We start from the raw sequence: 42,361 nt of genomic DNA, 5'->3' as shown, positions 1-42,361 counted from the left end.
CAGAACGTCGAGGTCGAATGTCACGCGTCGCATGAAGATAATCCTGATTTTCAGGACAATTAGTCAAAAACTTCCCGATATTCAGCATGAACCTATGGCGATAGAGACAGGCCGTCAAGGTCCGGATGCAGTCGGACCGTCAAGGGAAATTTAAGCCATGTCGCTCGTCGTTACGGATTTGCAATGCAGCCAGGGCAGGCCTCGGCAGCAGGCGGGTGGAGCCGCCGCTGGTGCCGCGACAGTCCGCTCCAATCATCGCTGGAAGGTGCTGGGCATCGGTGTTGCCGCCAATGCCAGTTTTTCGGCAACCTTCTCCGGCATCCCGGCGACAGCGGTTTTCTTGCGCTCGGGCTACCATCTCGGCAACGGCCAGCTCGGGGTGGTTCTCGGCCTTCTCGGCCTGGTGTGGCGCTGAGCGAACTGCCATGGGGATTTGCTCACCGACCGCTGGGCGATCGCCGCGTGCTGCTCACCGGCCTCGGCGCGACCGCGGCATGGCTGCTCCTCATGGCATTCCTGGTCGTGCCGTCACCGGCACACATCCCCGGGGTTGCGCTTCTGGCCGCCGTGGCTGCTCGTCACCGGCCTGCTCGGCGGCAGCGTCAACGGCTCGAGCGGCGCGCCATCATGGCCTGGTTTCGTGAAGGCGAGCGTGGCTTCGCCATGGAGCATCAGGCAGACCGCGGTGCCGCTCGGCGGCGGGCTCGGCTCCCTTGCCCTGCCGTCGCTCGCCTCGGACGCATGGCTTTGCAATGGTCTACGGCCTGCTGGCCGTATTCCTCCGCCGTCACGGCGCTTTTTCGCGTGGCGCTGGTTGCGCCAGCCGCCAATTGGCGAAGACGCGACGTCCGCCAGCGACGCCATGGTGCCGGCCCGCCCGACACCGCTGCGCAATCCGGACGTCTGGCGCATCGCAATGGCCATCGGCCTGCTCTGCGTCCCGCAAGTGGCGGTACTCACCTTCGCCTCTGTCTTCCTGCATGATTTCGGCGGCATGGGGACGGCAGTGATCAGCGCCAGCCTGGCAGCCGTGCAGGTCGGCGCCATGGTCATGCGCGTCTGGAGCGGCCGCTTCACCGACCGTCACGGCAATCGTCGCTCGTTCCTGCGCCTTTTCAGCATGCTGAGCGCGGGCGCTTTCGCCACCCTCAACGCTGCTTGTGTTTGTCGTGGCCACCATTCCCGGCTGGCAGCCGGTGCTCGCGACAACGATCGTTGCCACCCTGATCGTCGCCGGCATCTGTGTTTCGGCATGGCACGGCGTTGCCTACACCGAACTCGCCACGCTTGCCGGCGCCAGCAACGCCGGGACGGCGCTCGGTCTCGCCAACAGCTTCGTCTTTGTCGCCTTCTTCCTGGTGCCGGTCGCCATCCCTGGGCTTCTGGTTGTCGGATCATGGTCCGGCGTCTGGCTGTCGGCCGCCATCTGCGCGTTGATCGCCTGGCCGATCTTCCTGCGGCCAACGCCAACCGGATCGGCGTGATGCAAGGTCAGGCCGGGGCAACCAGGGGCAACTTCCCCAAGGACGGCGCTTGCCGGGACATCGGGAACCGTCGTTTGGCCCAGTCGATGGAGGGTTTCTCCACCGTCCGATGGAGTATGATCGAAAAGCCGAGGCTCAATATCGCTGCTGAAATTGCAGCCACCATCAGACTGTGGTGTCGGTGAATCTCAAAGACGAATGCCAGGTTATAAATGATGATTTGATGCACCATGTAGAACGCGAAGCTGATCTCGCCACAGAAAGTCAGAAAACGCCACGACAGAATGCGTGTCACGATGCCGGACTGATGTGCAAAGACATAGACCATGGCCGTGAACAGGGGATACATCCCATATTCGCGAAATGCGCTGGACGCCATGATCGACGCATGGCTGCTGAAAAATTGCGTGATCTCGGCATGCGCGCTCGCATAAAGCGCCAGGCAGGCTATTGCGGCGATCTGACATGACGCGACCCAGCCATCAGGGATGCGCCGACGTCGGAACAGTTGACAGACGGCTACTCCGGCCAGGAATTCCATCATGCGCAGAGGCGGAAAGAGCTGAACGAAGGATGCGTCCGTGACGTAGAAATCCTGCCATGGCCAGTTGGAAGGAGGCGGAAATACCGGTCCCGGCAAAACGCTCATGAAAGCCAGCAGACCGAGAACGGCGAGTGTCCAGCCGCAAATCACGAGCATGATCTGGTTTGGCCGCAGGATCAGAATGAACGGCAGCAGAAGATAGAAGAACAACTCCACCGATATCGACCATGAGACGCCATTGTATGCGTAAGCCGTGCCGTAAGTCGGAATCCAGGAACTCAGCAGCGTTGTCGTCAGATATGCGGTGAGCAGACGTGTCGGCACGGGAAGCGTCATCACGGCAAAGAAGCAGCACAGCATGTGAACAGGCCAGAGCCGGAAAAATCTCTGGACGATGAAGTTTCTTACCGAGCGCCAATCATGGAAGCGTCCGGTGAAACTGTACGACAGCACGAAGCCCGACAGGACGAAGAAAAACGAGACGGCGCAGCCGAGATCCACACCGCCGATGGATCGAGACGCGTCGATTCCAAATTCCCGCAAATGATGGACGAATATCGACAGGGCCGCGAAGGCCCGCAGCGCCGTCAGATTGTGGAGCTGGGGGCGTCCGGGTGCCGCCGTCGAATTCACGTCATTGGCGGTTGGGATCTCCACGACCGTTGCCTCGTCGTCCGGCTCTGCTCAGCCGCTGTTTCGAAACCGTCCCATGTGACGGCCGGAAGATGGATATCCGGTTAAGCTCGGCCCAACGCAGGGATGGCCCCGCGGCTTGGCGCGCATGACCGTCATCCTTCTCGCCGCAAAACCGCCCGACTTCGGAACCACGACCTTGAGCCGACTGAGAAAACCCGATCGAACCCGTTAACGTCCCATCAAGGTTAATGCATCATTTTGCTCTCCAGTGGGGTCAGTCGCGTTCCTGGAGAGAGTTCAGTGCATCGACGTGTGTTGAAACGGCTTGTTGCCGCCGCCGGTGAGAAGAAACGTGGCTTTCTGTCTCCGTTCGTCATCGGGCTTGGCATCTGGATCGGCTTTCCGACCGTCGCCGCCTACCAGGACATGACGAGCCTTGTCTCCGGCCTCGAAGCATCGAACACCCGCTGGAATTCCTATGTCGAGAAGTCCGTCGCCGGCTCGACCCATGCGGCCGAGATGCCGTTCGTCGATTCCGATGTCACCGGCTCTATCTCCGGATCGGGTGTCCATCTGGCAGGCGTCGGCAACGTGTCGTTTCGTGGCAAGGGCGGCAAGGTCAGCGGCACGCCCGACGAGGATCGCGTCGTGCGCGCCGACAAGAAGGGGCGCATCGTCCAGATGTCTCCCGTCGCGCCGCCGAAGAATTTCAATGCCGGCTCGATCTTCGAGCGCACCTCCTCCTTGCTGCGGCCCAGCATGGACAGCGGCCTGAAGATGGCCTTCGCCAAACCGCAGATCAAAGGCAAGGAGATCCAGATCGCCGCGGCATTCCATGCGCGCGAGGACAAGAAGCCGGATCCAGGAGTGCCGGCGATGCTTGCCGCGCTGGTCAACAACGACCATCCCGACGTGCTGGCGACCGCTTATGCGCAGGCCGAGCCCGACTATGCCAAGGCTTCACCCTTCGAAGCTCTGCTTCAGGACGAGCAGCCCAATGACGGCCGCTTCATTCCGCCGATGGCCAAGGGCGACCACTCGTGGATCCAGAACCCGCTTCCCGCAAGTGTCTTCTCCAAGAAGGAGCAGGCATGCCTTGCCAACGGCATCTATTTCGAGGCGATGAGCGAATCCGTGCGCGGTCAGGCCGCCGTCGCCCAGGTCATCCTCAATCGCGTCCGCAACCCGGCCTATCCGAATTCGATCTGCGGCGTCGTCTACCAGAACGACAGCTGGTTCAACCGTTGCCAGTTCTCCTTCGCTTGCGACGGCAGGAGGAAGCGCATCGACAGTCCAGCCGCCTACAAGACCGCGCAGGATATCGCCATGGCCGTCACCGCCGGCAAGATCTTCATCCCGGAAGTCGGATCGTCGACCCATTACTACGCCCAATATGTCCATCCCGGCTGGGCGCGCACGATGCACAAGATGACCAAGATCGGCCTGCATATCTTCTACCGCACCTATGGCGGCGGCTGGAGCTGAGCGCTGGACGATCGCTGATCTTTTCGCGCCGCACGCAGCCGATCAAAGAGCCATTGTTTGGGGGATTCGCGCCATGCATCCCCGTCATCGTGGCGGGCACGATGTCGCACCTTCATAACCAATTGATTTTATTGCCTAAAATACATGACAATGAACTTCCGCCCGTGGCTTGACTGGCGCAAACCCTCTAACTATGTTGCCGGCGACTTTAGAAGCGGACGGACGGTGACGGTCTGACCGGGCAGGGGGGTTACGATGGCCGACAAGAACGGGCCAGACGGAACCGGAGAAACCGGCCGCGGCAAGCAGCGTGAAACCGACATCCGCGACGACGATCTTGAGCGCCGCCGGCGTGACCTTGAAGCATCGCTTGCGGCAAGGCGGCCGGACCGGCTCGAGGGGAAAGACGACGCGAAAGCGGGCAGTGCGGCCGGATATGGCCAGGCGATCAAACTCTCCAGCGAATTCATCGCCGGGGTGGTGGTGGGCGCCGGCATCGGCTGGATCATCGACCGTCTGGCGGGGACATCGCCATGGGGTCTGATCGTGTTCCTGCTGCTGGGTTTTGGCGCCGGCGTGCTCAATGTCATGCGTTCCGCGGGCGTTGTGGCAGAATTCGGACAGGGCGATAAATCGCGCCGTGACCAAGACGACAAGAAATGATCGCCCTTCAGGCGACCTTTGGAAATGATCGCGCTTCATGTGCGGTAATCGTAACGAGGCCGTACGCGGCATTGACGGGGTTTCAACGTGGCAGCTGACAAGGTCGATCCGATCCACCAGTTCCATATCAACAAGCTGATACCGATCGAGATCGGCGGCTACGACCTGTCTTTCACCAATTCGGCGCTGTTCATGGTCGCGACCGTGGTCGTCGCCGCCGCGTTTCTGTTTCTCACGACCTCGAGCCGCAGCCTGGTTCCGGGCCGGCTTCAGTCGATCTCCGAGATGGCCTATGAATTCGTCGGCAACATGTTGCGCGATGCCGCCGGCACGCAGGGCATGAAGTTCTTCCCGTTCGTGTTCTCGCTGTTCATGTTCGTGCTGGTCGCCAATCTGCTTGGCCTGTTCCCGTATTTCTTCACCGTCACCAGCCATATCATCGTCACCTTCGGCCTCGCCGCTTTGGTGATCGGAACCGTGGTCGTCTACGGCTTCATGAAGCATGGTCTCGGCTTCCTGAAGCTGTTCGTACCGCATGGCGTGCCGGTGTTCCTGCTGCCGCTGGTGGTGCTGATCGAGGTGATCTCCTTCGTGTCGCGTCCGGTCAGCCTCTCGGTTCGTCTGTTCGCCAACATGCTCGCCGGCCACATCACGCTGAAGGTGTTCTCGGGATTTGTCGTCAGCCTGAGCGCGCTCGGCGCGGTCGGCGTGGCGGGCTCGGTCCTGCCGCTGGCAATGGCGGTGGCGCTGACGGCGCTGGAACTGCTGGTCGCTTTCCTGCAGGCCTACGTCTTTGCGGTGTTGACCTGCATGTACCTCAACGACGCCCTGCACCCCGGGCACTGAGCAAGAAGTTTCCGGCCCAAGAGTTTCCAACATTGGCGCCGGATGGAATTGCAACGGAATTTTAGATCCAAAGGAGTTGAACAAATGGACGCAGAAGCAGCAAAGTACATCGGCGCCGGCATCGCTTGCCTGGGCATGGGTGGCGCGGGCATTGGCCTCGGCAACATCTTCGGCAGCTACCTGGCGGGCGCTCTGCGCAACCCGTCGGCTGCTGATGGCCAGTTCGGCCGTCTGATCTTCGGCTTCGCCGTGACCGAAGCTCTGGGCATCTTCTCGCTTCTCATCGCGCTTCTGGCCCTGTTCGGCTGAGCGCTGTTCGGTCAAGCGTTGGGAAGATTGGACAGGCCGGCCGCGCGAGCGGCAGGCCTGAATTTCGGGGATAGTCCATGTTCGTGACATCTGCCTTCGCGCAAGAGTCCGCACCTGCAGCCGACACCAGCCACGCTGCGACGGAAGGCGACACGCATTCCGGCACCGGCGTGCCTGCCGAAGCGCACGGCACGTTTCCGCCATTCGATCCGGCGACGTTCCCGTCGCAGCTTCTGTGGCTGGCGATCACTTTCGGGCTGTTCTACCTCTTCCTGAAGCGGGTCGTGATGCCGCGCGTCGGGGGCATCATCGATGTCCGCAACGATCGCATCACGCAGGACCTCGACCAGGCAGCCAGGTTGAAGGGCGAGGCCGACGCCGCCGTTGCTGCCTACGAGCAGGAACTGGCGGAAGCCAAGACCAAGGCCAACGCAATCGGCCAGCAGGCCGGCGATGCGGCCAAGGCGGAAGCCGAGACCGCACGCAAGAAGGTCGAGGCAGCGCTCGACGAGAAGCTTGGCGAGGCCGAAGCACGCATTTCTTCCATCAAGGCCAATGCCATGAAGGAAGTCGGCAGCATCGCCGAAGGCACCGCTTCGGCCATCGTCGAGGCACTGGTCGGCGGCAAGGCCAGCAAGGCCGAGATCGCGGCCGCCGTCAAATCCGTGGCCCGGTGAGGAGCGCATCATGGATTACACATCTCTCGCGACGCTCTGGGCAACGGTTGCCCTCATCATCTTCCTCGGCGTTGCCGTCTATATCAAGGTGCCGGGCCTGATCGCCAAGGCGCTCGACGCCCGCGCCGCCAGGATCAGCAACGAGCTTGACGAAGCGCGCCGGCTGCGCGAGGAGGCCCAGCAGCTGCTCGGTCAGTATCAGCGCAAGCGCAAGGAAGCCGAACAGGAGGCCGCCGACATCGTCGCCGCCGCCAAGCGCGAAGCCGACATGCTTGCCGCGGAAGCGCACAAGAAGACCGAGGATTATGTCGCCAGGCGCACCGCGCTTGCCGAACAGAAGATCGGTCAGGCCGAGCGTGACGCCATCAGCGAAGTCCGCGCCAGCGCCGTCGACATCGCCGTCGAGGCAGCGCGTGCGCTGCTCGCCGGCAAGATCGACGCCAAGGCCGGTGCCGACCTGTTCAAGGCATCGCTGGTGGACGTGAAGTCCAAGCTCAACTGAGCGTATGGCGTTCAGAAATTCAAAAAGCCGCCCGGGAAACCTGGCGGCTTTTTTTGTTGTGGAAAACCGTCCCGGAGGTAGCGAAACCGGCAGAGCGCGCAATCTCCCCACGAGGGCGGAGATCATCACCCGCTGTCACCAATCTCCTTGGCTCACTCCAGGCCGGCGAGACTCTCTTCCTCGATCACCTCAGTCCCGCCAAGCCTGAACGGCGCGAAGGACACGCGGTGCAGCCGCGCCACCGGCCCATGCGCTTCGATCGCCGTACGATGGCGGGCCGTGGCGTAGCCCATGTGGACCTCGAACCCATAGCGATCGTGATGGTTGCCGCAGCCGCACATCATGCGGTCGCGCATCACCTTGGCGACGATCGAGGCGGCAGCGATCGATTGCGAGCGCTGGTCGCCCTTGATCAGCGCGCGGCCGGCGCAGGGCAGGCCGGGCGGCACGTCGCGCCCGTCGGCGAGCGCGAGCTTCGGTTGAACCGAAAGGCCGACCACCGCGCGGCGCATCGCTTCCAGGCTGGCTTTGAGGATGTTGCTGCCGTCGATACCCTCGGCGCTGACGGACGCCATCGAAACCCCCAGCGCGGAACCAAGAATCCGCACGAACAGTGCTTCGCGTTGCAAATGACTGAGGCGTTTGGAATCGTCGAGCCCGTCCGGAATGTTGGCGGGGTCGAGCACCACCGCCGCCGCGACCACCGGCCCGGCCAGGGGGCCACGGCCGGCCTCGTCCATGCCCGCCACTGGCCACAGACCATCGGCCATCGCCTTCGTCTCGAAGGAGAAGTCGGGTTTCTCGATGATCTCAAAGAGAAGCGGAGAATCGGAACGCGCGCGAGCCATGTTGCGGCGAGGTTCGCATCGGCTCCGATTCTCCGCAAGTCCCTCCGGGTCGGGTGGGGCGCCGGACCGGGAGGGCACCGTCTGCAGGCCGGGGCAGGCCGGACGGGATTGTTGTGCCGCGACAGATCAAACCGCCGCAGGAAACTGCATTTTCAGAGCAGCGTCAGCTGCACCTGGTCCTTCCCGGCGGCAACGAACTGGTCGGTCCGCAGCGTGCGCCGTTCGACATTGAGGCCGAGCCGTTTGGCGGTGATCTCGAAACGCCGGCCGATCTGCCAGGCGTAGGGACCGGCGCCCTTCATGCGCTTGCCCCATTCCGAATCGTAGTCCTTGCCGTCGCGCATCGAGCGGATCAGCGACATCACGTGACGGTAGCGGTCGGGATAGTGGCGCAGCAGCCAGTCCTTGAAGATCGGGCTGACCTCCAGCGGCAGGCGCAGTATGACATAACCCGCCTCGCGCGCGCCGGCGGCGCGCGCCGAATCGAGAATACGTTCCATCTCCTGGTCGGTCAGGCCAGGGATGATCGGCGCCACCATCACCGAAGCCGGAATGCCGGCATCCGAAAGCTGCCTGATTGCCTCCAGCCGCTTGGTCGGCGTCGACGCGCGTGGCTCCATGGTGCGCGCCAGCATCCGGTCGAGCGTCGTCACCGACAGCGCTACCTTGGCCAGCCCGCGTTCGGCCATGCGCGACAGGATATCGATGTCGCGCGTCACCAAGGCGGATTTGGTGACGATGCCGACCGGATGGCCGCGCGCTTCCAGCACTTCGAGGATCTCGCGCATGATCCGGTATTGCTTCTCGATCGGCTGGTAGGGATCGGTGTTGGTGCCGATGGCGATGGTGCGCGGCTGGTAACCGTCCTTCGACAGTTCCTTGTCGAGCAGCCGCGCCGCATCCGGTTTGGCGAACAGCTTGGATTCGAAATCGAGACCCGGCGACAGGCCCATGAAACTGTGCGTCGGCCGCGCGAAGCAATAGACGCAACCGTGCTCGCAGCCGCGATAAGGGTTGATCGAACGATCGAAGGAGATGTCGGGCGATTCGTTGCGGGTGATGATGGTACGCGGCTTCTCGACCTGCACTTCCGTCTTGAAGGGCGGCAGTTCCTCCAGCGAATTCCAGCCGTCGTCGAAGACGTGCCGGCTGACCGGCTCGAACCGGCCGGACGGATTGATGCCCGCCGACCTGCCGCGGTTGCGGTCCGGACGGACACGCATGCCGCTCTGCTCGATCATCGCATTGGCCATCTCGGCTCTTCCTGCTCCGAAAGCCGCAATGTCGGCGCGCACGATCTGTTCCATCTTGGCCCGCTCCCAGGGACTGTCCGCGTTGTGTCGAATCGCTCTGTTCATGAAATTATTCCTATTTTGTCGATGAGAACAAAGCAAGAACTTTCTATGGTGCGCCGCAAAAACTGGCGCTGCGTCCGGCTTTCCGCTATTCGGCTAATAATGCTCAGTGTTCTCATCGAAACCCGCAATGACGAGGAGGGCCTTGCCCGCACGCTCGCCTCGCTGATTGGCGGCGCGGTCGAGGGCGTGGTGCGTGAAGTGATCGTCTGCGACACGGGTTCCACCGACCAGACGCATCGTGTCGCCGAGCATGCCGGCTGCCAGTACGTGACTGGCGGTGTCGCTGCCGGCATCCGCCAGGCCAAGGGTGACTGGCTGCTGCTTCTGGAGCCGGGCGCGCGGCTGGTGGAAGGCTGGATCGACGCGGTCGTCGCCCACACGGCCAGGCAAACCATGGCGGCGCGGTTCTCGCGGGCGCGCGGCAGCCGCACGCCGTTCCTGGCCCGGATCTTTTCGGGAAACCGCGCCTTGGCCGACGGCTTGCTGATCGGCAAACTTCAGGCCGTAGCCTCGGCGAAGAGCGCCGGCAGCGCCGAAGCCATCGCACGCGGCCTCGCGACAAAGCGACTCGACGCCGAAATCTGGGTGGCGCCACCGAGGCAAGAGCACCGCTCCCCGAAATGACTTTTTGCAGCTGCTCTCTTCATTGTGCATTGCACAAAATCCGACGTTAGGTTAGCTTCTCCTTAAGTGGTGAATTGGGTTTGGGTCATACTGAGCGAGCACGGATGCCGCCCGCTCCCGTAGCCGAGGACCCAATGAACCTTTCACCCCCCGACAAATCCGGCACGGCCAGTCTCGAGGCCATTGCGCGCGACGGCAGCCTGCTGCAGCGGATCGCCGTGCGCATTCCGACCTATCTGACGGACCTGCGCGAAAACCCGGCCTGGCTGCCGATGTTCGTGCTGGCGCGCACAATGCCTGGGCGCCGGATGCATTGGCTGGGCGCAAAACGGCCCCGTCCGGCCGACAATGCGGGGGATACGATGTTTGGCGGCGTCGACCGCGAAGCAGTGGTCGAAGCGCTGCGCTCCGACGGGTTGTTTTCGGGCCTGGTCCTGCCGCCGGCGATCCATGAAGAGATCGCGAGTTTCGCCCAACGCACGCCATGCTTCGGCAATTTCGACCGTCGTCTCGAATTCATGCCGGGTGAACATGCCGAGGCCGAGAAGCACTTTGGCCGCTCGCTGCTCAGCGGGCATTTTTTCGAGCGCGTCCTCGACTGCCAGGCGGCACTCGCCATCCAGCGCGATCCGCTGCTTCTCGACATCGCCGCGCACTATCTCGGCGGCCAGGCGAAACTGATCACGACGCGCGTCTGGTGGAGCTTTCCGACGGGTGCGGCCTCGGACGCCGACAAGAACCTTGCCTCGCTCGGCAAGTATCATTTCGATCTCGACGACTGGCGCATGCTGAAATTCTTCTTCTATCTCAAGCCGGTCGACGCCGACACCGGCCCGCATGTCTATGTCAGGGGCAGTCACAAGCGCCGCAGCCTCAAGCATCAGCTCACCCTGCTGGTCGGCCATCCCGCGCAAGAGGTTCTGGACGTCTATGGCGAGCAGAGCCCGGTGACGCTGACCGGCGACGCCGGCCTCGGCTTCGTCGAGGACCCCTTCGGCTTCCACATGGGCACTGTGCCGGCGCGCACGCCGCGGCTGATGATGGAAGTCGGCTTCGGCGTATCGCCGCCGTCACGCCGCCGGTTTCATGGCGAGCCGGTCATCCGTTGAAGGGAACAATCCGAAACTCACCAGGACAGGCATCCAGCGAGCGACGCCTGGCTTGGCGCTGCGCTCTGCTTTCGGCATCGAAGGAGACGGGGACCTGCTCCTGATTGAACCGCGTTGCCGCAATGGCACCCGCCAGTATGCACCTTCATCGCATCTGCCTTGTCGCGAACGGCGATGACCGCCTTCACGTGAAGGTACTTTCTCCGACGTCGGGTCTGGAATGGCGTTTCGAAGGCGCCGGTACCGTTCTGCCTGGCAAACGCGATACGAAACCGATGCTTTGCCTCGGCTTTTACGGAGCCGATTTCCCGCGCCGCAGATGCTCGTCCAGCCGTGGCATGATCTCGACGAAGTTGCACGGCATGTGCCGGTAGTCGAGCTGCGCCTTGAGGATGCCGTCCCAGGCGTCCTTGCAGGCCCCGGGCGAGCCCGGCAGCACGAAGACGAAGGTGGCGTTGACGACGCCACCGGTCGCCCGGCTCTGGATCGTCGAGGTGCCGATCTTGTCGTAGGAGATGCGGTGGAACACTTCCGAAAAGCCGTCCATGCGCTTTTCGAAGATCGGCTCCAGCGCTTCCGGCGTCACGTCGCGCCCGGTGAAGCCGGTGCCGCCGGTGGTGATCACGACATCGATCGCTGCGTCCTTCGACCAGCCGAGCACCTTGTCGCGGATTTTTTCGCGGTCATCGGTGACGATATCGCGGGCGGCGAGGATGTGACCGGCTTCAGTGATGCGGTCGGCCAGCGTCTGGCCGGATTTGTCGTCGGCAAGGCTGCGTGTGTCGGAAACGGTCAGCACCGCGATGCGGATCGCAATGAAAGGCCGGCTCTCGTCAATCCTGGCCATCTCAGTCGGCCTCCGATGTCATGCTGCGCGTCGCGGCGACGAACCAGTCTGGCTGGCGGCTGCGGATGTCGGCGGCGGCGCGCTTGGCGACGTTGCCGGTCTCGAACAGGCCGAAGCACGTCGCGCCGGATCCGGACATCCGCGAGAATCCCGATCCAGCCTTGTTGAGCCAGGAAAGCGCTCTGCCGATGGCGGGCTGCATCGCCAGCGCCGCAGGCTCAAGATCATTGCGGGTGATCTCCAGCCAATTGCGCAGGCTATGGAAGTCGATGCTGCGCGGCAGCGGCGGCAGTGGCTCATTGTCGCGACGGGAAAGTGCCGCGAAGACTTCCGCCGTCGAGACTGCGGTTCCGGGATTGACCAGCACCAGCCCCAGCGCCGAAAAATCCGGCACCATCGACAATTCGTCGCCGATGCCGCGCGCCACCAGCGGCTTGGCCGCCAGGCACATCGGCACATCGGCGCCAAGCGAAAGGCCGATCCGCGCCAACTCGGCGCTGTCCAAGTTCAGAGCCCATGTCTGTGCCAGCCCGCGCAGCACGGCTGCCGCGTCGCTCGACCCGCCGCCGACGCCGGAGGCAACCGGCAGGTTCTTTTCGAGCTTGATGGCGACCGGCGGGGTTCTCTCCAGCCCGACTTCCCGTCGCAAGGCATCGCGCGCCTTGAGCACAAGATTGCTGGCGTCGAGGGGAACGGCCGACGCGTAGCGGCCGGACACGGTAAAATCATCGCTGTCGGCGAGCGCGATCTCGACCCGGTCGCCAAAGCGCGTGAACACCGCCAGGCTTTCGATCAGGTGATAGCCGTCGGCGCGCCTGCCGGTGACATGCAGCGCCAGATTGATCTTGGCATGCGCGTGCCAGGTAGGCGACCCGATTGCGGTGTCCACGGCGTCAGTCGTATGCGGGATGATGCTCAGTCCTTGGCCAGCCGGTATTCGCCGGTCTTCGGATCCTTGACCAGCGTACCCATGGCGCCGTTGGCCGCCTGCTTTTCGGTGCGCCGCACCTTGGCGGTCACGCGCTCGGCTTCCCGGATGAAGGTGCGGTAACCGAAATAGGCAGCGACGCCAACGACGGTGAAGAAAATGATCTGCGGCATGCCAAAACTCCTCCCACGCTGGGCCGGCGAAGGCGGCCGGTCGGGTCGGTTGATGCATGTCGCCCAAAAGTGGTTACGGTTTTGGGACAACGACATGCATAAGACTTCAGCCTCTCATGCTAGACGGTTTTGCCGGATTTTCAAAGCCCGAAGCGAGACCACAACGCGCGCTCTTCCGCCGCATCGATCGCGCCGCTGACCGCTGCCGCGGCGATATCGGGCGCCGAAAAGCCCTTGTTCGAGCCGAACAGGCCAAAGCGGCTGAGGAAGCCGCGCGGCGCCGTGATCAGCCTGAGCTGGGTCTTCGGTCCGAAACGGGTTTTCAGCACCGTGCGCATGTCGCCGAGCGCGTCGACCAGGCCGAGTTCGAGGCCCTTCATGCCGGTCCAGAACAGGCCGGTGAACAGGTCCGGATCGTCTTTCAGCTTCGTGCCGCGCCTCTCCCTGACGAGGTCGATGAAGGTTTCGTGGATTTCGAGCTGCAGCGCCTTCAGCCGCTCGACGTCTTCCTTTTTCTCCGGCTTGAACGGATCGAGCACAGCCTTGTTCTGGCCGGCGGTGTGGACACGGCGCTCGACACCGATCTTCTTCATCAGCTCCGGAAAACCGAACGACGCCGACACCACGCCTATCGAACCGACGATGGAGGACGGATCGGCAAAGATCTCGTCGCCGGCGACCGCGATCATATAGCCGCCCGATGCCGCGACATCCTCGACGAAGACCAGCACCTTTTTGTTCTTTTCCGTCGCCAGGTCGCGGATACGCTTGAAGATCAGGCGCGACTGCACTGGCGAGCCGCCCGGCGAATTGATCGAGATGGCGACCACTGGCGCGTCGTAGGAAAACGCCTTCTCGATGAGGCCGGCGGTGGTGGCCAGCGACAGGTTCTGCCGGAACTGGCCGCCCGGCATGATCGTGCCGTGCAGTCGGATGACCGGAATGATGACGACGGTGGAGCGCCAGGATTTCGGCAACAGGCGGTTGAAAAGTCGTTTCACGAGGGCGCGGTCTCCGGTCGATGGGTTGCAGGCATGTAGGGATTCGCCGGCCAACGGCAATGTGGGGGCCAAGAATAGCTCAATCTCCAAACAACGAGGCGAGCCCGTTGGTGATCATTTCGCTGCGCTCATCGGGGCCACCGCCCGATTGCGCGTGCAGCATCAGGGGGGGCCGGATGGCGAGTTTCCCCCGCGCCCCGAGCGCTGCCCGCACGATAATGCGGATCGCCGCCGCGTCGGGGCGAGGGTGGACGGCGAGCATCTCGGCATCACCGAAGCGCCCGGCGAGCGCATCGAGAATGGCGCCGAGCTGCTCGGGTCGGGCGATCACGGCAAGCCCGCCGCGCGGCCTGACCACCGCGGCCGCGCTGCGGATCCAGCTCTCGAGCAGCCCGTCCTCCATGACATGGGCTTCCTTTCTCAGGCGATCGGGCGTGGCGCGGTCCCGTGCGGCGTTGAAAGGCGGGTTCATGATAACGAAGTCGAAGTCGTTGTCGGCGAGGCCGGCCGCCGCCCGCGCCCGGCCGGACACCGCGACATCGGCGACGAGCACGCAGGCCCGATCGCTGAGATGCGCATTGCCGGGATGGGCAAGGGTGGCCGCGGCGAAGGCCGCCATTTCCGGCGCGCGTTCGACAAGCACGGCCGTGGCCGCGGGGCAGCGCGACAGCATCGCCAGCCCAGCGGCCCCGGCGCCGGCACCGAAATCGGCGAGACGCCCCGCAAAAGAGGATGGCACAGACGCCGCCAGCATCATCGCATCCATGCCGGCGCGATGCGCCCCCTGCTTGGGCTGCACGAGCCAGAACCGGCCGCGATGGAAGGCGTCGACCGTGTGGGCCGGCGTGTCCGGGGCAAGGGCGGCTGGCGCGGCGGACATTATTTTCCGCGAATCTCGTTGGCGATGCCGGCATCCGTCAGGATGCGCCGTGCCGCGTCGGCCTTGTCGGCATCGACCATGACGCGTCGCGGCAGGATGCCGAGCGAGCCGTCGAGCACGCTCATGTTCTGGTCGGCGACGAAGCAGCCGATGCCGGCATCGCGCATCAGCGATTCGACAAAGGAGATGATGACGGCGTCGTTGGTGCGAATGAGCTCTATCATCGGGCGAAACTCTCAGTTTGCAGTGCATATGTAAACGGGCGGGCGGATTTCCGTCATAATGCAGAGGTCATTTTCGGCTTCGGTTGACAGGCTGTCATCGCCGCCGCGCCAATTCGCCACTTGCCGTGGCCGTGTCCGCCGCCCTAGAGTCCTACAGGGATCAAGGGTGCCGTCGCACGCGTTATACCAAGACGGGAGTGATTGTCGTGGGTGTCGTTCTCAACATCGAAAACGGGAAGCGGGAACCCGCGTCCATCAAGGATTTGATCGATCTGACGGCGGCCGACATGGGACGCGTCAACGAATTGATCCTGTCCAAGGCCGGCTCCGACGTCGAGATGATCCCGGAGGTTGCCAATCATCTGATCTCGTCGGGCGGCAAGCGGCTGCGGCCGATGCTGACGCTCGCCGCCGCGCAGATGTTCGGCTACGCCGGCGAAGGCCATGTCAAGCTCGCCACATCTGTCGAATTCATGCACACGGCGACGCTGCTCCACGACGACGTCGTCGACGAGAGCGGCATGCGGCGCGGCAAGAAGACCGCCCGTATGATCTGGGGCAACCAGGCGAGCGTCCTGGTCGGCGATTTCCTGCTCGGCCAGGCCTTCCGCATGATGGTCGACGTCGGTTCGCTGGAGGCGCTCGACATCCTGTCGAGTGCGGCCTCGATCATCGCCGAGGGCGAGGTGATGCAGCTCGCCGCCGCCAAGAACCTGGAGACCACCGAGGACGAGCATTTCGCCGTTATCAAGGCCAAGACCGCAGCGCTGTTTTCCGCTGCTGCCGAGGTTGGCCCGGTCATTGCCCAGGCGACCCGCAATGACCGTGCGGCACTGCGCTCCTACGGCATGAACCTCGGCCTTGCCTTCCAGCTGATCGACGATGCGCTGGACTATGGCGGCACCAGCAAGGACCTGGGCAAGAATGTCGGCGACGATTTCCGCGAGGGCAAGGTGACGCTTCCGGTCATTCTCGCCTACCGGCGCGGCACCAAGGCGGAGCGCACCTTCTGGAAGCGCGCCATCGAGGACAATGTCGTCGATGACGCCGGTTTGGAAAAGGCGATCGGCATGATGACCCGCCACGGCGCCATTGCCGACACGATCGGGCGTGCCCGCCATTTCGGCGAGATCGCCCGCGACGCGCTGGCGCCGCTGGAAGCGACGCCGCAGAAATCGGCGCTGATCGACGTCATCGATTTCTGCATCAGCCGGGTGAACTGAGCGGCTGGCGTTTCGCGGGCCGGCTGTGCAAAGACCTGATCAGGAGATGGCGCCCCCACGGGCCGCTGTCTGGTAAGCCGACCTCCTGAAATTCGCCTGGGGGTGGAAAGGGGACGTCGAAGCCCTCGCCGCTTCCGGACCTCGGATTATGACTTAGCCCGCGTGGACTCTCATGGATGGGCCGGGGCAAGCAGCACTCCTGACAGTGGACAGCAAATCCGTTACTGCTCCTTCTTGAACAGGTCCTGGAAGATCAGCTGGCCCCAAGTGCGGCCGCGTGCGTGCACCAGTGCGCCACCCTCGTTGAGTTTTCCCAGCTTGACGGGTGCGAACCCGAGTTGTCTGGCCAAATCCGCCACGGGAGCGATCGCGTCCTCGTCGTCGCTCGACAGAAAAACGACCCGATGGCCCCCCTCGACGATCGGATCGGCAGCCAGGGTGGCCGCAACCAGGTGATTGAAACCTTTCACGAACTTAGCGCCGGTGAACGACTTCGCAACGAAGGCGGAGGACGGGAGGCCGTCCAACTCCTCAAGGGGAACCAACGCGTTCATCGCGTCGATGACCGTCTTGCCTTTCCAACTCGGCAGGGCCTTCGCAACCTCGCGATGTTCCCCGAACGGGACCGCCAAGACGATTGTGTCGGCATCGAGTGCATCCCGCAGCGACTTGGCGGCGACCGTGGGTCCAATCGCCCGAGCCTGCGGCGCCAACGCCTCGGGCGGCCGGCGGCTCGCGACGGTCACGTCGATGTTTTTACGGGCGAAGGCGTGGGCGAGGGCCTGGCCTATTTTACCGAATCCTACAATCGCATAGCTCATAATGCTTCTCCTATCCGTGTTGACATTGGTTCCCCAGCCTTCGACGGCGCGGGTTATCTGTTCCGTTGTGTGGCGACCTTCGCGTGGATGTCCCGCCGTGAACGACTTTCGTGCGGCCGGACCGACCGCCCAGCGCGGAAGTCGTTCCACCATGGACACGCTAGTTCTCGCCGATCAGCCACGTCCGGCAATCCGGCGCGAATTCAGATGGCCGAGAAGCCGCCGTCGACAGACAACTCCACCCCATTCACGAAGCTCGAATCGTCTGAAGCAAGAAACACCGCGACCGCTGCAATTTCCTCAGGACGCCCCATCTTTCCCCTCGGGATCAGGGATTCGAACATCCGCTTCGCCTCCTCGGTGAGAACTTGGTCCTGCATCGGTGTGGCGATCGGCCCCGGGCTCAGCACGTTCACCCGGATATTCCTGCCCTTCAGTTCGTTGAGCCAAGTGCGTGCGAATGAGCGCAACGCCGCCTTACTCGCCGAATACACGCCGTAACCAGGAAAACCTTTCACCGAAGCAACTGACCCGGTCATGAAGATCGATCCGCCATCGTTGAACAGCGGCAACGCCTTCTGAACCGTAAACAGCGTGCCGCGCGTATTCAGGCCGAAGGCCGCATCGAAGTGCTGCTCGGTAATCTCGCCCAGTGGGACGGCTTCGCCCGTGCCGGCGCTCGCGTACAGGACGTCGATCTTGCCCTTTTCCCGCTTGACCGTGTCGAACAGGCGGTCGAGGTCGTCGAGATTGGCTGCGTCGCTGCGCACGCCGGTCACGTTCCGGCCAATCAGCTTGACGGCCTCGTCGAGCGCCTCCTGTCTCCGGCCCGTGATGAAAACATAAGCGCCTTCTTCAACGAACCGCTTGGCGCTCGCCAGCGCCATGCCGCTCGATCCGCCCGTGACGACTGCAACCTTACCGTCTAGCTTTCCCATGACTTCTCCTTTGGTGTTGTGGGGACAGCATCTGCCTCCGAGAACCTCGAAATGGGTCCGCCGGCGTCAGTTGTTGAGTGCGGAAGCGCGCACATCGGTGGTGCGAAATCGATCCGGCTGGACGACTGACGCCAGCCGCGACGATCGATGTCCGCCGTGCGGAATTGGGTCGCGCTCGTCGACATAGGCTATAATGACCGCCCGTACTGCTGTTCGATGTGTTAGATACGGGCTTTGGAAGGCGCACCGCGTGGTGCCGGATTGCACCATGATCGACTGGGATGACGTTCGCTACTTTCTTGCCGTCGCACGCGGAGGCTCGGTGCGGGCTGCCGCCGGGCGCCTCGGGGTGAATCACTCCACCGTGCTGCGACGCATCGCCCAGCTCGAGGAACGCCTCGGGGCGCACATGTTCGAAAAGCTGCCTTCGGGCTACCGCCTGACGGCTGCGGGCGAGGAGGTCCTCGAGCTCGCGAACCAGATGGAAGCGTCGTCGCACCTGCTGGAGACGCGCGTCTTCGGGCGCGACCAGAGCGTGCGCGGGCTTCTGCGGGTGACGCTGGCACCGCCCCTCGCGACGCACCTGCTCATGCCGGACTTCGCCGATTTCGCGCGTCTCCATCCGGACATCGAGATGGAAATCTTGTCGTCCGGCGAGCTGGCAAATCTGACCAACCGAGAGGCCGACGTCGCGATCCGCGTCGTCTACGACCGCAAGACCCTGCCGCTCAATCTTCACGGCCTGAAGGGACCGGAGCTGTTCGGCGGCGTCTACATGTCCTGCGATCGACTAGCCGCGTGGCGCGCGGGCGCGCCTGATCCCATCCGGTGGATCGTCATAAGCACTCATGGAATTCCGGATTGGGCCAGCGAGGGTGAGGTTCGCACCACGGAGGTTCCATTCAGGACCACGGACGGCGAGGCGCAGATCGTTGCTGTACGGCAAGGGCTCGGGATGACGACATTGCCGTGCTTCGTCGGCGATGCCGACCCCCTACTGGTGAGGGTGCCGGGTACCGACCTGCACATGTACGGAACGCTCTGGCTTCTCACACAGGGCGAGACACGCAAGACGAAGCGCGTGCGGCTCTTCACGGAGTTCGTATCCCGCGGGCTCGCCGCGTACGCTCCGCTTCTCGCGGGACTGAATGCAGGCGAGAATTTACGCCGACCCCAGCTTGATGACGATCCGACGATGTACCGTTGAGCACCCCTTCGGGACGATCAAGCGCATGTCGGGCGGTGGAAGGTTCCTCGCCAGGGGGCTTAGGGCGGTGAAAGCCGAAGCGGCGCTCTCGATCCTCGCCTTCAACATCGTGCGCAAGGCTTGTGGCGGCTGCGAATGGAACGAACTGTGCACCATGGTTGTGGCCGGCGGCTATCGCGACACCCAGGTGCGGCGGCCAGCCTTGCCGGGCAAGCGCTGATATCGGCGACGAACTCTCAGTGTCGAACTCGAATCTGTGATATGTTCGGCTCCGCGCAGGGCGATAGTCGGAACTCGAAAACCGAAAACTGTCCCTGGTCGCCATGGTTTGTTAATCGGGTGCCCGGATTGTGAATTCGAGGCGGATTGAAGCGCGACCCCAAAAAGGCCATGCTTTGCCCGGAAAGATCGAGTCTACGTCGATCCCGCTGATGCGGAGATGGCGCCTGGCTGAAAGGGATACGATGCAGCAAGGACGTGCGCGCTGGCTGACAAGGCTGGCAATTGTGACAGGCATGGCGATCTCGGCTTTGCCGGCCTATGCCAAGCAAACCACCGAACCGGTCAAGATCACGTCCTTCTCGGGAGCCTATCTGGCCGCCCGGATCGCCGAAGCCGACAATGACCTCGACAACGCCATCGCCTATTACAAGCAGGCATTGGCCTTCGATCCGAGCGACACCAGCCTGCAGCAGAGCCTGATGCTGTCGCTGATCGCTCAAGGGCGCTTCGACGAATCCCTGGTCTATGCGGACAAGCTCAAGGAAGTTCCCGATGTCGAGCGTTTCTCGCGCCTGGCGCTGGCGGTCGATTCCTTCCACAAGAAGGATTTCACCAAGGCGCAGTACTGGCTCAAGCTGTCGCTGGAATCGGATCTCGACCGGCTGATCTCCGGTGTCATGTCCGGCTGGGCCCAACAAGGCGCCGGCCAAGCCAGCGATGCGATGGCGTCCATCGACAAGCTGCAGGGCCCGGACTGGTTCGGCCTGTTCAAGTCCTTCCATCGCGCGCTGATCGCCGATGCATCTGGCATGCCTGAAAAGGCCGAGGCGATCTACGCCGCGACGATGCAGGACACGGCCGCCGGTGGCGCGGCTCCCGAAACCTGGATGCGCAACGCTCAGGCCTACGCGTCGTTCCTGGCCCGCAAGGGCGACAAGGACAAGGCGCTGTCGGTGCTCGATCAGGCCGAGGCGTTCGCCCCGGGCAAGCTGGATATCGTCGCCCTGCGCAACAAGATCAGCAAGGGCGACAAGGTTGCGCCTTTCGCTGCTGGCCCATCGGACGGTGCGTCGGAGATCCTGCTTGATCTCGCCACGGCGCTCAATCGCGGCGGTGGCGAACCGTTCGTCCGTCTTTACCTGCAATATGCCCTGGCCCTGAAGCCTGACAGCGATGCAGCCCTCGTGCAGCTCGCCGCCGTCTCCGAACAGTTGAAGGACGGCGAGGGCGCCATCGCGCTCTACCGGCGCATCCCCGATTCATCGCCCTTGAAAGAGCTTTCGGACCTGCAGCTTGGCCTCAACCTTGCCGATCTCAACCGCCAGGACGAGGCGATCACCCATCTGAAAGCGTTCGTCGACGCGCATCCCGACGATATGCGCGCCTATCTGGCGCTCGGCGGCGTCTATTCGTCGAAGGATGATTTCCGCTCCGCGGCCAATCTCTATGACAAGGCAGTCGCGGTGCTGAAGACGCCGACTGCCGCCAACTGGAACATCTTCTATCAGCGCGGCATCGCCTATGAGCGGCTGAAGGAATGGCCGAAGGCCGAGCCGAACTTCCGCAAGGCGCTTGAACTGTTCCCCGACCAGCCGCAGGTGCTGAACTATCTCGGCTATTCCTGGGTCGACATGAACACGAACCTCAAGGAAGGCCTGGCGATGATCCAGAAGGCCGTCGATCTCAGGCCGAGCGACGGCTACATCGTCGATTCCTTGGGCTGGGCCTATTTCCGCCTCGGACGTTTCGACGATGCGGTGCGTGAAATGGAACGCGCCGTGTCGCTGAAGCCGGAAGATCCGGTTCTCAACGACCATCTCGGCGATGCCTACTGGCGCGTCGGCCGCAAGCTGGAAGCCACCTTCCAGTGGAACCAGGCGCGTGATCTGAAGCCAGACCCCGATGTGCTGGCCACCTTGCAGCAGAAGCTGATGAAGGGCCTGCCGCCGATCGAATCCAACACGGCGCAGGAAACCCCGAAGGTCAAGCCCGAGCCGGTGCCCGCCCCGAAAGGGTGAAATCGGTTTTTTGAATGCGAACGGGGCTCTTTTCGGAGCCCCGTTTTCGTTTGGATGTCCATCCGTCCAGAAACTCAAGCAAGCACAATGCGCGGGAAACCTGCCTCAGAACATCTTCCGGTAGACCACGAATCCGGAGCGTTCGCCGACCTTGTCGTAGAGCTTCATCGCCGTGTGATTGGTTTCATGCGTCAGCCAGTACACCCGGCCCGAACCGACAGCCTGGGCACGCTCGTAGACGCCCTCTATCAGCGCCCGGCCGATGCCTTTGCCACGCGAGGCCTCGGTTGTGAAAAGGTCCTGCAGATAGCAATTCGGCGCGATCGCCGTCGTGCTGCGGTGGAAGAGATAGTGCACGAGGCCGAGAAGTTGTCCCTCGTGTTCGGCAACCAGCGCATGCACGGGCTCATAGGCGTCGAAGAAGCGCGACCATGTCATCGCGGTGATCTCGCTTGCGAGCGCCGTCTCGCCCGAGCGCCCATAAAATGCATTGTAACCGTCCCACAGCGGCAGCCATTGCTCGAAATCCTGTCGCGCAACGGGGCGGATGACGGTGGGGCTGGGCATGACGGAACCTGTTGTCGTTGACACGGGACGATACCGGCACCGAACAGACCGCAGGCTGCCATGGCCGGCAATGGGCCAGCCACTCGCAAAGCTTTCAACATCATCGCACGCTCGCCGCGTCCGCACCGGCGCGCCTTGCTTGACGCTTCGCCGCCGGGTCTCTAGGACGTGCCGGCAAGCTAGCCTTTGCTGTCGAGGCCCCCGTGACCATTGAAATCCCGACGATTGAAATCCCCGCCCATATGCATCCCAGCCGCTCGTTCCAGGGGCTGATCCTGACCTTGCACAATTACTGGGCGGCCTATGGTTGCGTCATCCTCCAGCCCTACGACATGGAGGTCGGCGCCGGGACCTTTCATCCGGCGACGACGCTGCGCGCGCTCGGGCCAAAACGCTGGAACGCCGCCTATGTCCAGCCTTCGCGTCGTCCCAAGGATGGCCGCTATGGCGAGAACCCGAACCGGCTGCAGCACTATTATCAGTACCAGGTGATCCTGAAGCCGAACCCGCCGAACTTGCAGGAGCTGTATCTCGGCTCGCTGGCGGCGATCGGCGTCGATCCGCTGCTGCACGATATCCGTTTCGTCGAGGACGACTGGGAAAGCCCGACGCTGGGCGCCTGGGGCCTTGGCTGGGAATGCTGGTGCGACGGCATGGAAGTGTCGCAGTTCACCTATTTCCAGCAGGTCTGCGGCATTGAATGCGCGCCGGTGGCCGGCGAACTGACCTACGGGCTGGAGCGGCTCGCCATGTATGTGCAGGGCGTCGACAATGTCTACGACCTCAACTTCAACGGCCGTGAAGGCGCCGACAAGGTCACCTACGGCGATGTCTTCCTGCAGGCCGAGCAGGAATATTCGCGCCACAATTTCGAATACGCCAACACGGCAATGCTGCTGCGCCACTTCGAAGACGCCGAAGCCGAGTGCAAGGCGCTGCTCGATGCCGGTGCGCCGGCGTCGAACGACAATCTGCCGATGCACCGTATGGTCTTCCCGGCCTACGACCAGTGCATCAAGGCCAGCCATGTCTTCAATCTGCTCGACGCACGCGGCGTGATTTCGGTCACCGAACGCCAGAGCTATATCTTGCGGGTGCGCAATCTGGCGAAGGCCTGCGGTGAGGCGTTTTTGAAGACGCAGGCTGGCGGACTGGCGGCCTGAGTTCAGGCACGTTTCATCACCTCGAGGGAAGTGTTGATCGGCAGCATGTTCTGACCGCTGGCACCGTCGATCGTGCGCAATGCCTGCCTCACACCCGGCATCGAGAACGCGCCGTGAGCCTGCGCGGTTAAGCAGGCGCTGAGCGCTACAATCTGCAGAAGTCTGGATGCCGTTTTCATGGTCGTTCAGCCAATAGTTCCCTGCCTGAGCGTGGGTCGCTTCAGCGCTGCGTTCGGTTCATGGAAATCTTTGATCCAAGGACGAGCGGGATCGCCTCGCCCCGACAGGGCGGCGAAAATTTCCGGAAAGGGTGACAGCGGCCAACCGAGTTGCTATGCCCCGCGCGGACCATCTTGCCGCGTGAGCCCCATCCATGCCTGACCTGCTTCTAGAACTTCGCTCCGAGGAAATCCCCGCACGCATGCAGCGCAAGGCGGCGGGCGATCTCAGGAAGATGCTGACCGACGGTCTGGTCGAGGCGGGGCTGACCTATGAGGCGGCACGCGACTACTGGACGCCGCGGCGCCTGGCGCTCGATATCAGGGGCCTGACCGCGCGCTCGAAGGATGTAAGCGAGGAGATCAAGGGACCGTCGACGACAGCGCCCGAACAGGCGGTACAGGGTTTCCTGCGCAAGGCCGGGCTTTCGTCGATCGCCGAGGCGCATGTCCATTCCGATCCGAAGAAGGGCGACTTCTACGTCGCCCACATTTCGAAGCCGGGCAGGGCGGCGGAAGAGATCATCGCCGAACTTGTGCCGGGCATTATCCGCAATTTCCCTTGGCCGAAGTCGATGCGCTGGGGGCCGGCCTCGGCCAGGCCGGGCTCGCTGCGCTGGGTGCGGCCGCTGCAATCGATCCTGTGCACCTTCGGCCCGGAGACCGAGGAGCCGGTGGTGGTCGATTTCGAGATCGACGGCATCCGCTCGGGCAACATCACCTACGGCCACCGCTTCCATGCGCCTGATGCCATTACGGTGCGCCGCTTCGACGACTATGTCGCCAAGCTGGAAGCGGGCAAGGTCGTGCTCGATGCGGACCGGCGCAAGGAGATCATCCTGGCCGACGCCCGCAATCTCGCCTTCGCCAACGGGCTCGACCTGGTCGAGGACGACGGGCTTCTTGAGGAGGTGTCAGGGCTGGTCGAATGGCCGGTCGTGCTGATGGGCGAGTTCGAGGAGACCTTTCTCGCCATTCCCGCCGAGGTCATCCGCCTGACCATCCGTGCCAACCAGAAGTGCTTTGTGACGCGGTCGCAGGGCGTCGGTGACGCGCTTTCCAACCGCTTTATCCTCACCGCCAACATCGAGGCCAAGGATGGTGGCAAGGAAATCGCCTATGGCAACGGCAAGGTGGTGCGCGCCCGCCTGTCCGACGCACTCTATTTCTGGACGACCGACCAGGGCGATTTGCCGGATCTCGGTGAGCTCGCGGCATCGGCGAAAAAAATCGAGCTCGATCTGAAGAAGCCGCTCGACCAGCGCATGGCCCGTCTCGACCACCTCAACGTGACCTTCCACGCCAAGCTCGGCACGCAAGGTGAACGGGTGGAGCGGATTGCCAGGCTGGCTGAAGAACTGGCGCCGATCGTCGGCGCCGATCCCATGCTGGCGCGCCGCGCCGCTGTCCTGGCCAAGGCCGATCTCACCACCGAAGTCGTCGGCGAGTTCCCGGAGTTGCAGGGCGCCATGGGCCGCAAATACGCGCTCCTCCAGGGTGAGCATCCATCCGTGGCCGCCGCCGCTGAAGAACACTACAAGCCCCAAGGCCCGTCCGACCACGTGCCGAGCGATCCGGTTTCGGTCACCGTCGCGCTCGCCGACAAGCTCGACACGCTGGCCGGCTTCTGGGCCATCGATGAAAAGCCGACAGGGTCGAAGGATCCCTATGCGCTACGTCGAGCGGCGCTGGGTGTGGTGAGGATCATACTCGAAAACAGGATCAGGCTTTCCCTGGGCGTCGCCATCACAGCGGCAGTCTCCTCGGCGCTCGCCTCATATGAACGACTGGGCGACGGGGCTGAGAGCCGTGGTGTGGTCGCGATGCTCGATGCCCGTATTCGCGACTACAAGGGGGCAAGCCAGCTGTTGTCGGAAGCGGGCTTGATCTCCAGCTTGTTGAAGGGCGGGCTGGCCAACGCAAGTTCAAGGACGCTTGGCTCCGACGATCAGGAACGAGAGTTTTTCGATGGCCAGCGTATGATGGAATTGGAGGCATCTCTGTCGCCATTCATCGCCGACCTTCTCGCCTTCTTCCATGATCGCCTGAAGGTCTACCTGCGCGACCAGGGCGCTCGGCACGACCTCATCGATGCCGTCATCACGCCGCAGTCCGACGACCTTTTGCAGATCGTGCGCCGGGTCGAGGCGCTTGGTTCCTTCCTCGATACCGAGGACGGCAGGAACCTGCTCGCCGGCACCAAGCGTGCGGCCAACATTCTGGCTGCCGAGGAGAAGAAGAAAACGGTGGTCGCCGACCATGTTGAGCCGGCGCTGTTTCGCGAGGACGCCGAGAAATCGCTGTTTACGGCGATCATTCAGGCCGAGAAGCAAGCCGGCGAAGCAATTCAAAACGATGACTTTTCCGGCGCCCTGCTGGCGCTTAGCGTGTTGCGCGAACCGGTTGATTCATTCTTTGAGCATGTTCTCGTGAATGATGAGGACCAGGCCGTGCGCGCCAATCGCCTGGCGCTGCTCGCCCGCATCCGCGCGGCCACCGGTCAGGTCGCGGATTTCTCGAAGATCGCCGGTTGACAAGCATGATCCCGAAAAGTGGGTACCGGTTTTCTCGGACAAACGGTTTCCGTTTGTCCAGAGATCATGCTCAGGCAAACAGGCCGTAGGCCCAGGAAACTTTTTCTTTGCCGCCGGCCGTTCAAGCCGGCTTACAGTCATATGACGATGATCTCGCCGTGGCAAAAGGGACATGTTCCCCAACCCACGGAGGCTTCCATGAATTCCGATCACGAAATCGAAGTGACAGAAGAAACCTTGGCTCCCGCCGAGGCGCTTGAATCCGCTTCCGAAACCGCCCTCGCTGCCGCCGCCACCGTCGAAGCGGCCGATCTGTCGGATGATGACGAAGACGGCGACGACGAAGAAGGCGAAGAGTCTGACAAAGATGACGCCGCCGAAGCCGCCACGCTCTCGGATGACGACGAAGATGAAGAAGACGATGAAGACGAAGACGACGCCGACGACAGCGTAAAGGCTGAAGGCGACGATGAGAAATCCGATGAAGACGAATCCGAAGAAGACGACGACGACAAGGAAGAAGCGGCCTGATTTTTCAGCTGCCGATTCTATTGATGGCAGGGCGGCGCTAACGCGCCGCCCTTTTCTGTCGGATGCCGAGCCTGTCAGTTTTCCAGAATGCTGACGCGCACGCTGTTTTCGTAGACGTCGACCTGGATCAGCGGCTCGCCATTGACGATGGCGCGCTTGGTCGAGGAACTCATCGCGCCGGAGCGCTCCAGCATGCGTTGCAAATCGGCGCGCTGGTCATTGGTCCTGAACCAGCCGTCACCTTCGTCGTCGCTGTCGCGACGGTGGAATTTGTGCCAGTTGGCGCGGTCCTGCCGCACCATCTGCGCGGCACTCTCCAGCGCATAGCCGTCACTCGCCTGATGATCCCGATCGGAGATGCGCGCGACATAGGATCCCAGCATGTCATCGGCATGAGCCGCGCCGGCGCCAAGCAATGACGCCAGCAGAAGCCCGGCCACGGTAACGGTCTTGGATTTTCTCATGATCAACCCCCTTTGAACGACGAAATCCCGTCTGCCGGAGCCGCCTGACGAAATTCAGGCGTTGGCGTCCGGCGGCGAAGATAAACTGGAGCGGAATTCGCCTGGCAATGGTGCGCCGGGCACCAGATCGCAGTCAAGCCACGCCGTCAGGCTACTTGGCTTTGCCGGACGCGGGCATGGGCTGGGCTGCTGGCTGCGCGGGCGCGCTCGGCGGTGCGGCGGATTTCCCCCCGGCGTCTCCCGCCGAGCCCGCGGAGGCCGTTGCCGTTCCCGGCGCAGCACCTGTCGCCGGCGCAGCGCCTGCCGCTGGTGCGGTGCCTGCCGCTGGTGCGGTGCCTGCCACCGGTGGGGCGGTTGGCGTCGGCGCCGAGAAGGCGGGACCGACGACGCCGCCGCGAATGACCATCGGGGTCTGCTCGAAGCCATGCGTGGCCTCGGGCTTGTCCGGGATCGCCGCCACCTTCTCATAGGTGACGTCGGGCTGTGCTTCGCCGAGCCCCACCACCGATTGCACATTGCTGGCCTTGGCGGTGCCGGCGGTTTTCAGCGGTTTGGCGGCATCGAGCCTGATGATGGATGGTGTCGAGGACGGTGCGCCGGGAAAAACCAGCGACGAGGCCTGTGCCCCTGCGGCCACCGCCGCAAGAACAATCCCCAGCAAGATACGCACAGACACGATGATCGCTCCCCTTTTGCCCAGAAGCTTGGTGTAGCGGGCCGGAATTGATGCCGGCTTTCGCGGAAACATAGCATTTTAGGGATTGATAAATCGCCAATGCCCAGATTACCCAACAGTGACTTGCCCAACAGCCGACTTGCCCAACAGCCGCCATCGTACTACGCAGCCGGCATCTGCGAGGTGACCAGAGTGGCTGAAATACTTGCCGTCGACGAGGCGCTGGAACGGGCGCTGGCGTTGCTCCAGGGCGGTGATGTCGTCGCCATCCCGACGGAAACCGTCTATGGGCTTGCCGGCGACGCCACCAACGGCATCGGCGTGGCGCGCATTTTCGAAGCCAAGGGGCGGCCGCGCTTCAACCCGCTGATTGCCCATGTCGCCGACATGACGATGGCCGAACGCATCGCGCTGTTTGATCCGCTGTCGAAGAAACTGGCGCTTGCGTTCTGGCCGGGTCCGCTGACGCTGGTGCTGCCGCAGCGGCCCGGCAATGGAATCCATCCACTGGTCACGGCCGGGCTCGATACGATTGCCTTGCGCATGCCAAGGGGCTTTGGCGGCGATCTGATCGCCAGGCTCGGCCGCCCGCTTGCCGCGCCCAGCGCCAATACATCCGGCAAGATCAGCGCGACGACGGCACAAGCGGTGGCGGCGGATCTCGGCGCACGGATCAAGCTGGTGGTCGATGGCGGCGCGACGCCGGTCGGGCTGGAATCGACCATCGTCAAGGCCGAAGGGGAAAGATTGCGGTTGCTCCGGCCCGGCGGCATTGCCGCCGAAGACATCGAGGCGGCCATCGGCATGGAGCTCTTGCGCGGCGGTGCCGCCGGCGTCGAGGCGCCGGGCATGCTTGCCTCGCACTATGCGCCCGGTGCCGCGGTGCGGCTCAATGCCGGTACGGTCGGCGAGGGCGAGGCCCTGCTTGGCTTCGGCAGCCAGCGAGCCGAAGGCTGGCGACACGCCGCCGCTTTCCTCAACCTGTCCGTGTCAGGTGACCTGCGCGAAGCGGCGAGCAATCTGTTCGCCTATATGCAGGAGCTCGATCGCAGCGGCGCACGGACCATCGCCGTCGAGCCGGTTCCCTTCGACGGGCTTGGCGAGGCGATCAACGATCGGCTCTCGCGTGCCGCGGCCCCTCGTGACAACACGCAAGCTGCAACATAGTTTTCCTACATGACCGAAATTTCAGAGACACTCGACCCCGCTCTCATCGATCGCTTCGCGGCGATCGTCGGCGACAAATATGCACTGCGCGACCAGCAGGATATCGCGCCTTACCTCACCGAGCGGCGCGGGCTCTGGCATGGCGCGACATCGCTGGTGCTGCGGCCGGGCAGCGTCGAGGAGGTCAGCCAGATCATGCGGCTGGCGACCGAGACTGGAACGCCAATCGTGCCGCAAAGCGGCAACACCGGGCTGGTCGGCGCCCAGGTGCCGGACAGATCCGGGCGCGAGATCGTCTTGTCGCTGTCACGGCTGACCCGCATCCGCGAGATCGATGTGCTGTCCAACACGGTGACGGTCGAGGCCGGCGTCATCCTGCAGACGCTGCAGGAAGCGGCCGATGCCGCCGACCGGCTGTTTCCGCTGTCGCTGGCCGCGCAAGGCTCCTGCCAGATCGGCGGCAACCTGTCGTCCAACGCCGGCGGCACCGGCGTGCTTGCCTACGGCAATGCGCGCGAACTGTGCCTCGGTGTCGAAGTGGTGCTGCCGACTGGCGAGGTGTTCGATGATTTGCGCAAGCTGAAGAAGGACAACACCGGCTACGACCTGAAGAACCTGTTCGTCGGCGCCGAGGGGACGCTCGGCGTCATCACAGCCGCGGTGCTCAAGCTGTTCCCGAAGCCGAAGGGTCGCGAGGTCGCGTTCGTCGGCCTGTCATCGCCGCAAGCCGCGCTTTCCCTGTTCGGCCTGGCAATGGACCGTGCCGGGGCCGCGCTTACTGCCTTCGAACTGATCGGCAAGCGGCCATACGACTTCACGCTGGCGCATGCCCAGGGCGTGGTGCGGCCGTTGATGGAGGATTGGCCGTGGTATGCGCTGATGCAGATTTCGTCCGGCCGTTCATCGGAAGATTCGCGGGCGTTGATCGAGGACATTCTCTCGGCAGGCCTTGAGCAGGAGTTCGTCGGCGATGCCGTCATCGCCGCAAGCCTGGGGCAGGGCGACGCCTTCTGGAATTTCCGTGAATTGCTGCCCGAGGCGCAAAAGCCGGAGGGCGCCTCGATCAAGCACGACATTTCCGTGCCGATCGCATCAATCCCGCGCTTCATCGAGGAGGCCGCCGGTGCGGTGGCGTCGGTGAGTGCCGGCGCCCGTGTGGTCTGCTTCGGCCATATGGGTGACGGCAATCTGCACTATAACATCTCGCGGCCCGTCGATGGCGACGACGAGGCGTTTCTCGCTCTCTATCACACCATGAACAAGGCGGTGCACAACGTGGTGCGCAGCCTCTCCGGTTCGATCTCGGCCGAGCATGGCATCGGCCAGTTGAAGCGGGACGAACTGATTGCCACCGCGCCGCCGATGGCGATCGACCTGATGCGCCGGGTGAAGGCTGCCTTCGACCCCGCCGGCATCATGAATCCCGGTAAGGTTATCTGATCCTTTCAGCATCCTGTGGCTGGTGGCATTCCGATAACCATCCCTGAGATCAGCAAAATTTAACCGACTTTCTTAAGCGGGGCGGTAAGGAGCCCGCGCTACTGTCTGCTCACAAACGAGGCTGGAAAAACCGGCCCGGAGAGAACCGGACACCGGCTCTCAGGAGACAGACAGGAAGGCACTCTATGAACACCGGACTGAAGCCAGTCTGGGCGGGACGCAACATGCGCCTCGACCCATTCCGCCTGCCGCAGGTGGTAAGCTACGCCACGCGCGACGACTACGGCGACGTGACCTTCACCATCGACCAGCGTGGCGCTGTGATCCGCCGCATGCTCGAGATGAGCGGCTTGCCGGCGATCATCGCGCTGCCCGCCAATGCGTTTCGCGGCGTCGCCGCCCGCGCGATGGAGGACCCGGACGGCAATGTCACGGTGACCCTGGAACTCCTGCACAACGATCCGATGCTGTCGGTGCCGCTGCTGGTGGCCGATGATCTCGAAGACGTCGCCGCCGACTGGCGCGCCTGGGCCGACGCCTACCGTCTGCCGATGCTCTTGATCGAGTCGGACGGCGTTGCCCGCACCCTGGAAGAATCGCTCGGCGCCGCCATCAAGACGCTGCCGCCGCAGGATCGCCGCAAGGGCCGCGTTTCGAACATGCGCCGCCCCCGCTTCCTCGCCCGCCGCAGGGCCGGCGATCTCGGTCTCAGGCTGGTCATCGACGGCCAGGAGATCATCTCGCGCGAGTGAGCACGGGATCTTCCTTCTCCCCCTGTGGGGTGAGAAGCGGTCCGCGATAGCGGATGAAAAGCCAATTGCTTGGCTTTTCGAGATTCGAACGGTGAGGACCCGGTCCGCCTTCGGGCGGATTAAAAGGTCCGGTGGACCTTTTAAAGGGGTCGAACGCCCGAAGGGCTGGGAGCTTGCGAAGGGCCGGGGCGAGGGCAACAATCCACCTGCCGGGTCCCCGCTGCTTCGCAGCGTCCCGGCGTTTGCCGGGCTTTCATCGTGCCACCGGCACGATGAATTCGCTTGCGCGAACCGCCTGCTCACCCCACAAGGGGAGCAGGAAAAAAAGCTTCTAGACCAGCGGCTTCAGCGCCACCCACACAGCGCCGCCGATCAGGCCAAGGAAGATCAGCCAGCCGACCTGGTTGTTCGACCGGAACAGCCGCAGGCACTGGTCCGGATTGTCGATATCCAGCACGGCGATCTGCCGGGCCATGTGGGCGCCGGCGGCGATCAGCCCGGCCAGCGCCACCACCGGAGCCTGTGCCGACGCGAAGGCGATGGCGAAGCAGACAAGCGTGCCGCCATAGAGCCCGACAAGCCACGACTTGGTGTTGTCGCCGAACAGGCGCGCCGTCGAGCGTACGCCGACAATGGCGTCATCTTCCTTGTCCTGATGCGCATAGATCGTGTCGTAGCCGATCACCCATAGGATCGAGCCGATATAGAGCATGACGGCGGGCCCATCGAGATCGCCGAACTCGACCGCCCATCCCATCAGGGCACCCCAGGAAAAAGCAAGGCCGAGAACCAGTTGCGGCCAGTTGGTTATCCGCTTCATGAACGGATAGACGGCGACGATGGCCAGCGAACAGATGCCGAGCAGAATGGCGAAGCTGTTGAACTGTATGAGCACCGCCAGGCCAACCAGCGCCTGCAGAACGAGAAACACCCATGCCCGCCGGCGCGTGGTCTTGCCTGAAGGCAGAGGCCGCGAGCGCGTCCGCTCGACCTGGTTGTCGATGTCCTCGTCGACGAGGTCGTTGTAGGTGCAGCCGGCGCCGCGCATGGCGATGGCGCCGAGCAGGAACAGCACGAGATACAACGGCGCCGGCAGCAGCGAGAGCAGCGGATCGCCGGGACGCGGATAGGCGCTCGCCGCAAGTGCTGCCGACCACCAGCACGGCCACAAAAGCAATTGCCAGCCGATCGGCCTGTCCCACCGGGCAAGCTGCGCATAGGGCCATATCGAGCGCGGCAGCACGCGGTAGACCCAATGACCGTTCGGCGCATCGGCGACGCGGCCCTGAGCCGCTTTCGACTGGATCGGTTCCATCATGCTGGATTGGCAGCAGAGTTGGAGGTCGTCAAGCAGTCTCGCTTGCGGACGCGAAGATGTCGTGGGAGGCGAACCAATTCTTCGCCACCTCGATGAATGCCAGCGCCGCATTCGACACGCGCTGGTGCGTGTCATAAGTGAGCAGGATCCGCTGCATGGGCAGCGGATCCGACAGCGGTTTGCAGAGGAGCGGCCGGCCGTCATAGCTGCGGTCGCCGTGCGGGCGGGTATAACTGACGGCGACGCCGAAGCCGTTGGCCACCATGCTGCGCTGGAGTTCGAACGAACTCGTCGTTGTGTCGGCCACAGGCGAGAGGCCGCGGCTGCGGAACAGGTCGAGCATGTGCTGCCAGCTGTGTGGCTGGTCTGTCGTGATCAGCGGATAGGCGGCCAGGTCCGCCAGGCTGACCGACAGGCGGTCCGCCAGGGCGTGGCCTGCCGGCAACAGCGCGTGCGGGCGAAGTTCACGCAGCAGGATGCGGGCGAAATGCGTCGGCAGGCTGAGGTCATAGGTGAGGCCGAGATCGATGGCGGCATCGCCGAGCCGCCGCCCGAGCGTCTCGAACGTCTCGTCGCGAACGACGATTTTCACGGCTGGATGGCGTTCGGAGAAGGCGCGGATCAGAGCCGGCGCGAAAAAAGGTGCAAGGTCCTCGAAGCATCCCAGCACCAGTTCACCGCCGACAGCCGATTTGCTTGAACCGAGGCCGATGAGCTCGTCCGTCTCGGTGAGGACCTGTCTTGCCTTCGCCACGACAGTGCGGCCGAACGATGTCGGCGACACGCCGCTTCCGCGCTGGCGGACGAACAGCTTCTGGCCAAAATTCTTTTCGACGGCATCGATGGCCACCGAAATCGAAGGCTGCGAGACGTTCAGCATTTTCGCCGCGCCGGTGACGCTGCCATGGCGCGCCACGGCGACCAGATAACGCAACTGCGTGAGGGTCATATTCATAGGCATGTCCTATGTGCTGAATGGAAAGTTATTATTTTACTGAATGAAAGCGGATTGCGATAGTTGGGTCATTCCAGGAGGAGAACATCATGGCTTCCGAGATCGACACCCAGACAATCGTCACCAAGGTCATCGACGCAAAGACAATCGCCGACTATCAGCGCGACGGCGCTGTCTGCATCCGTGGCGCCTTCAAGGGCTGGGTCGACACGATTGCCGCCGGCATCGAGCGCAACATGCAGAACCGCAGCGCCACCGCGTCCGATATCGCCAATGGTCGCGGCAGTTTCTTCGACGACTACTGCAACTGGGAGCGCATTCCCGAATTCGTCAGCGTGGTGCGGGACTCGCCCGCCGCCGAACTGGCGGCGGCGGTGATGCAGTCGCGCACCGCGCAGTTCTTCCACGATCACGTGCTGGTCAAGGAGCCCGGCACGCAGAAGCCGACGCCCTGGCATCAGGATATTCCGTACTACTTCGTTGATGGCCGACAGACGGTGAGCTTCTGGATCCCCATCGATCCGGTGAAGGAGGCGACGCTGCGCCTGATCGCCGGCTCGCACAAATGGGACAAGGTGATCCTGCCGGTGCGCTGGCTCGACGACAGCAATTTCTATGCCGGCGAGGGCGACTATCTGCCGGTGCCCGATCCCGACAAGGACCCCGGGATGAAGGTTCTCGAGTGGGAAATGGAGCCCGGCGACGCCATTCTGTTCGACTTCAGGACCGCGCATGGCGCGCGTGGCAATTTGACTTCGGCACGGCGCCGGGCGCTGTCGCTGCGCTGGGTCGGCGACGACGCGCGCTATGTCGAGCGGCCGGGGCGCACCTCGCCGCCCTACCATGGCCACGGCATGCAGCCGGGACAGAGGCTGCGCGAGGACTGGTTCCCGGTCGTCTTCCAGGGCTGAAGGACTTGCCAGAAAATAGCCGGTGGTGTGCGCCGCCGATTTTCGGGAGGGGTAACGTTCCCGTGCGCAATTCCGATCAAAGCGCCCTGATGCCTTGACCCACCGAGCAGAGAGCAATAGCGGGTTCTCTGCAGGATCACAGGCATCAAGAGGTGGCCATGAACGTTCTTCTTCTCGGCTCCGGCGGCCGCGAACATGCGCTCGCCTGGAAGCTCGCCGCGTCGCCGCTGCTGAGCAGGCTCTATGCGGCTCCCGGCAATCCGGGCATCGGCGGCGAGGCCGAACTGGTGAAGCTGGACATTACCGATCACGCCGCCGCTGCCGCCTTCTGCAAGGACCAGAAGATCGACCTCGTCTTGGTCGGTCCGGAGGGACCGCTGGTCGCCGGCATTGCCGACGATCTGCGCGCGCAAGGCATTCGCGTCTTCGGACCCTCCAAGGCCGCCGCACGGCTGGAAGGTTCAAAGGGGTTCACCAAGGATCTCTGCGCCAGATACGACATCCCCACCGCCGCCTATGGCCGTTTCGGCGATCTGGCGTCCGCCAAAGCCTATGTCGAAAAGGCGGGCGCACCGATCGTCATCAAGGCCGATGGCCTGGCCGCCGGCAAGGGCGTCACCGTCGCCATGACGCTCAGTGAGGCACAGGCGGCACTCGATGCCTGTTTCGACGGGTCTTTCGGCGCTGCCGGAGCGGAAGTGGTGGTCGAGGAATTCATGACCGGCGAAGAGGCAAGTTTCTTCTGCCTCTGCGATGGCACCACGGCGCTGCCCTTCGGCACCGCGCAGGACCACAAGCGTGTCGGCGATGGCGATGTCGGCCCCAACACCGGCGGCATGGGCGCCTATTCTCCGGCGCCGGTGATGACGCCGCGGATGATAGAGCGCACCATGCGCGAGATCATCGAGCCAACCATGCGTGGCATGGCCGAGTTGGGCGCCCCTTTCGCCGGCATTCTCTTTGCCGGGCTGATGATCACTGACAAGGGGCCGAAGCTGATCGAATACAACACCCGTTTCGGCGATCCGGAATGCCAGGTGCTGATGATGCGGCTGAAGGACGATCTGCTGGTCCTGCTCAATGCGGCAACCGACGGCCAGCTTGCGCACACCTCGGTGCGCTGGCGCGATGAAGCCGCACTCACCGTGGTGATGGCGGCCAGGGGCTATCCCGGCACGCCGGAAAAGGGGTCTGTCATCCGCGGCGTCGAGGATGCGGCGGGCGACGGCGTCCAGATCTTTCATGCCGGTACCGCCATCAATAGCGGTGCGCTGGTTGCCAATGGCGGCCGCGTCCTCAACGTCACGGCATCAGGCGCTACGGTCGGCGAGGCGCAGCGACGCGCCTATGCCGCGCTCGACCGGATCGATTGGCCGGATGGCTTCTGCCGCCGCGACATCGGCTGGCAGGCGATCGCGCGGGAACAGGCAAACTGACGTTCTGGACTGGCGGAACGGCAGCTTACCGCAAACCGCGATCGATCTCGGTCGAAGCGGTGCTGAGCGGATCGGCCGAGGCAAAGGCGGCATCGAGTTGCTCGGGCGAACGCTGTTCGGTCCGCTTCCAGGCGACATATTGGACAATGCCGAAGGCCGGCCGTCGCGGCACCGTCTTCACCACCGGCATGCGGAAGCCGTCGCGGAACTTCGTCCAGCGCGTGCCCAGCGCCGCGACCACTTCCTCGAAGGTCGGCGGCGCCGCAACCGAGGCGTAGGTGATGGTGACGTTGCCGGCGAGGCCGGCTTCGCGTGAGACCGGCAGCGGTATCGAGGCGAGATAGTCAGGCGGCACGTCGATCAGGCCGCCGAACGGCCATTGCGCGCGCAGCGTGGCGGCGTCCGCCGGCGCGACATTGACGTCCGATGTCCTTTGGCGTGCCGGCGACCCTGTAAGGGCAGCGGAACCGGCCGCAATTGGCTTGCGCCGAAAACTGCCACAGCGCGTAGCCTTGCCAGTTGCCCATCGGAAAATGCACGTCGATGTCTGGTTTGTAGCGGGCATACCAGAGCGGCAGCCGCGACAGGAGCCGGTATCGGTAGCTGTTGTCGGCAATGTACTGGGCGGTCTTGCCGTTGCTGTAGAGCACCGGGAAGCGGCCGATGCGTCGATGCACCTGGCGCACGAACTCTTCGGCATCGTCGAGCGACATCCATTGCGAAGGATCGTTGCCCTCGATGTCGAGCGCCAGCAGATCGTCCGGCGCGGGTTCGGCGAAATCGAGGAAATTATTGGCCTGCTCGACCGGATTGCCGGGGCGGGCGAGGTGATAGGCGCCCCATTTGAGGCCGAGTGCCTTGGCGACCACCTTGCGCGTCTGGAACAGTTCGCGCGTCACCGCGTGGCGTTTCCACAGCGCCTTGCACAGCTTGACCTCGGTGTCGTCGCCGAGACAGAAATAGGGCGGCGGCATGCCGTCGGATGCCTTGTTGATGAAGCCGACGATCCGCTTGTCGGTGGCGAGTTGGGCCCAGTCGATGGAATTGTATTCGTAGGCGTCGACGACCAGGGCGCGGTCGGCGTCCTTCCAGGGCTCGGAGAAATCCGAGGCCTTTGCCGCCATCGACAGCGCCATCATCGCCGCAAAAGCGAAAAACGTTGTGCGGCGAAACAGGCGCGCGGTCCTTTTCAAACAGGGAATCCCCGTTGATCAAAGACAAATCCTGGACCGCTATGGTTAAGGAAATGCTTCCGGGTGCGGAAGCCAGATCTGCGGCGGCGTTTGGCGACGACAGTCGCACGTAATCCTCTGTTCACTACCAAAGCCGTCTTCATTCCTGCTTTTTTGACCTTCCTCTATTTGTCTATATAATCTCTTCTGACATATAGTTGTGTGCACAGCTCTTTATAATACTCTGATACGTGATATTATCAACTAAAACGCGAAGGAGGCAGAATGACCAGTGCGGATGTATAAGACCAGCACGAAACACGTGCGAGCAATAAACAACAATACAACACAGTAACGTCACGCTGGAGTGAAAATGATCATGTGTTCAAAGACTCGCACAACTAGTAGTGAGAATGACTCACTTGACACGCGGTACTTATGTAACACGCACAAAAGATTCCAAAGAGTAACTTACTAACATGAAATACCAGAGTTACCATGCCGAAGCCGCACGGCACACACGAGAGCTTCGCGCAAACAATCAATGCCTTGCGACTCCACCCCGCGCCACACGAGACCAGCTGGACGCCACGATAACCCAGGCCACACTAAATTCAAACCAGCATTGCACTTGAGAGGCAAAGAAGCATGCTTCAAACTCCACGATATATGGACGAGACACGAGACATTCACGACAACAATATCACAAACACTACGGTCTCCTCGGCGCAGGAGCGCTAATGCAAACTACTCGCCCAGGCACGGAACAACAGCAGCAGAACACACACGATCTGGCACATCAGTCGCGGACCGCGACGGCCAACCGGACTCTGCACACACATGATGTCACGACCACACACCCTGGGTCAGAACACTCGGCCACGATGGAAACATGAAATCCGGGTCTAAGCCAACCCGATGAAACAAAGTGGCCCTCCAAACTTGCACATAGCTTCAAACCCCTCGCAGAGCAACAATGTCGCGTTATTTCTCCCGCACCCAAGTCAGCGTCATCGGAGCAATGGCTTAGAGCCGGTGGAGCCGGCCAGAAACAGCTAACACCCAGAGAAGGTCTGGCCCCCGAACCTCAGCACACAAAGCAATGACTAGTACAAAAAATGAGACACGTCACACTAAACGTAGATGTACCGAAAAGATCCGAGAGGAGTACAACAACTGTGCAACCGCAGGCCTACACGCGACGTGGAGCGTACCCATACCGTCAACGATCCTCTACTCAACAACTTTTCAACACAACACACCACTGGGGCACGCACTTGACACGTCACGCCCCAACGCACACGAGGCACCCACGCATGAGCGATATGGACACGCTCACACATGGCGCTTCATCAACGAAATTGCTCTGAAGAACTGGGCACGCGTAAGTGACGACACCCAAACAGGATTGTATCCTATAACATGAGGCCTGCACAAACAAAGGCATCAACCCCACGACTAGGCGGCCACTGGACCATACATGTGGGCGCCGCACGAGACTAGACCGCGGTCTATATGGGGCACGGCGGGCGAGAGCGAGCACCTCAGGACCATCAAACAAGAAGCCACGGCAAACGCGATCCGGCCAAGGCGGGCACGCACAAGCGCCTATCACTCAGGCGGATACTCGCTCGCCGCCCGGTCTGACGATGCCTATCTGGCGCAAGGCTGGGCTGCCGATTCATAGCGCGTCCCGCTTTATTGGTGGGGGGCCCCCAGGGCTCTTACTCGCCGAGAGAACATACTGCTGGCGAAAAGCGCGCCTGAAGGAGCGCGTACGGCTGCGCCCGAAAGCCTTGCCGCTGCCGCAAGGCGCATCTCTGCCTGGACGTTCACAAGGGAAGAAACGTGACAGATAATATCATCGCTCGGAGCGCAGGGCGCCAACCAGATCATCGGCATGAACGGCCACGCTCGACAAAGAACGAAAACGGGCGCTGAACCGCGCAGTCACATGTAAGCGAAAATTTGGATCAAAAAAGCCCTGGCCTGGAAAGGAGGCGACGCGCGACCAGGCAATCCCGGTCTTACAAGTGTACCTCGGCGTGCACCAGGCGCCCTTCTCCTCCGTGGCCAACGACTGGCCGATTTCCATGGGCTATCGTCAGCCACACCGGCCTGGACGACGGCGGCACCGAGGTCTAGGGACTTTCACTGCTCGGGCTGGGCCAGGATCGAACGCAAGACCCATGGTCTCCCTGCGCGTCGACGCGGCATCCGCGGTCGCAGTCGGCAACACGTACGCTCACACACTGCATGATGCGACGACTTCGCACCACGCCAGCGCACTGTGTTTCAGGAAGCCGTTCGCTCGATCATCCGGACTGCGTGCCCGACTAAGAGCAGGATCGAGCTCTTTAGGCGCCGCGCATCCTGGACCCCAAACGCGCTACAGCTCAGGCCATAGGCAAGGAAACCGTCCAGATCTTATATCGACACGCTGCGGTTATCCGAGACACAGGTTCGTCCGGGCACTGGCACAGAGGCTTTTACGCCGAAACGGGGCACGAAGGCCGCAGGGCGCCCTACTTATATTAACCACCGGCAAATCTGATACTACTACTAGTGAGTCGAGGCAAGACGCGCTGGATGGTGTAACCCCAGGTGGACCTACGGTGCTGGGGCACATGGCCGGACCCAGGAGGTCGCTGCCAAGCCGCAGACCAGGCGCTGAAGATTCCGTTGAGAGACCTGATGCACACCGGAATAGCAACCTCCACCGCAGACGAAAACCCTAGTGCCCCGGCAATCGGCAGAGAGGAAGATGCGACGCATCTTCCGCGCGCGGGCTCGTGAAATCGGATGAACGCGGCGACGCACGCCGCGCTCACGGCGTTCATGACCAGTGTAAGAAAGCCCTGATGCTCTGAGTCGGGTAAAAAGCCATCGTTATTGCCCACAGACCGACTTACGTATCGCGCGAAAGACCCACACGGATGTCTGCACAGCCTGGAAGAGACACATCACCGCGAGTCGGTCGGCTGTCACCAGAAGCAACGACTGGTCCGTGGGACACGATGCGGGAACGCCCGACCAATAGCCTTTGGCCGGGAATTCGCCTATCTAGGAATACGCGTCGGCGGTATTCAGAGCACACCGGACAACACACACAGCTTGATTCCACAGTGAAGTAGCGGCTTTTCCTAGCGGAACCGGCGAGACTGGTACTATTCAGAAAGCCAAGGCGCCGATGTCGGTCTGACCGCACGCACAGGTCGCGTCGGAAGTAGGTAGGGACGTCGAGCTTACACGCAGTCGACGATGGTCATACAGATCTCCACCGGACCGCGGACAACAAGCACCTGGCCGGCGCAAGCGTTTCCCAATGGAAACACATCGCCGCCTTCGAGATGCCAAGAATTTGCTGGCCCTTGGCGGCTCTTCGAAATTCGTATAGAACGACACAAAACCGCCCCTTCATCGAGCAACCTGCGGAACGCCGAAGCGGGAGCTACATAGGCCGAGCTTCGGTGCAGGAGAAGTGGGTATTGCTCACAGTCGTTCCAGAAAGGTGTAGCGGCCGGCAGCACGGCGCGTTGAATGACGTCGCCGCCTCGCGCATCTCTCGGACGAATTCGCATCGCCGTGCGTTCCTTTTGCCCATCTGGACATCACCGACGGAGATGAGGGCGAGACTCGGTGATCGGGCTTTGCCGGCCCTCGGCGTAGCAGTTTAGTGCGATCCGTCCAGCACGTCGGCCGTGGCAGGGCCACTGATGTCGTGCATATCGGGAAGTTGCATCGTGGGCCGACCATGATAGTGTGTTGGCGGCTTGACGCCTGGCCGCCGAGGTCCCCTTTTGGCCAGAACCCGAGCGCCAGCACGGTCGCGAAATTGTCGACGGCTGAAGCATGTGCCGCACGCGTCGCACCTTGAACGCGTCAAGGGCCGCGAGTTTGCCCGACATTGAAGCGGGCGACGATGGTGGAAGCAGAGGGGCGATATCTCGAATTCCTCAGCCCCATCTATTGCCGGTATGCGGAGACGGGCATCGGAGGCCACGGTTTCTGTGGTTCGGTCTGTCGATCTCGCGGATTTCGAAGGGGCCGAACAGCCATGCGTTTGGGGTCCGAGCCGTAGTACGGAACCCACTATGATTGCCGGTCCCAGGGTAGGTTGCGGCCGAGGGGGGCGAAATGGGTTGAGCTGCCCGCCACACTGCCGTTGGCGTCAATAGTTAGAGCCAGCCTCTGGTTGTCTGCTCTGCGTGTAAACGATTTGTGATTCGTTGAGACGTCGCCGGCAAAACTCGTTGGTGGTTGTTCTTGAGCTGTTAATTGGTCGGCGGTCAGCGTCCCGTTGCCGCCACAAGCGCTGCGAAGATCGCTATTGTAGACCCAGCTGGTGCGTCGGCCACAGAGAAGTCGGTAGATGGGTATCGGACATGGTCGAGGCGGTTGAGCGCTGGTGTGTGTGCAGGACGAAGGTATGTCCTGGCCGGTGGCCGCTGCAGCTGGTCGTGCCAAGCCAAGGCCATTGAGATGTTGTGCCACGCTGTTGACCGCCACGATGACGTTGGCAATAGAGGTTACCGGTGCCGTTGGATTGACGACGAACTGCGCAGCTGACAGGTTTTCGAGCTAAATGGCCAGAAAGGTTGAAGCGATGACATAGGCCTGCACATCTGTGCGATGCACCCTGGCCCAATCACAGTCCAGGATGGACATGGTCGCCGACATGTCCACGTATACAAGGTGTCGGTTGAACTGTGCAACCGCTCTAGCGTGTCAGGCGCCGCCGAGGCCGTCGAGATGTTGTTGCCACTAGTTGCCATTGATGATTTTGGCAAATGGAAATGCCGGTGCCGTGATGTATCGAGCACCCTGCGCAATGTTGCATGTTTTCAAGCTCCTGGCCGGAGGAGGATTGAACGAGACATAGGCCTGCACCACATTGTCGGCTGCAATGGCACAATCCACCGTCGATGAACATGTGTCACTCACGGCTATTGCTCCGAATTAATAGGTGTCATTCGCCTGAGCACCGCTCATCGGTGTCGGTCGCCGCCACAGGCCTAGACCGATGAGTTGTTGCCGGAAATTCGCCATTGATGATGTTGGCGATGGAATGCCGTTGCCGGTTGAGACGGGCGACGTGGGTGCGCAGCCTGCAGGTTCTCCAGAAACTGGCAACCCATGTTGAATCGAAGCTGACAATAGGCCTGCGCACATTGTCGGTGCCGCCAACACAGCCCTCTTCGAATCACCAGTGGGTAGCCATGCATGTCGGACGTAATAAGGGGTCGTGTGCCCTCGTGGCGCCGCTCACTCCGTATCGCGACAGCCGCCAAGGGCCGTCGATGATGTTGTTGCCGGAATTGCCCTAATTGATGATGTATGGCGATTTCGACTGCCTGGCTGCCGTTGTGATTGTTTGCTGCAACTGCGCAGCTGCTAGATGTCAGCTCCTGGGCCGGAAAGTTGTGAAGCTGGACATAGGCCTGCACAATGTCGTGCCCTGGCCGATCAACGTCGATGAATGTCCCGAGA

At 62.7% G+C, this 42,361-nt stretch carries 40 protein-coding genes and 2 pseudogenes; 22 read left to right on the top strand and 20 right to left on the bottom strand.

Features of this window, described 5'->3' with window-relative positions; all coding sequences use genetic code 11:
- Positions 1–157 precede the first annotated feature (157 nt).
- Complete coding sequence (locus tag ACFSQT_RS15595; protein WP_379020041.1) at positions 158–415, top strand: hypothetical protein; 258 nt, start codon at positions 158–160, stop codon at positions 413–415.
- 113 nt (positions 416–528) lie between these two features.
- Here the strand turns inward: ACFSQT_RS15595 and ACFSQT_RS15590 are convergent, their stop codons facing one another.
- Positions 529–1,077, bottom strand: a complete 549-nt coding sequence (locus tag ACFSQT_RS15590; RefSeq protein ID WP_379020039.1) for a hypothetical protein — start codon at positions 1,075–1,077, stop codon at positions 529–531.
- Between the two features lie 92 nt (positions 1,078–1,169).
- Here ACFSQT_RS15590 and ACFSQT_RS15585 point away from each other — a divergent pair, with 92 nt between their 5' ends.
- Complete coding sequence (locus ACFSQT_RS15585; protein ID WP_379020037.1) at positions 1,170–1,484, top strand: MFS transporter; 315 nt, start codon at positions 1,170–1,172, stop codon at positions 1,482–1,484.
- A 7-nt stretch (positions 1,485–1,491) separates the two neighbouring features.
- On the opposite strand, the gene ACFSQT_RS15580 is transcribed toward ACFSQT_RS15585, so the two are convergent.
- Entirely contained in the window at positions 1,492–2,685 is a 1,194-nt protein-coding gene (locus ACFSQT_RS15580; RefSeq protein ID WP_379020035.1) for an acyltransferase family protein, read from the bottom strand.
- Positions 2,686–2,964: 279 nt separating this feature from the next.
- Between ACFSQT_RS15580 and ACFSQT_RS15575 the strand changes: the two genes are divergently transcribed.
- From ACFSQT_RS15575 to ACFSQT_RS15550, 6 genes are all read left to right on the top strand, one after another.
- On the top strand, positions 2,965–4,149 hold the full coding sequence (locus ACFSQT_RS15575; protein ID WP_379020033.1) for a cell wall hydrolase: 1,185 nt from the start codon (positions 2,965–2,967) through the stop codon (positions 4,147–4,149).
- Positions 4,150–4,404: 255 nt separating this feature from the next.
- Positions 4,405–4,812 carry an AtpZ/AtpI family protein gene (locus tag ACFSQT_RS15570; protein WP_379020031.1) on the top strand — a complete coding sequence of 136 codons (408 nt, stop codon included), beginning with the start codon at positions 4,405–4,407 and terminating at the stop codon, positions 4,810–4,812.
- 87 nt (positions 4,813–4,899) lie between these two features.
- Entirely contained in the window at positions 4,900–5,658 is a 759-nt protein-coding gene (locus ACFSQT_RS15565) for a F0F1 ATP synthase subunit A (RefSeq protein ID WP_091576882.1), read from the top strand.
- Positions 5,659–5,742: 84 nt separating this feature from the next.
- Entirely contained in the window at positions 5,743–5,967 is a 225-nt protein-coding gene (locus ACFSQT_RS15560) for a F0F1 ATP synthase subunit C (RefSeq protein ID WP_006206606.1), read from the top strand.
- Between the two features lie 77 nt (positions 5,968–6,044).
- Entirely contained in the window at positions 6,045–6,644 is a 600-nt protein-coding gene (locus ACFSQT_RS15555) for a F0F1 ATP synthase subunit B (protein ID WP_379020029.1), read from the top strand.
- Between the two features lie 10 nt (positions 6,645–6,654).
- Positions 6,655–7,146 (top strand): F0F1 ATP synthase subunit B, encoded by a 492-nt coding sequence (locus tag ACFSQT_RS15550; protein ID WP_379020027.1) that lies wholly within the window; start codon positions 6,655–6,657, stop codon positions 7,144–7,146.
- Between the two features lie 152 nt (positions 7,147–7,298).
- On the opposite strand, the gene ACFSQT_RS15545 is transcribed toward ACFSQT_RS15550, so the two are convergent.
- A complete protein-coding gene (locus ACFSQT_RS15545) occupies positions 7,299–7,994 on the bottom strand; it encodes a ribonuclease HII (protein ID WP_379020025.1) in 696 nt (231 codons plus the stop codon).
- A 152-nt stretch (positions 7,995–8,146) separates the two neighbouring features.
- Positions 8,147–9,301 (bottom strand): PA0069 family radical SAM protein, encoded by a 1,155-nt coding sequence (locus tag ACFSQT_RS15540; RefSeq protein ID WP_379020047.1) that lies wholly within the window; start codon positions 9,299–9,301, stop codon positions 8,147–8,149.
- A gap of 150 nt (positions 9,302–9,451) precedes the next feature.
- Between ACFSQT_RS15540 and ACFSQT_RS15535 the strand changes: the two genes are divergently transcribed.
- Together ACFSQT_RS15535 and ACFSQT_RS15530 are read left to right on the top strand one after the other, a co-directional pair.
- The gene (locus ACFSQT_RS15535; protein ID WP_379020045.1) at positions 9,452–9,976 is read left to right on the top strand and encodes a glycosyltransferase; all 525 of its coding nucleotides are present in this window, start codon (positions 9,452–9,454) and stop codon (positions 9,974–9,976) included.
- A gap of 134 nt (positions 9,977–10,110) precedes the next feature.
- On the top strand, positions 10,111–11,085 hold the full coding sequence (locus tag ACFSQT_RS15530) for a hypothetical protein (protein ID WP_379020023.1): 975 nt from the start codon (positions 10,111–10,113) through the stop codon (positions 11,083–11,085).
- Positions 11,086–11,377: 292 nt separating this feature from the next.
- Here the strand turns inward: ACFSQT_RS15530 and moaB are convergent, their stop codons facing one another.
- The 6 genes from moaB to ACFSQT_RS15500 all read right to left on the bottom strand — a co-directional run bounded on the left by moaB (position 11,378) and on the right by ACFSQT_RS15500 (position 15,138).
- Positions 11,378–11,932: a molybdenum cofactor biosynthesis protein B gene (moaB, locus tag ACFSQT_RS15525; protein ID WP_379020021.1), complete on the bottom strand. Its 555-nt coding sequence runs from the start codon at positions 11,930–11,932 to the stop codon at positions 11,378–11,380.
- Position 11,933: 1 nt separating this feature from the next.
- Positions 11,934–12,821: a 4-(cytidine 5'-diphospho)-2-C-methyl-D-erythritol kinase gene (locus tag ACFSQT_RS15520; RefSeq protein WP_379020019.1), complete on the bottom strand. Its 888-nt coding sequence runs from the start codon at positions 12,819–12,821 to the stop codon at positions 11,934–11,936.
- 26 nt (positions 12,822–12,847) lie between these two features.
- Positions 12,848–13,033, bottom strand: a complete 186-nt coding sequence (locus tag ACFSQT_RS15515) for a membrane protein (protein ID WP_027023000.1) — start codon at positions 13,031–13,033, stop codon at positions 12,848–12,850.
- A 140-nt stretch (positions 13,034–13,173) separates the two neighbouring features.
- A complete protein-coding gene (locus tag ACFSQT_RS15510) occupies positions 13,174–14,034 on the bottom strand; it encodes a S49 family peptidase (RefSeq protein WP_379020017.1) in 861 nt (286 codons plus the stop codon).
- 79 nt (positions 14,035–14,113) lie between these two features.
- Positions 14,114–14,914, bottom strand: a complete 801-nt coding sequence (locus tag ACFSQT_RS15505) for a tRNA1(Val) (adenine(37)-N6)-methyltransferase (RefSeq protein ID WP_379020015.1) — start codon at positions 14,912–14,914, stop codon at positions 14,114–14,116.
- Positions 14,914–15,138, bottom strand: coding sequence for a putative signal transducing protein (locus ACFSQT_RS15500; protein WP_023759075.1), 225 nt, complete (start codon positions 15,136–15,138; stop codon positions 14,914–14,916). The genes ACFSQT_RS15505 and ACFSQT_RS15500 overlap by 1 nt, the downstream gene beginning before the upstream one ends.
- Before the next feature lie 206 nt (positions 15,139–15,344).
- On the opposite strand from ACFSQT_RS15500, the gene ACFSQT_RS15495 reads away from it, so the two are divergent.
- A complete protein-coding gene (locus ACFSQT_RS15495) occupies positions 15,345–16,361 on the top strand; it encodes a polyprenyl synthetase family protein (RefSeq protein ID WP_379020013.1) in 1,017 nt (338 codons plus the stop codon).
- Between the two features lie 221 nt (positions 16,362–16,582).
- On the opposite strand, the gene ACFSQT_RS15490 is transcribed toward ACFSQT_RS15495, so the two are convergent.
- Together ACFSQT_RS15490 and ACFSQT_RS15485 are read right to left on the bottom strand one after the other, a co-directional pair.
- On the bottom strand, positions 16,583–17,182 hold the full coding sequence (locus ACFSQT_RS15490; protein ID WP_379020011.1) for an NADPH-dependent F420 reductase: 600 nt from the start codon (positions 17,180–17,182) through the stop codon (positions 16,583–16,585).
- Positions 17,183–17,385: 203 nt separating this feature from the next.
- Positions 17,386–18,120: an SDR family NAD(P)-dependent oxidoreductase gene (locus ACFSQT_RS15485; protein ID WP_379020009.1), complete on the bottom strand. Its 735-nt coding sequence runs from the start codon at positions 18,118–18,120 to the stop codon at positions 17,386–17,388.
- Between the two features lie 268 nt (positions 18,121–18,388).
- On the opposite strand from ACFSQT_RS15485, the gene ACFSQT_RS15480 reads away from it, so the two are divergent.
- The 3 genes from ACFSQT_RS15480 (at position 18,389) to ACFSQT_RS15470 (ending at position 21,567) form a co-directional block, all read left to right on the top strand.
- Entirely contained in the window at positions 18,389–19,327 is a 939-nt protein-coding gene (locus ACFSQT_RS15480) for a LysR family transcriptional regulator (protein ID WP_379020007.1), read from the top strand.
- 25 nt (positions 19,328–19,352) lie between these two features.
- Positions 19,353–19,547, top strand: a complete 195-nt coding sequence (locus ACFSQT_RS15475) for a hypothetical protein (RefSeq protein WP_379020005.1) — start codon at positions 19,353–19,355, stop codon at positions 19,545–19,547.
- 244 nt (positions 19,548–19,791) lie between these two features.
- Positions 19,792–21,567, top strand: coding sequence for a tetratricopeptide repeat protein (locus ACFSQT_RS15470; RefSeq protein ID WP_379020003.1), 1,776 nt, complete (start codon positions 19,792–19,794; stop codon positions 21,565–21,567).
- A gap of 105 nt (positions 21,568–21,672) precedes the next feature.
- Here ACFSQT_RS15470 and ACFSQT_RS15465 read toward each other — a convergent pair whose 3' ends face one another.
- A complete protein-coding gene (locus ACFSQT_RS15465) occupies positions 21,673–22,134 on the bottom strand; it encodes a GNAT family N-acetyltransferase (RefSeq protein WP_379020001.1) in 462 nt (153 codons plus the stop codon).
- A gap of 242 nt (positions 22,135–22,376) precedes the next feature.
- Between ACFSQT_RS15465 and ACFSQT_RS15460 the strand changes: the two genes are divergently transcribed.
- Positions 22,377–23,297 carry a glycine--tRNA ligase subunit alpha gene (locus ACFSQT_RS15460; protein WP_056581147.1) on the top strand — a complete coding sequence of 307 codons (921 nt, stop codon included), beginning with the start codon at positions 22,377–22,379 and terminating at the stop codon, positions 23,295–23,297.
- 2 nt (positions 23,298–23,299) lie between these two features.
- Here ACFSQT_RS15460 and ACFSQT_RS15455 read toward each other — a convergent pair whose 3' ends face one another.
- On the bottom strand, positions 23,300–23,476 hold the full coding sequence (locus ACFSQT_RS15455) for a hypothetical protein (protein ID WP_379019999.1): 177 nt from the start codon (positions 23,474–23,476) through the stop codon (positions 23,300–23,302).
- A gap of 194 nt (positions 23,477–23,670) precedes the next feature.
- Between ACFSQT_RS15455 and glyS the strand changes: the two genes are divergently transcribed.
- Positions 23,671–26,049, top strand: a complete 2,379-nt coding sequence (gene glyS / locus ACFSQT_RS15450) for a glycine--tRNA ligase subunit beta (RefSeq protein WP_379019997.1) — start codon at positions 23,671–23,673, stop codon at positions 26,047–26,049.
- 198 nt (positions 26,050–26,247) lie between these two features.
- Positions 26,248–26,580 (top strand): ATPase, encoded by a 333-nt coding sequence (locus ACFSQT_RS15445; RefSeq protein WP_379019996.1) that lies wholly within the window; start codon positions 26,248–26,250, stop codon positions 26,578–26,580.
- 74 nt (positions 26,581–26,654) lie between these two features.
- Here the strand turns inward: ACFSQT_RS15445 and ACFSQT_RS15440 are convergent, their stop codons facing one another.
- Both ACFSQT_RS15440 and ACFSQT_RS15435 read right to left on the bottom strand, forming a co-directional pair.
- Positions 26,655–27,044, bottom strand: a complete 390-nt coding sequence (locus ACFSQT_RS15440) for a hypothetical protein (RefSeq protein ID WP_379019994.1) — start codon at positions 27,042–27,044, stop codon at positions 26,655–26,657.
- 151 nt (positions 27,045–27,195) lie between these two features.
- On the bottom strand, positions 27,196–27,720 hold the full coding sequence (locus tag ACFSQT_RS15435) for a hypothetical protein (protein WP_379019992.1): 525 nt from the start codon (positions 27,718–27,720) through the stop codon (positions 27,196–27,198).
- 192 nt (positions 27,721–27,912) lie between these two features.
- Between ACFSQT_RS15435 and ACFSQT_RS15430 the strand changes: the two genes are divergently transcribed.
- The 3 genes from ACFSQT_RS15430 to ACFSQT_RS15420 all read left to right on the top strand — a co-directional run bounded on the left by ACFSQT_RS15430 (position 27,913) and on the right by ACFSQT_RS15420 (position 31,079).
- The gene (locus ACFSQT_RS15430) at positions 27,913–28,887 is read left to right on the top strand and encodes an L-threonylcarbamoyladenylate synthase (RefSeq protein ID WP_379019990.1); all 975 of its coding nucleotides are present in this window, start codon (positions 27,913–27,915) and stop codon (positions 28,885–28,887) included.
- 9 nt (positions 28,888–28,896) lie between these two features.
- Positions 28,897–30,327, top strand: coding sequence for an FAD-binding oxidoreductase (locus ACFSQT_RS15425; protein WP_379019988.1), 1,431 nt, complete (start codon positions 28,897–28,899; stop codon positions 30,325–30,327).
- Positions 30,328–30,512: 185 nt separating this feature from the next.
- Positions 30,513–31,079: a DUF6101 family protein gene (locus ACFSQT_RS15420; protein WP_379019986.1), complete on the top strand. Its 567-nt coding sequence runs from the start codon at positions 30,513–30,515 to the stop codon at positions 31,077–31,079.
- 331 nt (positions 31,080–31,410) lie between these two features.
- On the opposite strand, the gene ubiA is transcribed toward ACFSQT_RS15420, so the two are convergent.
- Together ubiA and ACFSQT_RS15410 are read right to left on the bottom strand one after the other, a co-directional pair.
- A complete protein-coding gene (ubiA, locus tag ACFSQT_RS15415) occupies positions 31,411–32,394 on the bottom strand; it encodes a 4-hydroxybenzoate octaprenyltransferase (protein ID WP_379020043.1) in 984 nt (327 codons plus the stop codon).
- 31 nt (positions 32,395–32,425) lie between these two features.
- Positions 32,426–33,352 (bottom strand): LysR family transcriptional regulator, encoded by a 927-nt coding sequence (locus tag ACFSQT_RS15410; RefSeq protein ID WP_379019984.1) that lies wholly within the window; start codon positions 33,350–33,352, stop codon positions 32,426–32,428.
- Between the two features lie 89 nt (positions 33,353–33,441).
- On the opposite strand from ACFSQT_RS15410, the gene ACFSQT_RS15405 reads away from it, so the two are divergent.
- Positions 33,442–34,263 carry a phytanoyl-CoA dioxygenase family protein gene (locus tag ACFSQT_RS15405; protein ID WP_379019982.1) on the top strand — a complete coding sequence of 274 codons (822 nt, stop codon included), beginning with the start codon at positions 33,442–33,444 and terminating at the stop codon, positions 34,261–34,263.
- A 158-nt stretch (positions 34,264–34,421) separates the two neighbouring features.
- Positions 34,422–35,699, top strand: coding sequence for a phosphoribosylamine--glycine ligase (gene purD / locus ACFSQT_RS15400; RefSeq protein WP_379019980.1), 1,278 nt, complete (start codon positions 34,422–34,424; stop codon positions 35,697–35,699).
- A gap of 25 nt (positions 35,700–35,724) precedes the next feature.
- On the opposite strand, the pseudogene ACFSQT_RS15395 reads toward purD, so the two are convergent.
- Together ACFSQT_RS15395 and ACFSQT_RS15390 are read right to left on the bottom strand one after the other, a co-directional pair.
- A pseudogene (locus ACFSQT_RS15395) lies at positions 35,725–36,838 on the bottom strand (glycoside hydrolase family 25 protein).
- A gap of 3,305 nt (positions 36,839–40,143) precedes the next feature.
- Positions 40,144–40,285, bottom strand: a pseudogene (locus ACFSQT_RS15390) (pyridoxamine 5'-phosphate oxidase); the annotation flags it as partial.
- Positions 40,286–42,361: the final 2,076 nt, after the last annotated feature.

Source organism: Mesorhizobium calcicola, assembly GCF_042682105.1.
Lineage (GTDB): Bacteria > Pseudomonadota > Alphaproteobacteria > Rhizobiales > Rhizobiaceae > Mesorhizobium > Mesorhizobium calcicola.
Note: the sequence above shows the minus strand (reverse complement) of the source record. Positions and strands in the feature narration are given on the sequence as shown.

What these genes read in the sequence shown, in the direction of transcription:
- ACFSQT_RS15595 (WP_379020041.1), top strand. Translation starts at nt 158, where the DNA reads ATGTCGCTCGTCGTTACGGATTTGCAATGCAGCCAGGGCAGGCCTCGG.
- ACFSQT_RS15570 (WP_379020031.1), top strand. Translation starts at nt 4,405, where the DNA reads ATGGCCGACAAGAACGGGCCAGACGGAACCGGAGAAACCGGCCGCGGC.
- ACFSQT_RS15560 (WP_006206606.1), top strand. Translation starts at nt 5,743, where the DNA reads ATGGACGCAGAAGCAGCAAAGTACATCGGCGCCGGCATCGCTTGCCTG.
- ACFSQT_RS15555 (WP_379020029.1), top strand. Translation starts at nt 6,045, where the DNA reads ATGTTCGTGACATCTGCCTTCGCGCAAGAGTCCGCACCTGCAGCCGAC.
- ACFSQT_RS15550 (WP_379020027.1), top strand. Translation starts at nt 6,655, where the DNA reads ATGGATTACACATCTCTCGCGACGCTCTGGGCAACGGTTGCCCTCATC.
- ACFSQT_RS15545 (WP_379020025.1), bottom strand. Translation starts at nt 7,994, where the DNA reads ATGGCTCGCGCGCGTTCCGATTCTCCGCTTCTCTTTGAGATCATCGAG.
- ACFSQT_RS15540 (WP_379020047.1), bottom strand. Translation starts at nt 9,301, where the DNA reads ATGGAACAGATCGTGCGCGCCGACATTGCGGCTTTCGGAGCAGGAAGA.
- ACFSQT_RS15535 (WP_379020045.1), top strand. Translation starts at nt 9,452, where the DNA reads ATGCTCAGTGTTCTCATCGAAACCCGCAATGACGAGGAGGGCCTTGCC.
- ACFSQT_RS15530 (WP_379020023.1), top strand. Translation starts at nt 10,111, where the DNA reads ATGAACCTTTCACCCCCCGACAAATCCGGCACGGCCAGTCTCGAGGCC.
- moaB (WP_379020021.1), bottom strand. Translation starts at nt 11,932, where the DNA reads ATGGCCAGGATTGACGAGAGCCGGCCTTTCATTGCGATCCGCATCGCG.
- ACFSQT_RS15515 (WP_027023000.1), bottom strand. Translation starts at nt 13,033, where the DNA reads ATGCCGCAGATCATTTTCTTCACCGTCGTTGGCGTCGCTGCCTATTTC.
- ACFSQT_RS15505 (WP_379020015.1), bottom strand. Translation starts at nt 14,914, where the DNA reads ATGTCCGCCGCGCCAGCCGCCCTTGCCCCGGACACGCCGGCCCACACG.
- ACFSQT_RS15500 (WP_023759075.1), bottom strand. Translation starts at nt 15,138, where the DNA reads ATGATAGAGCTCATTCGCACCAACGACGCCGTCATCATCTCCTTTGTC.
- ACFSQT_RS15490 (WP_379020011.1), bottom strand. Translation starts at nt 17,182, where the DNA reads ATGAGCTATGCGATTGTAGGATTCGGTAAAATAGGCCAGGCCCTCGCC.
- ACFSQT_RS15485 (WP_379020009.1), bottom strand. Translation starts at nt 18,120, where the DNA reads ATGGGAAAGCTAGACGGTAAGGTTGCAGTCGTCACGGGCGGATCGAGC.
- ACFSQT_RS15480 (WP_379020007.1), top strand. Translation starts at nt 18,389, where the DNA reads ATGATCGACTGGGATGACGTTCGCTACTTTCTTGCCGTCGCACGCGGA.
- ACFSQT_RS15475 (WP_379020005.1), top strand. Translation starts at nt 19,353, where the DNA reads ATGTCGGGCGGTGGAAGGTTCCTCGCCAGGGGGCTTAGGGCGGTGAAA.
- ACFSQT_RS15470 (WP_379020003.1), top strand. Translation starts at nt 19,792, where the DNA reads ATGCAGCAAGGACGTGCGCGCTGGCTGACAAGGCTGGCAATTGTGACA.
- ACFSQT_RS15465 (WP_379020001.1), bottom strand. Translation starts at nt 22,134, where the DNA reads ATGCCCAGCCCCACCGTCATCCGCCCCGTTGCGCGACAGGATTTCGAG.
- ACFSQT_RS15460 (WP_056581147.1), top strand. Translation starts at nt 22,377, where the DNA reads ATGCATCCCAGCCGCTCGTTCCAGGGGCTGATCCTGACCTTGCACAAT.
- ACFSQT_RS15455 (WP_379019999.1), bottom strand. Translation starts at nt 23,476, where the DNA reads ATGAAAACGGCATCCAGACTTCTGCAGATTGTAGCGCTCAGCGCCTGC.
- glyS (WP_379019997.1), top strand. Translation starts at nt 23,671, where the DNA reads ATGCCTGACCTGCTTCTAGAACTTCGCTCCGAGGAAATCCCCGCACGC.
- ACFSQT_RS15445 (WP_379019996.1), top strand. Translation starts at nt 26,248, where the DNA reads ATGAATTCCGATCACGAAATCGAAGTGACAGAAGAAACCTTGGCTCCC.
- ACFSQT_RS15440 (WP_379019994.1), bottom strand. Translation starts at nt 27,044, where the DNA reads ATGAGAAAATCCAAGACCGTTACCGTGGCCGGGCTTCTGCTGGCGTCA.
- ACFSQT_RS15425 (WP_379019988.1), top strand. Translation starts at nt 28,897, where the DNA reads ATGACCGAAATTTCAGAGACACTCGACCCCGCTCTCATCGATCGCTTC.
- ACFSQT_RS15420 (WP_379019986.1), top strand. Translation starts at nt 30,513, where the DNA reads ATGAACACCGGACTGAAGCCAGTCTGGGCGGGACGCAACATGCGCCTC.
- ubiA (WP_379020043.1), bottom strand. Translation starts at nt 32,394, where the DNA reads ATGGAACCGATCCAGTCGAAAGCGGCTCAGGGCCGCGTCGCCGATGCG.
- ACFSQT_RS15410 (WP_379019984.1), bottom strand. Translation starts at nt 33,352, where the DNA reads ATGAATATGACCCTCACGCAGTTGCGTTATCTGGTCGCCGTGGCGCGC.
- ACFSQT_RS15405 (WP_379019982.1), top strand. Translation starts at nt 33,442, where the DNA reads ATGGCTTCCGAGATCGACACCCAGACAATCGTCACCAAGGTCATCGAC.
- purD (WP_379019980.1), top strand. Translation starts at nt 34,422, where the DNA reads ATGAACGTTCTTCTTCTCGGCTCCGGCGGCCGCGAACATGCGCTCGCC.